Genomic DNA, 55,886 nt, shown 5'->3' on the forward strand with positions numbered 1-55,886 from the left:
TACGCTCGAGGGGGCCTGGTATAACCGCAACGAAGAGTCCTTCGGGCACCCTCCTCTTTGCCTCCATCATGCAGTGCCTGTGTCCGATGTGGAAGGGGGAGTACTCGGTGAAGTCTGCAATGATTTCAGGTTCATCAGCATGGTCACCATACTCAGGCCCCATATCCGCATCATTCTCCATTATCTGAAGGTCCCTTCCCATGATCTTCTTCAGAAAGGATTCCGATGGCATAATATTAATCTGTCCCGCGAGATAAATAAGGATAGTTCTGGATGGAGTGGACGGTGTCAGAATGCTTGAGCCTTCAAAGGATAGTTCTGGATGGAGTGGACGGTGTCAGAATGCTTGAGCCTTCAAAGGATAGTTCTGGATGGAGTGGACGGTGTCAGAATGTTTGATCTTTCACTTGAAAACTGCAGGGTTGACAGGGACCTCACCGTGAATATAGGTGTGGATGATGGGAAGATAGTGCAGATATCCCGTGGAAGGATTGATGCTTCAGAGAAGATTGACCTGAAGGGCTATTTCGTGCTGCCAGGACTGATCGACGCCCACGTGCATTTCAGGGACCCCGGGCTGGAGTACAAGGAGGACTTCAGGACAGGCTCAATGGCAGCTGCCCATGGGGGTTTTTCCACAGTCCTTGACATGCCAAACACGGTCCCCCCAGCAGATAACGCAGCGGAATTTGAAAGGAAGATCAGGATAGGTGAAAGAAAGAGTGTTGTTGATTTTGGGCTCCACGCTGGTTTCAGAAGTGTTTCAGACGTTAAAGGTATTCTCAGGTTCATGCCAGCCTCCTTCAAGGTATTCATGGATCTCACGGGGATCAGTACAGTTGATGGGCTATTCAGAGAGCTTAAGGATCTATCAGCGCCGGTGCCGGTCACCGTGCACTGCGAGAACAGGGATGTGGTCATGAAATCCATGAAGGAATTAAAGGATAGAAGTGATCCCTCAGCCTATGCCCTTGCAAGACCTCCCCTCGCAGAGGAGGTCTCTGTGGCCGAGGTCCTGGCACTATCCATTCACCATGAACACCCCGTGCACATCTGTCATCTGAGCACAGTGAAGGCCCTTCAGCTTGTTGAACCCTTCAGGGAGTACGTGACATGTGAGGTCACACCACACCACCTTCTGCTTGATTCAGGGGCCTTTAGAAGATTCGGGACAATGGTGAAAACAAATCCTCCTCTGAGGCCCCCTGAGAGCCGGATTTATCCAGAGTTTCTTGATAGGATCAATATCATTGGAACCGATCATGCACCCCACGGTATCGAGGAAAAGAGGAAGGGTATCTGGGACGCGCCACCAGGGATCCCCAACCTTGAGGTTGTACTTAAACTGTTACTTACACTGGTCTCAAAGGGGAGGATGTCCCTTTCCACCATACGGAGGATGCTTGCAGAGGAGCCGGCAAGGATATTTGGTCTGAGGTCCAAGGGACGTATAGCTGAGGGCATGGACGCTGATTTTACCGTCATCGATCTTAAAGAGACTGGCAGGATCAGGTCAGATGAATTCTACAGTAAGGCCCACTACACCCCCTTTGAGGGTTTCAGTTACACCGGAGGTCCCGTCATGACCATTGTCAGGGGCAGGGCTGTCATGAGAGATGGGGAGGTGCTTGAGGGTAATGGCAGGTACATCCCTGCAGAGCATGATGGTAAACATGGGAGTGCATGAAGTGACTTTGACCTATCTTGATTAGAGAAACACGACTTTATTCAACTTTCTTTCGTCTCCTGCTTCCTCTTAACCATGTGTTCGAATGGACTTCCTGCCTCTTCTATGATTAGCCTTTAACTCTGTGTTCGAAGCACCTGCTGTGCTGAATACCATCTATCAGGAGAGACGATGATGGATTCTAACCGCAAAAAGAACATGATTAATAATGAAAAAATTTATATTGAATAAGAACATATTCTTGAACTCAATGTAATGCGTGGTGAAACATATGTGTGAATCAAACCTCTACTCAGAAGGTGGAGACCTCCTCATGGAGGACGTTATATTCATTGAGGTCCTTGAAGATGGGATCAGGGCAACAGACATACTTGACTCCCAGAAGGAATTCCCTGGAAAACTAACAAGAATAGACCTTGATAAACACAGGATCTACATTGAAACAGAAGACTGAATGAATGATAAACTGACTCTAAAATTCTTTTTTTGAATTGAAACCTGAAAATGAGAAACTGGCTCTATCAGCCTTTTGAAGTCATAAAAAAGAAAATATTTGCTGGAATTATTTTCCAGCTGGTATGATGAGGTCCCTTTCTCCCTCTGGCATGAACTCCCTGAGTGCACCTGCTGCAATTGACTTCCTTGGTGATGTGAAGTCAAAGGAGAGGTCCTTATCTGCAAATGCAACCTTTATGAGTGGGTTTGTACAGAAGGCATCGCCCCTTGCAGCGTGTGGTGCCTGAGCTATACCTGCGTACTCTGGCTGGTGACCCACGTTCATGGCGTAGTTTGGATAGTTAGGTCCACGGAGTTCGTGTATGAGACCCTCGTCGCTCCTGATTGAGAGGGAGTTGGATGCACCGCACTGGTCCTGCAGGTCGTATCCGTAGAATCCGAGCCTGCTGTGGGCCTCCTTGTGGAGTATCTGGCTGAGGTACCATCCGTTGATACCTGCATTTGAGTTTCCTGTTGCGAAGGCTGTGGAACATCCTGCTGCTGCAGCTGCAACAGCTGCCCTCTGTGATCCTCCGAAGTGGTCCTCCAGGAGGGTGGGGTATTCCTCATACTGTTCAAGTGAGTACAGTGTGACCTCTGTGGATATGTCGCGCACAACATCCATTGTAGGTTTTGTTCCGCAGATTCCGTACTTGTCATCAACGTACTCCATACCGTAGTATACGAAGTCGTCGAGGATGTCGTCGGTGTAGGCTGCTGTTGCGTACTGGGTGAAACCCACACCACCTGACATGTATGAGCCGAGCCAGACCTGGTCGTAGAGTGCTGCTGCACCTGCGATGACCTCAAGTGATATCTTCGCAGGGTCATCTGAAACCCTTGAAGCCTGTACTATGTCTGCGAATGTTCCGAAGGCAACTCCACCGGGCTCGTTTGGTCCCCTTGCCCTCCTTGCAGGCATTATTGTACCCATCTCTATAACGTCGGCGTGTTTTGCAGCGTATGAGAAGTCAGCGATTGCTGCTTCACCTGCACAGAGTTTGTATGCTGATATGAAGCTCATACCGATCTGCATTGCAGACCATCTTGAGACTGTACCACCGTCACAGGTCCTCACGACTATTGTCGGGACCCTGTTGACCTGGTAGGTCCTGTTACCGATGTAGCTCTTGAGCTGTTCAGCCTGTTCCTCAGGGAACTCCTTGTTTATGTCTATGAGTATCCTCTTGTCCAGTTCATCTGCCAGGTTGTCGTCACCTGTGAAGATCTTGGCGTAACAGTCCTCAACCAGTCCAGGGTGTACCTCGACCATGTGCTCCTGGACAACGGCACCACCAGGGAGGGCGTGGTTGATTGCCTCCATGTACTCGTTTATTGTCTCAGGGGTCACCTCCACACCGAGCCTCTTCTCAAGGACGGCGTGTGCTGTGTCCATACCCACGATGACTGTCCTCTTTATGTCGTCCACCATCTGCTGGATGGCTGCGTTGTTGACGAAGTGGAGGTCGTCACCCTCAACGTAGGCGTCTGTGCCTGATACACGGTAGGCCATGAGTTTCCTCTGACCCAGCGGCACACCGATGTCAGGGTTGTAGAAGGGTATTCCTCCCCTCTTCTCTGCTGCCTTCTTGGCGTACTCTGTGAATTCCTTTTTACGTGCGGACTGTTCCCATCCGCCGAAGCAGTAGAAGTTTGTGTATTTCTCGTCGGGGTCTTCCACCTCAAACTTCTTCTTTAAAGCTGTAAGGAATAGTTTCTTTTCATCCATTAATCATCACCTAGCCTTTTTCTTAGGTCATCCTTGAATACGTCCATACCAAAACCGCCCATGGTACGGCCGGTGTGTATGTTCTCAACAACTTCAATTGCCTCTTTATCATCCCTCATGGCGATATTGTCCTTCCTGTAGATTGTGGTGATCTTTTTTAGTTCATCTTCGCCGAGGGGCTGACCCATGTCCACAGGTTCATCGAGGGGCCTTCCGACCTGGTCCTTAACGTATACCACGTGCCCCTTCTCTTCATCGAAGACATACCTCTGGAGGGCGTCGAACATGAGACCGTTTTCATCGAGCCTCAGGGAGTGTCCGTGGACTGTTGCACCCCTTATACCTGTTGTTGCAGGATCGAAGAGTTCGGTTTCCACGAGTTCCTTGGATACGCCCTCGAGGTCCAGTTCCCTCATCTCGATGACCTGTCTTCCTGAGAGTGTACCTGTGTCGACACCGCGGTACCTCCACATGTAGGTCCTTGCCCTGTCGTAGGGCTGGGCCGGGGCGTTGTACATGGAGTCTGCGAACTGGATGTACCTTACCCTGACACCTTCCTTTGCACCCTGGATGGGTTCAACCATGTCCCTCACTATGTCCTCCTCGAAGTCCATCTCATCGAGTGGTGGGTGCACGGATTTGTAGCTCTCACCGGGGTTCCTGTGCCCCAGGACCTTGACAAGGTCCTCATCTGATACTTCCCTTAATTTACGGAATTCGTAATCAGGGTCCATGTGTTTTCTTCTGTTTTCAGCTATCTGGGTTTCTCCAGGAGTGTACTGGGCTTTGTAAGACATTTCATAACCTCACAATTATTTTATGTTAACAACGGTGTCCTTCATCCTTGAACTGGGATCAACCATGCCGATTACCCTTGGATCAATCTTTTCCTCAAATTTAAGTCCGTATTTAAGGTAATCTGATATGGTGATGTCCTTCTTTGTGAAGGCACCTATGAATACCTTATAGGAGCAGGGGAGCACTTCATCCAGGATTTCCTCGATTGTTTCCATCTTCTCCTCCAGGGTCTCAGGGAGCATCCCCACAATGATCTCTCCGACCTTCACCCGGAGTTCAAACTCCTCTCCGCGGACTGTTATCTTCCGCCGATCGCTGTGGTTAACCTCTGTCCCCCTTGCAGGGCCGTAGTAAACCCTGTCGGGTATTGATGGTCCATGGACCAGTACCCTGACTATCCCCTCAAGTTCATATATCCTGTTAAGAAGCTTCTCAGCGGTCTCTGGTTTCAGCAGCCGCTGGGGGAAGATCTTAACATCGATGAATCCTGTTTCTGACATCATGACTCCCCATTTTAACCTATAACTGGTCCTTTATCTCTGCAGCACCTTTTGCAACGTTAACTATTGGTTCTCTGAAGTAGTCTATTTCGCTGTAAACAGATCCTATGAGTCCTGATGTCTTCTCCACTGAGAACATCTGTGTCCCTGCGTCAAGGCACATTGCTGCGGCCACACATGGTAGAGCAAATCCTTTACTGTGCCTTGTAACGACGTGGTTTCCATGGAATATACCTGGTCCACCTCCACCGTAGATGGAGTGGCTGAAGAATGAGAATCCTACTGCGGTACCCATTGCCCTTCCGAAGTCCACACCTGGCAGACCTGTCTCGTATTCGAGTATGTCGTTGTAGTAGAGCACTGTTGATGCCACACCCTGGGCTGCCCTTGCTGCTCCCACGTTGACTATTGTTGCTGCAAGGAGACCTGTTGCTGCGTATGCGTTCCATAGAGCCCAGTCGGCTGGTTCGTACATCTTGTAGCCTGATTTCATTTCACTGGCCACTTTGATGACCCTGTCCTCTATTGCCCTTTCAACGAGGGATGCTATGACTGTACCCACTGTTCCCTTGCTGTTCTCCTTAACAAGGTCAAAGAGGAGGTTGTTGGCGTTGAGTCCCTGGTAGGCGAGTCCAAGCAGGTGCATCCTTTCGAATGCTCCGACTGCGTCACCTGTTTCGAACATTGCTGTCTGTTCGAGTATGGATGATAGTGCGGATGCGTTGAGTGTGTTCTTCCTTGTGATGGCCACGACGTGGTTTGCCATTATGTTCCTGAGACCGTATCCAAGACCTTCGAGGAGTACTGGTGGTCCGAGGAGTGTTGAGAGGTTGGCTCCTGTGAAGTCAACTGTCTGTGGGTATCTTCCCATGACAGCGGTTTTGACTGCGTTTGCATCGAACATGTCCACGTCGAATTCGTCGATTATTGCCTGTACAACTGCAGCTCCTGTGACCAGGGCTGAGACTGTGTAGTCTGCAGCCACGCCCATCCTTGTTGTTGGGACCTGTACGAGGATCTGCTGGCCGTTGTTTATGAGGCGGATGTTTGTGTCGTCGTCTTCAGATGTCTGAACAAGTCTTTTGACCTTTTCAGCTATTGCCTCTGCGTTTTCAACTATTGGCAGTTCAACTTCCCTTCCCGGGATGAAGTTGGACTTTCCACCCAGGGCTGCCTTCTTGAGGCTTCCCTCTATCCCGGCCAGGTTCACTGCAACTGACCTTTTCACGTCGCTTACCAGGTTTGCTATTGTCGGGTTTTTAAGGGGGCTTACGGCTTCAAGAGGAACATCTTCCTCGAGGAGCTTACCATCTGCCCCGTAGAGATCTATTCTGTCTTCATACATTGGCATGGTATTCACACCTCTTGTTTTATTTATTTATTAATAAAATTTACTATTTTATTAATAAAACTGATGGGGTTATGGGATTGCCAGCGATAATCCATGGAAATGGTCACCTCATGAAGGAGCTATCCATCACCAATGTCTCGAAATGGACCTTCAGGTTATACCGAAGTTCATCCTCCAACCTCCAGAGCACAGCTCATTATAGAACAAGCCATACTGTACATCTCGTTATTATCCAGTATTAATCTGAATATAACCGCTTATGCTTCAGTTTTTTGACATCTATGACTCTATTGAATAAGAAAAAAGGATAATATAAATGTTTTCAAAAGGAAAAAAAGAAAAATTTTAAATATGAAAAATCATTTTTCATAAAAATATTAACAGTGATAATAACATGGTCTGTGATAACTGGAATCCTGCATCTGAAAACAAAAAAGGAGGGGGGTTATTTGAGTGACAGTGCACCCTTAGGACAGGCAGGTATGCACTGGTCACAGAGTATGCAGAACCCTTTAAGTGGAACCTTCTCGTCGGTGAGTTTCAGCATGTCGTATGGGCATGCCTCAATACAGTCACCGCACTGGTCACAGAGGGCAGGGTTGTACTGTACCCTCTTCCTCTTGACAACCTCACCATCAACGACCTTGTCCATATCAACAAGGCTCAGTGCGCCCTTAGGACAGGCCACCGTACATGCACCGCAGCGGGTACACATGGCAAAGGATGGTTCCTCATCAACCTTCTCATTGTCCGGGACCTTCATGCCCTCCTTAGTGACCACCCTTATGGCGTCGTTGGGGCAGATGTTGGCGCATGCGCCTATGAAGTCACATTTCTCCTCATCCCAGACAAGGCCCTCTTCACTTGCAGGTTTCGCAGGACCCAGCTCCACCTCAAGGTCTATGGCGTCAACAGGACAGAGCTGTTCACAGAGTCCACATGCCGTACAGATGGCTGGCAGTTCAACTGTGAGGTTGGATGTCCTTGGAACTATGAAGTCACCGGGACATGCCTCGACACATGTGTTACAGCCGATACAGGCATCCTCATCCAGCTCGAATTTCTTGATCTCCTTGGCCCTCTTTTCTGGCTTCCTGCCTGATATGTAGACGGCGTTCCATGGACAGGTCTGGGCGCAGACACCACATTTTATACAGGTGTCCTCATCGATCTCTATGACGCCACCGACCTTATCAAGGGTTATGGCGTCCACAGGACATTCAGGGACACACATTCCACAGCCCACACAGTCGGCTATGAATATTGGCCCCTCGATTTCCAGTTCAACCTTTGCAGGTTCCTTGATGCCCTCAACACCTATAACCCCTACCGGGCATATGTCAACGCACTTCTGGCACATGACACAGAATCCCTGAAGCGGGACCTTCTTGACCTTTCCCTCGTCGAGTTTGAGGATCTGTGGAGGGCAGACCTCCACACAGTCCCCGCACTCGTTACACTTGTCAGGGTTGAAGACTATCCTGCCCTGTGTGTTGCCTGCCTCGTCAACCACAAGGTCCTCGAGTTTGAGGGCGCCTGTGGGGCATATGTCAACACACTTTGGTTCCCCGCCACAGATGTCACAGTAGATGACATCCTCAGGTGTTACCTCAATGGCTGCGGTTGGGCAGGTCCCCTGGCAGGCACCACACCTTATGCAGTCCTCTTTATTGACGATTATCATTTTACCACCTTTCTGGTGAAATTAGATCCTTTTTACAAGGTCGCCTTCACTGTCGTATACTTCCAAGGTGGCAAGTCTCATCTGACTGTCAATGGTGTGTGTTGCGCAGGAGAGACATGGGTCGTATGCCCTTATGACCATCTCCATGAGGTTGAATATCTTATCATCCACTTCAACGCCAGGTTTGATGTAGTCCTGGGCAACCTTCTGGATACCCATCTCCATGGCCGGGTTGTTCTGGATTGTTGCAACCACGATGTTTGCCTTGGTGATGAGGCCGTTTTCATCGCAGGTGTAGTGGTGTGTGAGTGTTCCCCTTGGCGCCTCAACTATACCCACACCGTCTCCAGCCTGTCTTTCAAGTGAATCCGGGAACTTCTCTCCTGATAGGTCTCCTTCAAGTGCGTCGGCTGCACATTCAGCACATGCGAGGAGTTCTATGAGCCTTGCCCAGTGGTACAGGAGGGTCTGCTGTGCGTATCCAAAGTTTTCCCTGAACTCCTTGAAGTGCTCCTGTGCCTTTGGAGCTGCATCAGGCATCTTGTCTGCAACGTTGAGCCTTGAGAGGGGTGAGACACGGTAAACACCGTCCGGGTATCCCAGGTCCTTTATGTATGGAAACTTGAGCCAGGAGTAGGGCTTGACATGTTCGGCGATTGTGTCTGCGTAGTCTGCAGGCTTGAACTCCCTGAACATGTTTCCTTCCTTGTCCTTTATCCTCACTATACCATCGTAGACGTCCCATACACCGTCCTTCACAAGACCTGTGTGGTAGGTTTCGATGTTACCAAGTGAGTTCACGAGGTCAATGTTCTCCTCGAAGATGGGGACTGCCAGTTCAAGGGTGGCCTCTGCCAGTTCAACGTTTCTCTGGGCCTTCTTGAGGAGGTCCTTCTGGGTTTCATCGTCGAGTTCTGTTGAGATACCACCTGGTGTTGATGATGTTGGGTGGATTGGCCTTCCACCGGTGGCCCTCACAAGTTCAAGGGCGTTTTTACGTAGTTCTATGGCCTGAAGAGCAATATCAGGGGCATCCTTTATAATCTGGAAGACGTTCCTTGTCTTTCTGTCCTTACCTGCTATGAAGTCAGGGGCTGCAAGGAAGTAGAAGTGCAGACCGTGGGAGTGCATGTATGAACCCCAGTTCATGATCTCCCTCATCTTGTAGGCTGCAGGAAGGACATCCTCTGGTTCAAAACCGAAACATGCGTCAACAGCCTTGGCTGCTGCCAGGTGGTGCTGCACGTCACAGATACCGCAGATCCTTGGAACTATCCTTGGTGCTTCCTCGATGGGTCTTCCCTGGAGGAACTTTTCAAACCCACGGAACTCCATGACATGGAGCCTTGTGTCTTCAACATTACCTGCATCATCAAGGTGTACGGTAATCTTGGCGTGACCTTCTATACGGGTCACAGGTTCCATTGTGAGTTTAACCATCTATTTACCCTCCTTCTGTATTTTCATTGGTATGAGTGCTGCTGGAAGTGTGAAGGTGTAGAATGTTCCAACAATATCGTCCAGCTGTTCAGCCACTTCCTCAGGGTCGACGGTTTTGTCCTCCTCGACCTTGTAGTCAGAGGCTATAGCACTTATCATCTTGGCGCCCTGGTCCTCAACACGTGCTGTTGGGCCGTAGCATCCACGGCAGGGTATGGCTATGCTCGGGCATTCGGCGCCACAGATGGATACTGTTGCAGGGCCCATGCATATGAGTCCCTGTGGTATGAGACAGAGGTCGTCTTCTGGTTTACCAACCTCAAACTGCCTCTTTATGAAGTCCATTGCAAGGCCTTCTGGTGGTTTCTCCCTTGGACAGACTTCGCAGAGGTTTGTTTCAGGGAGTTCTATTTCCTCACCTGTTAGAAGTGCCATAACTGCTTCTGCAGCCACATCTGAGCGTGGTGGGCAGCCAGGGACCTCAAAGTCAACGTCTATGACTTCACCGAGTGGTTTGACCCTTCCCTCAAGGTGGGGCACGTCTTCAGATGGGATAACACCTTCCTCGTTGGGTGTTGTGATGGAGTTTATGTAGGCCTCCTCGATAACTTCATCCTTGTCCCAGAGGTTCCTGAGACCTGGTATACCTCCGTAAACTGCGCAGGTACCGTAGCTTATGACAAACTTGGCCTTTTCCCTGAGCTCCTCGGCAAATTCCCTGTTCTCATCGTTGACGATTCCGCCCTCGATGATGACGACATCGAGTTCAGGAATTTCATCGTACTTTGTGTCCATTAACACGGGGCTGAATTCAAAGTCCGCATGTTCCATAACGTCTATGATCTTTTCATGGAAGTCTGCAATGGACAGGTGGCATCCGGAGCATCCTCCAAGCCACATTGTTCCTATTTTTATCTTTTCAGCCATTTGAAATCCTCCTTATGCTTCAGCTAGCTGTTTTTTGATTGGTGATGGGCCAAGGTCCTTTATCCTGTTAACCATCATCTTAACTGTTTCAGCGAATTTTTCACCCTCTGATGCTGATATCCAGTCGTGGTGGATCCTTTCCCTGCCGATTCCAAGCTCATCTGCCAGTTTGTAGATCAGCCTCATTCTCCTGTCAAGCTTGTAGTTTCCTGCGTCGTAGTGGCAGTCACCATGGTGGCATCCTGTTACAAGGACACCGTCAGCGCCTTCCCTGAATGCCTTGAGAACGAACTGTGGTTCTATCCTTCCGGAGCACATCACACGGATAACCCTAATGTTTGTAGGGTACTGCATCCTTGCTGTTCCCGCAGTGTCGGCTCCACCGTAGGAACACCAGTTACAACAGAACATCACAATTTTTATGTCATCTTCAGCCATAGAGTTTCCTCCTTGCTTTTGGATCGTACTATAATTGTACTTGGTATATGGTTTAGGAGTGGTAAGTATAAAGGTTACTTATGAAACAATTTCCGAAAATTTTATATGTGTGGTTAAAATTTTTATTATTTTTAATACCACTCCCCTTCCACCAGAAGGCTCCTATGAAACCTACACAAGCGTCACCGTGTCCCTGAATTTTCCGGAAATTTTTGCAGATATCTGGGGGATGGTGGTGGACACTATCGATGAATCAGCCGAACTGTAGGCGCCCTCATCATCAGAATTTCCCGGGTGAACATCTGTCCTTAGCTCTGATCTCAGATTATCAACCGTCACCTGCTCAACCCATGGGTCCCTGTCCACAATGACGAATTCATCCACAAGGCCATCCAGTTTATCTGCAATAACCCATGAGACGAACCTTGCACCGAATATGGCCACCCTTCCATGGATATCACCATCCTCAGCCATTTTCACAAGTGCATTCACATCCCTCTTCACCTCCACCCTCTCATAGAGAGGTGTTGATGGAAGGCATGCCCAGTGGGCGTCGCCAACGTAGGTGTAACCCAGGGTCCGTGGATAAACGTTTTCTGTTCCTGAAACCTTCACAGCCGCTGCCAGAGCCTCCAGCTGGGCCTTCTGTATGGGTACCGGTGTGAGGCCGGATTCAACCTCCTCCCTCATTATTTTCATGACCCTTGGAAGCCCGAATTTACCTCTCCTGGCTGTGCCTGGAGTGTATCCGCACATGTAACCATGATGGTTCTTCGGGAATCCTGTTATGATTGCATTGAGGCCCGCCCTGAGGCCTATACGGCACTCATCCTCGTATGCACCGTTTGTTGCAACTATCTTTCCGGGGGTGAGTATCCTTGCCGCTGCAACTGCCCCTGCAAAGGCATCCAGACGGTCCCCTGCAAGGTTAAAGGGGCCCCCCTCAAGGACGAATACATCGACACCCATCTCAAGTCCTGCCTCGAAGCCTGATATGAGGTCATCGTATCCATCCCCAACGAACATTATGGCCTCAACGCCCTTCCCGTGTTTTCTGGCAAGTTCCAGAACTTCCTCAGCCTCCTCGAGGGGTGCTGCGTGGGTTTCAGCCCCCTGTACGGGTGTCAGGTTAACTGCAACAGAGGATGACAGTTCAACCCATTCTTCCCTGTCAGATAGCCCCTCCTTTTCCCTGTCAAGGAGCCTTGCATGTATTCTCTCCCTTGGACAGCCCTCGAAGGGTGGGCCTTCAAGGTAGCACTGGCCGCCGCACCCGGTTATGGATCTGGGGAACCTCATTGGCCCGTATCTTCCGAAGTGGTCAAGATCCAGGGGCACCTCCGTTGTTTCCCTCACCTCCCTCATGAGTTCCACAGGTCTCATGCCATAGCTCTCGGCTATATCTGCAAATGCATAGGCGCATACATGTATGGTTGCACCTATGGTGTCAGAGAGCATACAGTTTCCCATGAGGTCAATCTTTTCAAGGTCAGAGGCACAGGTACCCACAATGAGCTCTGTGAGATCACAGCCCAGGGGAAACCTCTTGAAGGTTGCTCCAAGTTTAATCTTATCCTCCCTGGATAGGTCAGAAACAGCATCCACGACCTCTGTAACATCCCTGTCCATTTTAATGATTTCCCAGGCTGTACCTGGGTTATCCACAGCTTCCCTGATTAGTTCATGCATATTGTTTCACCTTCAAAGTCACTGTAACTCAGTATGGAAGGGATGCTAATTTAAGCTTTGATAAAAGTGGTGGGTTAATAAAAATGCAGGGAATGGGTTCAGATTTTAATACCCCTTTACTTCCCTGCCCTCCTGAGGGGTCCCAGTGACTTCACCGTTTCATAGAATTCCTTCATCGTCTTCTGGAACTTCTCGCCCTCTGATGCTGATATCCACTCCCACCGGAATCTCTCCTTCTCAATGCCAAACTCTGGCAGTATATCCTCAATGAACTGGGCCCTCCTCTTCCACTTGTAATTTCCAGAATCATAGTGACAGTCCCCTATGTGACATCCACCAACAAAGACTCCGTCTGCACCGTCACGGAAGGCCTTCAGAATCATGGAGGCATTGACACGACCGGAGCACATCACCCTTATTATTCTGACGTTTGGAGGGTACTGCATCCTCGCTGTTCCCGCAGTGTCGGCTCCACCATAGGAGCACCAGTTACAACAGAATCCCACTATCTTTGGTTCGAAACTCATACCATCACCTTAGAATTCCACTATCTTTGGCTCGAAAATCACCATCAAACTCTAATCCTTCTCTCCACTGTACATTGGCGGTAGCTCTTCACTCACACCTGCTGTGAAACCTGTTCTGTCACGGTATTTCCTCTGTATTCTGTGGTAGATCCTTGCTAGGGGGATGTCCATGGGGCATACATCTTCGCACTGTCCGCAGTTGATGCAGCTGAAGCCCATATGGGACAGTCTCACACCCTGGAATGTCAGGGGGTCGGGGGCTTTTTCATCTGACTCCAGGAGGTAATCCTTCTCAAGTTCGCATTCCCTGCAGAAACATATTGGGCACAGATCCCTGCATGCGAAGCAGTTGATGCAGCGTTTCCAGTATTCATCCCAATCATCCAGGGAAGGGTACTCATCCTCCAGATACTTGTCCTGGAACTTCCTGGCCATCTTAATCATGGCATTTTCAATTTTCTCCCTGATCTCTATCATCTTCATTGGTGGCTCTTTGACCTCGAGGTAGCCCTCCCTGCGGGCTCCCTCGATGATTTCCTCGCCCCGATCTGTGTTGACCTCGATGAAGGTCCATCCCTCCTCTGCACCCCAGTTTCCGCAGGCAATGTCTGCATTCCTGGGCACCATCAGCTCGCATCTCTGGCAGTTTTCCCTTCTTCCGAAGCCCTCCTCCTCAAGGTAATCGATTGATATTTCCTTATGACTGCCATCCTTTAGCTCGACTATGAATTTGCCCTTATCTATCTCCTCCCTGACAACGTCATCAGGGTCTATTTCATAGAAGGTCTCTATCATTTCCCTTGCAGATACCGGGCTGAGGGTGCCTCCACAGTTCAATCCTATCATGTACACCCTCTGGGGATCAATCTGGTGTCTCTTTTCAAGTTCCTTTATTGCCATTGCATCGCAGGGTTTCACAGCCACTGCCAGGCGCATATCATTCAGGTACCTTGATATGAGATCTCCGAACATGGTAGGTGCACAGTGAAGTGAGCCGCAGGTTGATACGATCTCATCTGAGTCTTCCAGGAGGACCGGGATTCCATCGTAGATATCATCTCCCCTTTCAAGTGTCAGGACTCCGTCCACGATCTCCCTATCAAGCATGTATTTGAATATGGCGGTTACTGCTCCGCCACACTCTCCCCTTTTCTGAATTTCCTCGTCGGTGGCCCTTGCAAGAATGTATTTCATTTCAATCACCCAGCCTCTCGAGTATCCTCTCAAATATTTCACCATCTGTGAGAACCCCCTCAGGTTCCGGTAGTGCAGGTTCCAGTTTTACAGTATGTCCTGTTGCACCTGTGTATGAGCCCTCCTTTTCACACCAGCCAGCGGTTGCAAGGAAGATGTCAGGAACTGCACCTGAAGTTTTTATTGACTGGAGGACGAATGATCCCTTAACATCCAGGGGTTCTGCAACTGCACCCGGGTCAATGAGCCACAGGGATTCAATCTCTTCATGGTCACGGATGGGTGGTATGTGCTGCATCACACCCCGGGTGTTGAAGTCCTCAAATACTGGCAGAACCTCAGCCCCTGTTTCAGCTGAGGCCTCCAGGACATCTTCTATCACATCCGGGATTTCAGCTGTAATCATTATGAGGTCTGCTGGAAACTCCCTGAGTTTATCTAGAAGATCTAAATTATCTGAAAAGGTCAGGTGGGAGCTGGAGTTCATGGCCGTCCTTGTTATCTCCCTCCTATCGTACGATCGGACCTCTGCACCACCATCCATGGCCTGGAATATCCTCCTTGCGAGGAGGGGTGCGCAGTTCATTACGTCACCAATGACTGCAATATTATCATAGTTCCTTATTTTCCTCACATCTATTTCTGGATAATCGAATTCTGGAAATACGGTTATAAGACCGTATTTTTTTACATCAACTCTTTCTATGATCCTTTTGAGTTTAGCTGCCTCCTCATCTGTCAGGGTGCCTGTTGTGAGTATGGCTGTCTCCGGTGAGGAGATCATCTCTGTGAGTCCATCAAGGGCCTCATCCCAGTCTGCACCCTTAAGGTTTCCTGATTTTTTAACTGCAGGGGATGTTATTCTATCCTTTACTGGAATCTCATAGCATTCCCTTCCCCTTCTGCATGTCTTTCCCTCGTTTATGATGTGTCTCTTGTAGGGGTAGGTCCCTGCCGGGGATCCATCCACTTCTATAATGTTCACCCCACATCCTGCGCTGCAGGAGGGGCATATGGTGTGTTTCACCATCATTTTCTACACCTCCAGATTCTTTACTTTTCTCTGAAACTCATCGATGCTGACAAGTTCATTCTGGACGCTGATCGTCCTGTCACGTGTTATGTTGAAGAGTTCAACCATGATATTCAGTCCAGAGTCCAGGAGAACCTCTGAAAGGTTTTCCGGGAGTTTCTCGGAGTTCTCAAGGACAACCTTTCCTTCTATTTTAAAATTTAAGGGTATTCCATTGAGAGATTCCACATAGAATGTGTATCCGACCGAATCCTTCTCGAAATTTGTGTAGTCAATTTTCCAGTCCATGTCAAGACTCAGGGTACACGATTTTGGATTTTTTCCAGGCCGAAAAAGTCCAATTTTCTGAATCTGAATGTCCATGCTTTCACCACAACCTCCAGTTTTATCGTGTTTGTCATAATTATCTGCTAACAAGTATTACATATATAAATGTTCCTAAAATTTAAAAGGCATGTGAACCATTGTAATTACATGAAAATCACAATAAAATCCAATTTTAATCATTTAACCGTTTTAAATCCACAATAATCTAAAATTATGGCCATGCGGCCCTAATAGATCCAGAGTTAATATTCTGGCAGGAAATTATAATTCATAATAGATGATTATTTTTTAATATTTAACGTGGTTTGTACTCTGATCTCTAAGAACAACCCGCAACACGCCATTACAGAGTTAAGGGCAGCCTTCCAGTTAGGATCACTGGATTGAAGCAGCTCAGCCACAGATCCGTGATATTAATATCTTAATAATTATGATTATTTTCATATAATATTATATGGATAATGGATGGTAAAGGCTTCCCAAAGGAGGATAAAATGAAAACATTGCTTAAATTGACTTACCCTGAAATTGCCACAGGTGAATAAATTCTCCTTATAAGTTTTTTGATTTGAAAATTATCAAAAAATATATTTATATTGGAAACCGATTAATCTGTACTACTAATAATATAAGTAGTATTACAGAAATGGAGTGATAGATATGAAACTTGCAATACTAGGTGCAGGATGTTACAGGACCCATGCGGCCAGTGGAATAACAAACTTTTCCAGGGCCTGCGAGGTCGCTGAAATGGTTGGAAAACCAGAGATAGCCATGACCCATTCCACAATAACAATGGGTGCAGAGCTAAAAGAACTTGCAGGTGTGGACGAAGTCGTTGTTGCAGACCCTGTATTCGACAACCAGTTCACAGTTATAGACGACTTCGCCTACGAGGACGTCATAGAAGCCCACAAGGAGGACCCTGAAAAGATAATGCCACAGATCAGGGAAAAGGTCAACGAAGTCGCAAAGGAACTTCCAAAACCACCAGAAGGTGCAATACACTTTACACACCCTGAAGACCTTGGATTTGAGATAACAACCGATGACAGGGAAGCTGTTGCAGACGCCGACTTCATAATGACCTGGTTCCCAAAGGGAGACATGCAGCCAGGCATAATAGACAAGTTCATAGATGACATAAAACCAGGCGCCATCGTCACCCACGCCTGCACAATTCCAACCACCAAGTTCTACAAGATATTCGAAGAAAAACACGGCGACCTTGTAACAAAACCTGAAACACTCAACGTAACATCCTACCACCCAGGTGCCGTACCCGAAATGAAGGGCCAGGTCTACATTGCAGAGGGTTACGCCTCAGAGGAAGCAATAAACACCCTCTTCGAACTCGGACAGAAAGCAAGAGGTAACGCATACAGGTTACCAGCCGAACTCCTCGGACCAGTATGTGACATGTGCTCAGCCCTCACAGCAATAACCTACGCAGGTATACTATCCTACAGGGACTCAGTCACACAGGTACTCGGCGCGCCCGCAGGTTTCGCACAGATGATGGCCAAGGAGTCACTTGAACAGATAACAGCCCTTATGGAAAAGGTTGGAATAGACAAGATGGAAGAGCACCTCGACCCCGGTGCACTTCTGGGTACAGCTGACTCCATGAACTTCGGAGCATCAGCAGACATACTCCCAACCGTATTTGAAATCCTCGAGAAGAGGAAAAAATAAACCTAGGAAAATCCCAGAAAAATTTATTTATTTTTTTATCCAAGTAATTTTTACACTTCAATTTACTGACTTTTCAATCCCAAGCAGCTGAAACTGGTGTTAAATTGATAGATAAAATACTGAAAAAGGCGGCAGAAGGGTACCAGCTCCAGGATGGAGAGGTTATCCAGTTATTCAGAATAAGAGAATCCGGGGATCTTGCCAGTCTCATGAAAACAGCCTTCAATATAATGCGTGAAAACCGCGGCTCTGTGAAGCTGACATCCACAGTGCACATAACAAACATGTGCCAGGTCAGGCCACGGTGCGGTTACTGTGGATTTGCTGCAGGCACATCAAAAAATGGTTACTATAACTCATTCTTCAAAACTGATGATGAGATCCTTGAAGCCGCCCTCATAATAGAGGAATCAGGAATACCCAGGGTCAGCTGCTCAGGTGCCCATGGATTCAATGGTGAGCATGCCGTGAAGGCTGCCAGGATAGTTAAGGAGAACACATCACTTGAACTCCTCATAAACGTTGGATCTGACCTCAACAGGAGTGCCACAGAGAAACTTGCAGACTACGGGACAGACACTGTATGCTGCAACCTTGAAACCACCAACAGGGAACTTTTCAGCAGTGTTAAACCCGGTGAGAGAATCGAGGACAGGATCAGGGTCTGTGAAATGGTTTGTGCGGCAGGTATTGAGCTCTCAAGTGGCCTGCTCATAGGTCTTGGTGAAAGCTACGCTGATCGCCTGGAGCACCTTAAGTTTCTATCTAAATTTGAAACCCTTGGTGAGATACCCATAATGGGATTCAACCCCTACCCTGGCACTCCAATGGAGGAACATCCGCCCTGCCCCCTGAGTGAGCAGATGAAGACCATAGCCATTACAAGGATCCTCTACCCTGACATAAGGATAACAGTTCCAACACCCACAATAGGGCCCGAGAATGTCAGGTTTTCCCTGATGGCCGGGGCCGATAACCTTGCAACTGTTATACCGGACGGCTACCCCCATGACGTTAAGGGTGTGGGGTCCCCCCGCTACGGGAACCTCAGGGACGTCCTGAAGGTTGTGAAGGAAATGGGACTGAGGGCCCAGTTAAAACCTGCCCCCTCAGCCGAGGGAGTGGCTCTGCTCTGATTGGGGGTGTTGAAATGCTTGAGGACCTCATAGGTAAAGCCTACCTTGAATCTGCAGAGGACAGACGCCGCGGGGACAGATCTGAAGAGGTTGAGGCCATAAGGAAGTACATAAGGAGTGCCCGCAGGACCGTGGTCCCCAACTGGAATGCTGAGAAGGTTGATGCGATAAACGATGTCCTCAGAAGTTTCAATCTGCGGGAAGCCGAACACCTTCAGTTCAACACCAACTGGGCAGACCTCACCAGGATGCCAGCAGTCACAAAGGCCCTCATGGCGCTGGACATCTCAGGTGCGGACCTTGTAATTGCCAGGGGGAGGCTCGGCGTCCCTGGTTCAGGGTCCCTCCTCGTTATAATGGACTCCAGGGGACGCCTGCTATCTGCAGCCATGTCCCCCCCACATGTAATACACAGCATGGAAGTGAGAGAGGCTGTGAGGTCAGAGATGACCCATGCACTTGAGAGGATAGGGTTTAAAAGATAAAGGCCCCATCAAAGAACAGCAGAGAAAAACAGGTCCATAAACAGTATGAACCATATAACAGGAAACAGCTGATCAAAAATGAAACCCCCTGAAACAGGCATAACAGAAACCGTGAAGACCTTCTTCTCATCCCTCACAGTTGGTGACATAGTAAGACGGATATCCCATCTCAAATCCTCTGCAGTCACTGGGTGGCTCGATGATGCCAGATTTGAACCTGAAAATGCCCTGATTATAGGCTCATACTTCACAGGCGCCGCGATCTCAGGTGCCCTTGACTGCAGGGTTACAGTTGCAGATATAAACCCCCAGACACGTTTCCTCCTTAGGGGAGATGTGGACTTCCGGGAGGGTATTCATGGACTGAATGGTGACTGGGACCTCATAGTTGATACAACCGGCATTGGTGGTGTAACCCCTGAGGAGCTCTCAGGTTTCACTGCAGGGGCCTTCATCGTTGAGGACCCGACCTCTGATGGCAGTGATGAAACAATAATGGGCTACAACAGTACCGCTGAACGGCTTGAGGCGGTTGAAGCAGATCTGAAGGCGTCCCTCCGCACCCTTGGACTCGGTGCCAAGACCTCGGGCACAATGACCCTCACAGTCGAGGTTCTTCGAAGGTCAATGGCCGATGCCCTTGAATGTAGAGGAGTACTGTATGCAACCGCAACCCTTAGGTTCTTTGAGAGGATCCTCTTCAGAGAGAGGGACCCTCAGGGCTTCCTCAGGGCCCTTGAATCACCTGCCCTTACTGTATCGTCCCTGGGGGATATCAGCTGCGATGAGATACTTGAGGGGAACCTAGGAATGATAAGGTCGGAGGTTACAGAAGAGGACGGTGATAACAATTAGAATAGACTCCCTTATCGAATTGATGGATAGGGTTGCCCCCCCTGAACTTGCCCTCCCGGGTGACCGGATAGGATACCATGGCCCTGAAATCGAGGTTGAAGCTGTCCTCGTCCTCATGGATTACCTTGAGGATGTCGCTGTGGATGGCTACGACCTCCTGGTCCTCCACCACCCCCCTGAGGTTGAACCCCCCATCCCCTACCTCACAGTCCACTCCAACTGGGACGTTGCCGATGGAGGTGCCTGTGACGCCCTGGCAGATGCCCTGGGACTGGATGTTGAATCATTCCTTGACCCTGATACAGGTGTCGACCGCATATGTAGGGCTGATCTATCCCTTGAAGAGCTCCTCGAAAGAACAGGGGTTCTTAATCCTGAGACCCTGCGGGTTGTTAATCCCCGTGAATACGTGGACAGGGTCGCTGTGGTTTCTGGCTTTGGACTCTCAGATAAATCACTCATAATGAGGGCCTGGAGTGAGGGTGTATCGGCGTACCTTTCAGGTGACCTCACCCATGGACCCGCCATCCTCGGGAGGAACATGGACCTGACACTCATAGATGCAGGTCACCATGCGACCGAGATGCCCGGTCTCCACAGACTCCGTGAGGTCATTGAGGATTTCGGGGTCATGGCGGAACTCCTGGATACTGGCACCCCCTGGAGTGAGTACAGGGCCGCCTACATTTAGGTACATGGAACGCATGAACTTAAGGGAAAGAGCAGAAAATGGCGGTGATATTATTGGAGATCTCTGAACTTGAAGGGAAAAAGGCCCCCCGTGGTGAGGTAACCCTCGTTGGTGCCGGCAGGCTGGGGCTTCGAACAGCCCTCAACCTCATGCAGATACACAGGGGAGGCCCCGAGAGGATAAATGTGATTGATGGTCAGCGTGTATCTGCCGATGACCTCATATTCCGCCTCATGGGTGCCACGCCCGGGGAGTACAAGGTGAAGTTCATTGAATCACTTGCAACCCCTGGCTTCTCAAGGACGGTGAGGGGCATCCCCGAGTACATAGACCGGGACAACCTCCACCTCCTCAGGGGAGATGTTGTCTGTGTTGAGATTGCAGGTGGTGATACCCTGCCTGTGACTGCAGAGATAATAAAGTACGCCCAGAAAAGGGGTTCCGCCACCATCAGCACCATGGGAGTTTTCGGGATAGGTGAGGAGGAGGTGAATGCCATCAGTATAGAGGAGGCTGATCCCGGGAACCCCATAGTGGAGTACCTCCTTGATGAGGGCGTCACTGACCACCTGCTTGTAGGGACCGGGAAACTGATAAGGGACTGGGAGCCAGTAACCCCGTACGTCCTTGACCGTGTATCGGAGGTTATGACTGCAGAGATACTCAAACTCCTCAGGAGGAAACTCGGATGATAAGGGTTGCGACTGCTGAGTGCTTCACCCATGGATTCGTTGCAAGGGAGATACACGCCTACTCCATGGGCTACCCTGGAGGCTACAGCTGGAGTGTGGACTCAGATGTGGTGCTGGTGGCAGGTCTCTTCATACCAACCCTCTCAGGTATAAGGAGCATCCTCAAATTTGAACCCCCTGAACCCTCAGCCACCCTGAATGACATCAAGGTCTACACTGAAGAGGAGGATGAGAGGGTGGCCCTCATGATGGCAAGATCCGTGAGGGAGCTCACCTCAGCAGATCTGGGTATAGGTACGACCGCAGGTATCGGAAGGGGCGGCATTGCAGTTGTCTCAGAAAACAGGGAGGAGGTCATAAACTCCGATGTTGAAGCGGACCTCAGGTTCTCAGGGGCTGAAGAGATCCTCATGAGACAGAGATCCGGTATACGGTGCGCACTTGAACTCCTTGAATCCTTCCTAGAATAGGATTGGCATAGGAATCTATTTATTGTATCCTACGAATAATTTATTAAAAGGAAGAAATAGGTGGTGGTTTAACTGCTTCTTGAAATAACCGACCTTGCGGTTGAGGTTAGCGGAAAACAGGTCCTCAAGGACATAGACCTCTACATCGATAGGGGAGAGACACATGTCCTTCTCGGACCCAACGGTTCAGGTAAGAGCACCCTCTTCATGACGATTCTGGGTTTTCCAAAGTACAGGGTTACAAATGGTCAGATAATCTTCAAGGGTGAGGATATAACCGATCTGAGCACAACAGAGCGTGTGAGGATGGGTATAGGTGTCAGCTTCCAGAACCCCCCAGCAATAAGGGGTGTGAAGCTCATGGACCTCCTCAAGGTTGAATCTGGTCTGGAAACAGAGGACGAACTGACACCCGAGCTGCGGGGACTTGCAGCCAAGATGAAGTTCGATGAGAGCTTCCTTGAGAGGGATGTGAACCTTGGATTCTCAGGTGGTGAGGTTAAGAGATCCGAGATCCTCCAGTTACTGGCCCAGAAACCTGACTTCATAATGTTCGATGAACCGGATTCCGGTGTTGACATTGAGAATGTGGAGCTCCTGGCGGAGGAGATCAACGTGCTCCTTGACAAGGACAAGAAACCTGGTCTGAGGAAGAAGGCAGGGCTCCTAATAACCCACCTGGGATACATACTGAACTTTGTAAGCGCCGATACCGCCCATGTGCTCATGGATGGCAGGATAGCATGTTCAGGGAATCCACAGGAGATAATTGAGGATATAAGGAAGGATGGATTCAAGGGGTGTGTTGAATGCTGCGGGATACACTGAAGAAGGCTGAGAAGGCCAGGGAAAAGAAGGCCCTCTACGGTGAGGACATCGACCTTGAAAAATTCATAAAGGAGGAAGCCGGTGAACACGAGGAGGTGACGAGGGCCAAGGAGGTCCCCAAGGAGGTCCAGGAGACACTCCTGAGGGTCGGTGTTGACCCTGAGGAGAGGGAAAGGGCAGGTACCTTCATACAGGTTGATCAGTCAGGCATCTGCACAACCTGCGCCTCCGAGTCAATAGAAATCATGGGAATGAATGTCGCCCTCGATAAGTACAGCTGGCTGAAGGATTACATGTGGAAGGCAGTTGCCGTTGACACCGACAAGTACACCGCCACCACAGCCCTCAGGGAGGCTGAGGGTGAAATGGGTGGTTACTTCATAAGGTCAAAGCCGGGTGCACGTGAGGTGTTCCCCCTACAGGCCTGTATGTTCATAGGTGATGAGAGGGTTATGCAGACAGCCCATAACATCGTAATAGCTGAGGAGAACTCTGAACTTCACATAATCACAGGCTGTGCAACAGGAGAGGATGTGAGCTCAGCCCTCCATGTGGGTGTATCCGAGTTCTACCTCAAGAAGGGTGCCAGGATAACCTTCACCATGGTCCACAACTGGGCAGAGCAGGTTGAGGTGCGCCCCAGGACCGGTATAATGGTTGGTGATGACGCCACCTACATAAACAACTACATACTGACAAGCCCCGTGAAGAGCATCCAGTCCTATCCAACAGCCTACTGTACCGGTGAGAACTCAAGGGTCGTCTTCCAGTCCATCCTTGGTGGTCAGAAGGACTCTGTGCTTGACATGGGCTCAAGGGTCATACTTGAGGGCAGGGGATCCAGTGCCGAGATGGTCTCACGTGCTGTCTCCAAGGACTCATCACAGATATATTCAAGGGGTCACCTTGCGGGGCGGGTCCCTGAGGTTAAGGGTCACCTTGAATGCCACGGTCTTGTGCTCTCAGATGACTCAATGATATACGCTGTCCCTGAACTTGAGGGTAGCGCCACTGAACTCGAGATGTCCCATGAGGCCGCTGTCGGTAAGATAGCCGAGGAGGAGGTCATGTACCTCACCTCAAGGGGTCTTACCGAGGAGGAGGCAGCATCCATGATTGTGAGGGGCTTCCTGAGTATGGATATAACCGGCCTTCCACCCGAACTTGCGGCTGAAACCAAGAGAATGCTGGATATGAGCCTCAAGGGCATGTAAATCCAGCGAATTTTTTTATTTTTGGGTAATCCTGGAACTTCTTTAACTGAAAGAAAGTACAAGCCTCTACTCTGAGGATATAACCCGGAAAGGATAATTAGAGGAAAAAATAGTTATTCTGCGATTATTATGAATTCACCGACCTTTTCAACCTTCCCGAATGGTACCAGGAGGTAGTCGCCCTTCTTCTTGGCCCCCTTGACTGTCACGTTTCTACCGCTGTCCACCTTGATAACCACGTCGGTTATCTTACCTGTTTTATCGTTGATTATGAGTTCTTCAAGCTCCCCCAGGATGCGTGCATTGTTGGTGGCGACCTGGTATCCCTTTATCTCACTCCAGTACTTCTCTTCCCCTTTTATGAGCTTCTTCTCTTCCATCAATCTCACCTAAAATCTTCTCCAGAACCTTCAAATCCCTGCAGCTATTTATGTTAACCGCGAGCTCCAGCATGGAAGCCTCAAGGATCCTCTGTTCTTGTACTCTGTTTTTACTCATTAATATATTTACCCCGCAGGGTACTAATCCATCCAGGGACCCTGAAAAATCAAGTCCATGCCTTCTGCACAGGTCATCTGGTACTGCGACACACATGGCAGGTTCCGGGCATGAATGGTAGCTGGATATTATCCAGTCAATGGTTGATGGCCTCACAAGTGGGAGGTCAGAGTTGATGACAAGGAGGGGCTCATGGTATGATTCCTCAAGGTGTGAGAGAACCTCCCTGAGATCCTCCACATAACCTCCGCCCGATGCTCTGAATATGGGGTGTCTTCCCCTAACATGATCCTCTGTCATGGGGGTGTGTGGGCTTGTTACCACGATTATCCCATCAACACCGGTGGCAGACTCCAGGGCCTCGAGGACATGGTCTATCATGGGTCGTCCTGCTACCTCAAGGAGGGGCTTTTCACAGTCGATAGCTAGCCTTGTGCCCCTTCCACCGGCCATTACAAGTGCCATCATCCTATTCAATCCATTTATCTTCCTTTCTTGACTGCAACTTTCTCCTCATTCCGAGGATGCACGGGCCGTTCTGCCTTCCTCCCAGGGGCTTGTGGGGTGTCCCCATGGAGTTCATGCACCTTGCCATGACCGCTGCACCCATGGCCAGGGCATCTGAGACAAATATACAGTCCCTGAAGCGGTCCTTCACATATTCAAGTATTAGACTGGGCTTTGTGCCTGTGATTCCGGCCCTGCCTGTGACACCGAGGACCGAACCCTCCTCAATGACACCCTCCTCGAAGGCCTCATCTATGAGCCTCTTTGCTATGAGTGCGCTGACATGGTCCAGTGTTGCAAAGAGGGTGTGTATACCATCCTCCTGGTATATGCTGTGGCCGATTTCTGTTAGTTCAGGGAGCTTATCACCATTTTTACCTGCGTCACATCCTATGAGTGTGGTGCCTGCGCTGTAGGCGGCCTCTGTATCCACGGGGACCGTTCCGAATCTTTTTCTGTTTGCAGGGACCTTCCGGATGTCGATTATTTCATCATGTATCCTCTCGGCATGCCTCCTGGCCTTCTTCCAGTTGGCCCCCTTGAGGATGGATTTCTTGTAGAGGTCAAGTGCTGCTCCGCCCCTGCAGTCCACCATCTCGGTACCCCTGATTATGGCGTCCGGTATTGCGCCTGCAAGTCCGCAGAAGTTCCCGACGGTCCTTGCGTAGGGTTCATCCGCATTGACTATTCGGCCTGCCAGGGTTGTTCCAAAGTCCAGGGAGACGCAGGGGTTCCTGTAGTCCACATTTGTCCACTTTGAACCGACCTTGATGCCTGCTGTTACAAGTTCTCCCTCCATCTCGTTTGCAACAACCTCCCTGCCCGTCGGAGGTATAACGCTTGCCACTGCACCGTCGAATATTACACGGTCGAGGTAGCAGAATTCTCTGAGGCGTTCGGGGATGTTTTCCTTTGAGAGGGCGGGCGCCATCTTCCTGGGGGGTATACCTGCTGCAAGGCAGCCGTCTGCCAGGGCTATTATGAGTTTACCCACCTCCTCGGGTGACCCGAAACCTGCTGTTACACCGGTGGATCTTACAACAAAGTCGAGGTCCCTTTCAATGTCAACCTTCGCCCTTCTGAGGGATTCAAGTATCGTGTCTCTTACGAGTTCAGAGACAGCCTCCTTTGTGAGCTCAACACCCCAGACTGTCTTGCCAAAGACCTCCTCTCTCTCCCGTGGGGGTCTTATGTCACGGGTCATCTTGACGGTCTTGTCAAGGAGGTAGGTCCTGCTGGTGTTGAGGTTGGTGGCTGTGAGAATGCACTTTGTTGTTGTGTTGCCGAGCTCCACTGAGGCAACAATGTAGTATACATCCGGGCGCATTGAGTAACCTGACCCCACCGTCTTCTTGGTAAAGGGTGCTGTTTTAGTATCCTCTATTGTTATGAATCTGCTTTTTGCTATAATGGGCTTGGGACCGAATAATCTGCTCAAAAATGACAAATGATTACCCCCTGATTTAATGTAATATTGTATCTGGGGAGTTAATATAAATCTTATGAATAGGGTCAGATGAAAAAGAATAAAAGGTTTAAAGGGGATCTTCACCCGAGAAAGTCTGGTGGGTGAGGGTTTGTTGTTAGACTGTCCTCACCAGGTGAATTGTGCAGGGTGCGTAGTGTACCACCTTCTCTGATACACTTCCAAGGAGGTGTTTGTCAACCAGGCTCTTACCTGTACCCATCACTATGACGTCGACATCCTCCTCCTCTGCAACTTTAACTATCTCATCTGCAGGGTCACCCTCACGCATAACGGCCCTGAAACTGACATTGGGGTTTTCTGGGCCTGTTAGTCCCTTTTCCATGTCCCTCAGTATCTCATTACCCCTCTGGGTCAGCTCCTTAACCATCATCTCCTTGACTTTCTTGGGTGTGAGGAATGGTACCGCCGTGTCAACCACGTATAGACATATGACCTCTGCTTCCCTCCCATGGAGGAGGTCGAGGGTGTGCTCTATGAGTTCATCCATGTATTCTCCCATTGTTGGAACCAGAATTTTCCTGTACATTTCAATCACGCCAGTACAAAAAGTCTCATAATAACATATGATATGTACACTGCAAGTAAAACTATGCCGCCAGTCCTCTTAAGTTTCATGTCCCCTTGCCTTATAAGGAGGACAAGGAGCACAGTGACAAGTATCATCACCGGTGCATCAAAGGTGAGGGACAGTCTCTCGACGGGTACAGGTGCTATGAGGGCCGGTACACCTATGCCCACAAGTATGTTGAAGGTGTTGCTTCCAAGGACTGTGCCTATTGAGAGTTCATGGAGTCCCTTCACCGCAGATGACAGTGTGACCACGAGTTCCGGTATACTGGTGCCTATGGCCAGTGTGAAGAGTCCCATTATCATGGCAGGTATTCCTGCGATGTCTGCCAGTTCAACTCCGGTGTACACAAGTATCCGGCAGCCTATAACAAGACCTGCAAATCCCACGACTGTGAGGGCAAGCTTTTTTAGGTCAAGGGGTTCTCTTTCATTTTTACCTGAATTTTCATCTGAATAGGTCTTCTGGGCCTTTATGAGGCGCCAGAGATAAACAGCATAGGTTAGGACCATTACAAGTGCTGCAATTTTACCTATATTTCCGAAGAACATGAAAAATAGAAGAATCAGACCCGTTACAAGGGTTGCGCTGAAATCCCTCTTAAGACCGTCGGCGTTGGTCTCTATGATCCCAGCCACCACAGAGGATATCCCCAGGATCCCTGCAATGTTCCATATGTTTGAGCCTATAACACATCCCACCCCTATATCTGTACTCCCGGACAGGGATGCTATGAGGGCTGAACCGAATTCAGGGAGGGATGTCCCGATGGCAGATGCAGTAACACCGAGTATGACCTCAGATATCCCCAGGGAGGATCCAAGGTCAACCAGGTTATCAACGAATAGATCCGCAGATTTTATAACCAGTATCAAGGAGGCCACAAGGCCCACTATGAGAATCAATACCCTTTCAAGCAAGTTATCACCACTGAAGAATTTCTTCAATACCCTCAAGACCAGTATAATAATTGAATACTGGCACTTAAAAGTTTGTGTCGGAAATATGTTGCCGTTTTCTTGTATTTAAAGATTGTTATAATAAAAATGAACATTTTAGTATTAAAGATGTTGAAAAAAAATTAAATGGTTTAACTGCTCCTAGAGCAGTTTGAAGAATGGGTGATCTTCCACTGGCTCTGTGCCTATGTCCTTGGCTGCTTCACTTATGAATATGTCAGCCATTGCACAGGCAGGGAAGGCCATTTTGGCGTTTTCTATTGGACCGTAGAGGACGAAGTCACCACCGGCCATCTGCTGGATCAGGTTGGATCCAACGTCACAGACAGGCCAGGCCTCCTTGTGGTCCTTCTTGTATTCACGTAGCCAGTCCCAGGCTGATGGCACGTTGTGTATACCACTACCAACAGGGTAACCCCATTTGCTCTTGACTGCAAAGGATGTCCTCACAGCCACACCGGCACCCTGACCGAGTGGTGTTACAGCCACGTCCATGAGGTACTTGTCGATACCACACTCAGCAGCCATTTCAAGAAGACCCTTGTCTATTGTGCCTGCACCGTCTTCCCAGATTCCAATCTTACCATCAACTGTGGGGTCCATTGGGTTGAATCCGAGGACAATTGAAGCTGAGAGTTTTGTTTCCTTGAGAGCCTCAAGTTCTGCCTCATCAGCGGCCATGTTGACTGAGTTGTAGATTGCCCTGTCCTCAAGTCCAACTTCACTGGCGTAGTTGGCACCTGCAATCCTTGCCTCACCGGATGTTGAGTCTATGAAGAATGGTGCGTCTGTCACATCACCCACAAATTCAAGATACTTGACAATTGCTTCTGGTGTCTGACCGAAGGTCTGGACGATGTGCGGGTTACCTGTGACATCAGACATCTCTTCCTGGGTCTTTATGAGGGCTTCTGCCTTGTCCTTGTCAAAGACACCTGCCTTCTCATCCTCGATGATGCTGTGTCCACCATAGAATATTGTTCCTGCTAAAACAGTTGGGTACTCTCCTGGCTGACCACCAATTTTGGTTCCAGCTATATCCAGTACGATCTGTTCCTTATCAAACCTAAACATATGTAAACCTCCAAGTTATAGTCCGAATAGGGATTTTAAAAGTCCTTTTAACAGTCCTGCAAACAGTATGTTTGTTACTGCAAGGATAATCAGACCTATCACAATACCATATAAAATACCTATATCTCTACCGATCTGCTGTCCTATTCTCTGTGAATATTCACCTACGGTGAATTCCACCTTTTCCTCGATATCATCGAGCCTCTCATTTGCCTTGTTGAATTCATCAGCAGAGACAAGTACGCGGGGTATTGTGGTTTTATCTTCCTCTGACATCAGATCACCCCTAATATGCTCATCATTGCAGGTACACCGACAAGGAGGACAGCCAGGAGGAATCCGATGGCTATACCTGAAATCCTTGTGGCTATCAGACCTGCGAATAACCTGCCATCTCTACCGATGAGCTGGTTCCGGTATTTTATGTCCTCTACAACACGCTTAATGCCACGTATATTCGGTTTGTTGGATAGTATAATCATCTGGAAGCCTCCCTAGACCAGTAGCAGTATGCCCAGTGTCAGGGTGAATGCAAGGCCTATCATTATACCCTGAACCTTACCTGAGTACATACCTGCGAACATTCTGTTGGTGGAACCTATCATTTTAACCTGTGTCTGGATGTTCCTCATCCTGGCCTCGATGAGTGCTGTTTCTGGTGCCACAGGCTTGACTTCTTCGCCTTCCTCTTCTTCTCCGCCTTCTTCAACCTTTATGACCATTGCCTCTTCTTCAAATGCGCCTGGGTCCTTTTCAATGCACTCCTTGACCTTGGCTTTGATGGCGTCGGCGTCCTCAACGTCTATGAGGTTGACGATTTCCAGCTGTTTCTGGAACCTCTCAATACCCTCATCTGGTATGTTCTCTATGTAGGGAATGGCACCTGTTGCACCGATGATGTTCCTCTTATCAGGGTCCACACCGTTCTGGTGGAGGGCCTCAATACTCTGTCCTGTGATGTGTCCCTGGACCTCTGAACCGCAGAGTATAAGGAACCTGATGTTGGGGTTTGATATGAGGTTGGCGATCATCTTTTCGATACCGAGGTTCTCTGTCTTGCATGGCCCTGCGATGGCAGCGCCGGCCTCCACTGGTACGTCTTCTATGTGTGAGGCAAGGGTGGTGGCAGCCACAGGACTTTCGGGGTCACCCACGATGTAGTCCCCGTTGACCACAGGCCATCCTTCAGCAGGTGATTTCTTTTCAACCACTCATAACACCTCCTATAAGAGCAGGGCAAACAGGATGATCAGACCAAGAATGAACCCGTAAACCATGTTGGTGAGTTTACCTGCTGTGAGGTACACTCCCTCCCTTCCAGGATAGGAATCCAGTGGGGTGGTTGTTGGGTCCAGTGAGTTAATCAGATCATCTGCTGTAGCCTCTAATTCTGCTATCTGTTCGTTTATCTCATCCATGGATAATATTATAACTTCCCTTCCGAGAGCAGCCCCTATCATACCGGTGGAAGGATCAAGGGTCAGGTTGTATTCCGGAGCGATCTTAACAAGTGGTAACATTTCCATTTTTAAAGCCTCCTACTGCTCTTCCTCCTTAGGCCAGAGACCTGACCATTTCACGGATGCGGCTTCCTCGAAGGATGCGCTCACGAATGACTTGAAGGCCACGACCCAGCAGAGTGCACCCACCAGTGAAACCAGCCACCAGCCAGGGTTCAGTCCTATTCCAAGGAGGCCAGCAATGGCCATTGATATGAATCCTGTTGATGCTGCCAGCTTGAGTGTCCTTGTCTGGTTCTCGTTTGGTCCCAGACAGGCGTTGAATGGGTGCTGGATTGCCATTGTGTTGAGTATGAAGAGCAGACCTATGAATCCTGTTGCTATGACTGATGTTAGAACCGCCTGCATGGTGTAGCTGCCTGCAATGGCCGCTGAAAATCCAAGCACTGAGAGAGCTGCTGCCCCTGAAATCTCAGCTGTGCATTTCTCAAGGATCGGGATTTTCATCTTAACTATCTTCTTACCGAGTACGGCCACGACGACACCCAGTATCATGGCGAGTATGAGTCCGACGACTGGTGCTGCCAGTGCAGGTAGCGTGAACACTGATGCGAGTCCGGCGACAACACCGACTATACCTATTGAAACTGACATGTAACCTATTGATGGGACACCGGTACCCAGACCGTAACTTGCAACCCTTCTTATGGCGTCTGCACCCCATATGATTGCGCAGACAGCTCCCAGGGATGCGAAAACGGGGCCTATGACCGGGTTAACCGTTGATGCGTATATGCCTCCCAGTCCACCGATTATTCCGAGTGCCATGAGCCTGCTTTCAGGTATGGCTGCACCGGCCGGTCCTCCTGCTGCTACTGACATTAGAAGACACCTCCATATACGAGTAATGTTGAAAGGGCGCCTGCAACAATGGAGGCTATGAGACATGCCACTATTCCCCTTCCGATCCTCTTGAATTTAGGATCGTGGAAACCTTCTATGGTACCTCCAATGTTATATGATGCAATAACCGCGTTTATGAAGAATATACCGACGGCGAAGATTGCTGCAACACCTGCAGCGCCAATTGCACCATATGAAAGGGTCTTAAGGGCTTCGTTGAGTGCCCAGTATATGAGCCCACCACCTATTCCACCGAGGGCTCCCCCGATTATACCGCTGACAAAACAGACGGTTGGTAGACCATGACCCTCGGTACCTGGTGTGACGTATTTTTCCTGTTCCATGCCTGTTAGGGGGTCCACAGCCACCTTTGCAGATACAGGAACTGTACCCACACCATATACATAGATGAGGTTACCCACAAGCATGGTGATACCTATCATGAGCATTGAACCAACGGCTCCAGCAGCCATTATCATGAGTGGGGACTGTCCGGTCATGGCTGCAGCTGTTATGAGTCCTGTTAAACCTGCACCTGCAGCAAGCATTGCTGTACCGGTACCCACTCCTGTGGCTGTTGCCATAGCTGCTGGCGCACCACCCACAGGTACGAAGTGAACACCTCCACCTATGAGTACTCCTCCAGCGGTTATAGCTCCTATCAGTAGTAATGGATCCATCTATTCATCCTCCTTGTATGGTCCATATCTGTTTCTTGCAAAGACTTCAAGTCTGTTGTTGAGGATTATCAGTAACAAGACTATTATGAGGCCGGATATTATTCCGCCGGTTATACCGAAGACTATTGTGTTCCAGAAGCTGAGGAATACGATTGCACCGAATGCGAATCCTGTTAAGGGTCCGCCGTACTTTGCACAGAAGTGAACAACGTCCATTGAGTTCCTTGCACCCAGCTCTGCCTTTGTTGTTATGTCACCGTGAATCGCAACCGGGATACCTCCACCGAAGGGGTACTGCTGGTACTCCCTTTCAGCACCGTAGTGGACGTCCCCTGTTGATGAACCGATTGCACCTATTGTTATACCCCAGAGCACTGCCAGAAGTGGCAGCGGGAATGGGTGTGCAAAGCCAGGGATTGGTAGTGTCATGAGGTATGATAATCCTACAATACAGAATGTCACAATAAATCCATGCCCTGCAATTGGGCCTAAGTGCTGAACCAGCATGTCCATGAAGAGTGGCTGGTTGAACTGGGACTGGCTAACAATTCGTCCCATGTGGGATGTTACAGCGTAGGTTGTGTGTACCATTGCGGCGATTACAGCGCCAACTGCAATTGCCATTATCACAGGCAGCTGCATTGACTGCATCAGCACATATGCAACTGAACCAGCAATTCCGCACCAGGTCCCGTAGGCAACGGGTTCCCCTGAAACGGCCTTGTTGATTATACGGTGCAGGTGTCCCATCTGTGGTGCCAGCTGAACCTGTGAGTTGGGGTTACTCTGGGATCCTACGTCAGACTCTAAGTCCTCTGCGGCTCCTGCTATGGTTGCAGCTGCACCCATGAGAGCTACAACACCTAAACCTGTTATCATAGGGTCCATATTTCTTCCTCCTTTTATTTTTTTGAATAAAAAAAATTAGGTGCATTACACTTAAAAAGTTTGTGCAATGCACCTTCGTTAATCTATTTTGCAGGTGTTATGAGTGCTCTTTCACCGGCTGGTTCGAACTCTCGCAGAGCACCTTTGGCGAACTCGCCACGTACGTTGGTGAAGTCGAAGACGAGGTTGTCGTCTGCAAATGCTATTTTCACCAGTGGGTTGAACACGAAGGCGTCTCCACGGGCAGCGTGTGGTGCCTGTGATATACCGGCGTATTCACCCTGGTGACCCACGTTCATGGCGTAGTTTGGATAGTTAGGTCCACGAAGCTCCAGTGGCAGTCCCTCGTCGCCCCTTATTGAGAAGACGTTGGATGCACCACACTGGTCCTGGAGGTCGTAACCGTAGAATCCGAGCCTGGAGTGCTGCTCCTTGTGCAGGTACATTGAGAGGTACCATCCGCTGAGACCTGTCTGGGCATTTGCTGTTGCGAAGGCTGTGGAACATCCAGCTGCAGCTGCAACGACTGCGGCCCTCTGGGATCCACCAAACTGGTCTTCGAGGAGTGCAGGGTATTCCTCGTACTGTTCAAGTCCGTAGAATGTGACCTCACTCGCAACGTCCAGGACTGTGTCCATGGTGTTTGGTGCCTCACAGAGTCCATATTTGTCCTCCACGTACTCCTTACCGAAGTAGGTGAAGTCGTCGAGGATGTTGTCTGTGTAGGCTGCTGTTGCGTACTGGGTGAATCCTACACCACCTGACATGTATGAGCCAAGCCAGATCTGGTCGTAGAGCATTGCACCGGTTGCCACAACGTCAAGTGACACCCTGACAGGGTCCTCGTAGTTGACCCTTGAGCTCTGACAGATGTCAGCAAGGTAACCGAATGGCACACCACCAGGTTCGTTTTCACCCCTTGCACGTCTCACAGGCAGGTATGTACCCATGTGTATAACTTCAGCGTGTTTTGCAGCGTATGCGAAGTCCCCTGTTGCGGCTTCACCTGCTGCCTGTTTGTAGGCTGAGATCATGGACATACCTATCTGCATGGCGGACCATCGTGAGGTTGTTGCACCGTCACAGGTCCTTGAGACTATGGTTGGGATCCTGACGACCTGCCAGATTCCGTCTCCAACCTCTGCCTTGAGGGTTTCTGCCTGGTCCTCTGGGAACTGTTTGTTGATGTCTATGACGAATGCAGGGTCAATTTCATCTGCGATTTCATCGTTACCTGTGAAGACCTTGACGTAGCTGTCTGCCACCAGTGCTGGGTGGGTTTCCACCATGTGTTCCTGGACGACAGCTGCACCGGGCATTGCGTGGTTCACTGTTTCCAGGTAGTGGGTTATGGTCTCTGGTGTGACCTCCTTACCCAGCCTCTTTTCTATAACGGCGTGGGCATGGTTTAAACCAACTATAACGGTTCTTCTTATGTCGTCCCACATCTGCTGCATGGCAGCGTTGTTTACGAAGTGGAGGTCGTCACCTTCAACGAAGGTGTCTGTTGTTGAGACCTGGTAGGGCATGAGTACCCTCTGACCCAGCGGAGTACCTATGTCAGGGTTGTACTGGGGTATGCCCCTCTTTGCTGCCACTTCTTTACCAGCGTTCACAAACTCGGTTTTTCGCTCGGACTGTTTCCAGCCACCAAGTGTGTAAAATGTGGTTTTCTTCTCTTCAGGGGATTCTTCAAATTTTTTCTTTAAAGCATTTATGAACAATTTGTCAGCCATAATCTACACCTCCCCCGGATTATTCTGGGTTGTACCCTCCCTGTGATCTTAAAACGTGGATCCTCTGCATGATCTCCACGGCGTCTGTATCATCACGGTAGGCTTCACCATCCACACGGTAGATGGTTGTTTTGTTCATGAGGGTTTCCTCATCCAGTGGTTCACCAAGGTCCACGGGTTCGTCGAGTTCGTCACCGATCTGGTTCTTGACCATTTCGACTCTGCCGGTGTCCTTGTTGTAGATCTGCCTTCTCAGCATGTCGAACATCATACCGTCTTCGTCGAGACGGAGTGAGTGTCCGTGGACAGATTTACCTCTGACACCTGATCTTGCAGGGTCAAAGAATTCTGTTTCAAGGAGTTCCTTGGATATCTTTTCAAGGTCCCTCTCCCTGGTCTCGATGATCTGACGTCCTGAGAGTGTACCTGCGTCTGCACCCCTGTACCTGCAGAGGTATGCCCTTGATCGTACGTATGGCTGTGCTGGAGCAAAGTACATTGAGTCTGTGAACTGTATGTATCGGACCCTGTCACCGGCCTTTGCACCGTCTATTGGTTCAACCATTTCTCTTATTGCGTCCTCTGGTTCATCCATCTCTTCCAGTGGTGGGTGAACACTTGGATATTCTTCCCCTGGGGCCCTGTGACCCAGAATCTTTACTACATCTTCATCTGAGATTTCTCTCAGCTTTTCGAGTTCGTATTCAGGGTTACAGAAATTCCTTCTGTTCTGAGCAACCTTACTTGTTCCGGGATAGTATTGTGCCATATCATGCACCTCCTAATGCTAACTTAACCTTTCTTATAATCTCATCAAGTTTTTCCTGGGGACAGGTTTCTCCTCTTATGACTCCACTCACAATGTCAACGATGGTGCCCTTTGTTTTTGGTTCATCTGGCATGACAGCCCTTGTCCTTACACCTATCTTTGCAAAGTCCTCGAAGTCCACGGGGTATTCGCAGATGATTATGCATGGTCTGTCGACGTTCCTGAGTATGAGGCGCGCCTTGTAGGTAATGTGATTTTTGACTCCTCCAAGGTGTACGACCAGGAGTTTGTGCCTCTTCATCTGCTCGACTTCAGCCGGTGTCAGACCGAAGAGACTTCCTGCTCCAGCGCTTGGAGCGTCCTGCGGTACTCCTGCACCTGCATTCAGGACTATGGTGCTGGTCATTATGTTGGCTTCCCTGAGGGCGAATGTTATCTCGCAGACAGGCTTTGTGATGTGGCGTCTGCCAGGTGACATTGCCACTGCAAGGACTTCACTTCCACACTGGGCGAAGGTGCCCCTCTGGGCTATTCCTCCCCCTTCACCCATTCCCATTGTTTCTCTGCAGTCAACAACGTGAGTGCACTTTCCGATCATCTAATGCTCCTTTTTCCTTTTTATTATGGTGGCCCTTTCACTGAGCCGGGCGTTCTGGTCTGTGAGACCTATTAGTTCCTCCGGCACCTTATCAAGGTCCTCACCATACTTTATCTCATCCGTCACTGTCTTCTGCGTCCTTATATATTTTCCAGGAGTAACATCGTATCCAAAGGGCAGGAGATCCTCACAGACCCTTTTGATGTCAGCTATTGTGTCCTCGTCCTCTATCTCAAGGAGTACTCGGCCTGTTTTCACCTGAAGCTCGAATTCATGACCTTTAACGCTGATTATGCGTCTGTCAGGGTGGTCCTCTGGTGGCAGGCGCTGTCCATGTATCACCATTCTCTTAACGCCGCTGATGTCCTCAAGGCGGTTAAGGAGTTTCTCGGTGGTGTCAGCCCCTAGTAGCCGGTGTGGAAATATCTGAACGTCCATTGGTTTTTTGCCCCCAGTTCTGAGAGATTATTTAAATTTCGTTTTTAATCTCAGCTGCTGCCTCCACAACATATTTGAGTGGTTCTCGGAACTCGTCAACCTGGCTGAATACTTCTTTTATGAGTCCAGAGGTTGCTTCTGGGGAGAACATCTGGGTTCCTGCGTCAAGTGCCATTGCAGCTGCCACACATGGTATGGCGAATCCCTTACTGTGCCTTGTAACGATGTGGTTTCCGTTGAAGATACCTGGTCCACCTCCACCGTAGATGGAGTGGCTGAAGAATGAAAATCCTACAGCGGTACCTTCCACTTTACCGAAGTCAACACCTGGTAGTCCTGTTTCGAATTCTATGAGGTCGTTGTAGTAGAGCAGGGTTGATGATACACCCTGTGCTGCCCTTGCTGCACCCTGGTTAACCATTGTGGCTGCCATGAGCCCGGCTGCTGCATAGGCGTTCCACATTGCAAGGTCGTCTGTGCCGTAGACCTTGTAGTCTGTGAGTTCCTTCTCAACCTTTATGACACCATCTTCCAGGGCCCTTTCAACCAGGTCTGCTATGACTGAACCCACGGTACCTTCCTTACCGTTGGCCTTAACAAGGTCAAAGACCAGGTTGTCTGCGTTCATTCCCTGGTATGCAAGTCCAAGGAGGTGCATCCTCTCAAATGCTCCTACAGCGTCACCCATCTCAAACATTGCTGTCTGTTCGAGTATGGTTGATAGTGCTGCTGCCTGGAGTGTGTTTTTGAGTGTGGCTGCAACAACATGGTTCACCATGATGTTCCTCAGTGCGTATCCTGGGCCTTCCAGTTTCTGTGGAATGTCCAGCATTGTTGCTATGTTTGCCCCCATGTACTCCACAGACTGTGGGTATCTTCCCAGAACGGCTGCTTTAACCATGTTAGCATCGTACATGCTAACATCAAATTCGTTGATTATGGCCTGGACAAATGCTGTGGCGGTTACGAGTGGTGCTGCAGAGTATTCTGCTGCAACATCGAACCTTGCACTTGGGACCTGTACGAGTGCCCTTTTACCTCCGCCAAGGAGCTCGACCTTTGTGTCGTCGTCCTCGGTCACCTGTATCATTTCCTTTGCAGCGGCTGCTATTGACTCGGCGTTCCCGACTATGTCGAGGTCGAGTTCACGGCCCATTATCTTACAGGCAGGTCCGCCGACCTTAGCTGTCTTCAGGGCGTTTTCTATACCTTCAAGGTTCACAGCCACTGTCCTCTTAATCCCCTGCACAATGCTTTTAATGGCGGGGTTTCTAAGTGGGCTCAGAGCTTCTAATGGCACCTGTTCTTCGACGAGGTTGCCTCTGTCGTCGTACAAGTCGACCTTATCCTCAAACTTCGCCATTTTTTCCCTCCTAACAATCATTTCCGTATACTAAACATCCAGGACCCCCCTTTTTGGAAAAGGCAATAAGGCCCTTGGAGGGTGTTAAAACACCCGTCTTAGTATACGATGCATATTTAACTTGATTATAATTAATTAAGATTTCTTTCTGAATCAAGTCGAAAGCTTTATATGTAAAAACACCTTTTTTTGGGTTTTCTGGATTTTTTATATGGTGGCGTTGATTTTTGTGATCATCCCAAAGCAGAGTATCATCAGCAGGGAGTAATAATAATCATCCTCTGGTCATTCACAGTCACTGCCCCATGGGTCCAGAGCCGGTAATAAATTATATTTAGAGCTCTCCACAGAGAGAGTGACATGCAGATAATAGCTGATTTAGGTGGTATACCTGGAAAGGACTGCAGGGGATTCTGCAGGTACTGCTACTTCCGTAAAGTTGGTGAATTTGAAGCATTTGGGTGTAAAAACTGTTCACCAGGTAGGGTTGGATGTGAAACTTGTGGAAAGGGTGTTGCAGAGATTGGTAATGAATTCCTGCCCCCCTTTCTTGTCATGGGCAACGTGCAGACAACTCTCATGATGGGGAATTTTCAGGATAGGGACGTGAAGATAAACATCAGCGGCGGAGGGGATGTGAGCTGCTACCCCCACCTTGAGGAACTCACAGCAGGTCTTGGTGAATTCGGAATCCCCATACATCTTGGTTACACAAGCGGGAAGGGGATAGATGACCCAGGAATCGCCTCGAGGCTCATTGAAAATGGTGTTGATGAGGTCACCTTCACCGTGTTCTCAGCAAACCCTGATCTGAGGCGTGAGTGGATGCGGGATGAAAATGCCTTCCAGGGGCCCCTTGAGGCCCTCAGGATATTCTGTGAGTCCTGTGAGGTCCATGCAGCATCTGTGATAATACCCGGGGTAAACGATGGCGATGACCTCCTTGAAACATGCGCGAGACTCGAGGAGTGGGGTGCCACCGGTTTCATCATGATGAGATTCGCCAACTATGAACACCAGGGCCTCATACTTGGAAATGAGCCCATCATTGAGGGCGTGGAGCCCCACACCGTCTCTGAATTTGAAGAACTTGTGAGGGCAATTGACCGGGAATTCAATCTCCGTGTGACCGGAACCCCGGTCTGTGACCCCCAGAACGGCACGCCCTTTGTCCTTGCAGCTGATTCAAGCAGGGAATACCTTGAAATCCTCCCTGAGATTCAGGGCGAGGCCACCATAATCACCGGATCCATTGCAGCACCCTACATAAGGAGGATAATACACAACCTTGGGGCTGATGACCTGGTGAACGTTGTTGGTGTCAATAAGGACATAGCCTGCCTCATAACCCTCAGGGACCTTGAGGAGGTGGATCCCGGCGATCTGAGGGAAACAGTCATAATCCCTGGAAGGGCCTTTGTGCATGACATGCAGGCCAGGGAGGTTCTCAGCCGTGACGGTGTCGACCGGATCGTTGTGAGGGGCCCTGACAGGTTGACGGTTGATGGGGAGATGAGTGGCACCCTCTCAGAGTATGACGTGATCGAGAGGGAGATGGAAGCCTTCTATGAACTCATACAGGCAATAAATTTCTTTGGTGCTTCTGAATGAGTCGTGTAACTGTTGTAACACCTGAACACTACAATTACGGTTCAATGCTCATTGCAGGAGCCCTTAGGGACCTTGGACACAGGGTTGAAATCAGAAAGGGATTTGATGGTGTTAAATCAGAGATCGTATTCATAAGCCTTCAGTCCACCATCCACCTCCTGAGATACAGGGATATTATTAATAAAATGGGCGGCTTCAGGGTGGTGGGGGGTCCGGTCAGCATAGACCCTGAGATGGTATTCAGGTACCTCGATGTGGACCTCGTGGTGATGGGTGAGGGTGAGGACAAGGTCGGTCCTGTGATGGAGCTTGCAGCTGGAAATTGTAAACCAGAGGATGTCCCCGGTGCAGCCTTCAGATCACCGGAGGGAATTGTGGTCAGTGAATCATCACCCTGCCCCATGGAGAGGCCCCTACCCCTTGTTCCAGGTGATATCTCCAGGGAGGATATACGGGGTGCCAGTGTCTACATTGAAACCCACAGGGGATGTCCCGGTAACTGCACCTTCTGTCAGGTCCCTGAATTCTTTGGCAGAAATGTGAGGAGCAGGCCCCTAAAGGACATAATCATGGAGGTCCGGGAACTGAAGTCATCGGGTGCCAGGAGGTTCGCCATAAGTGGAGGTACAGGCACCCTCTATGGCAGCAGCAAATTCAGGGGTATTGATGAGGAAGCCTTCAGGGATCTTCTGAGGTGCATAAGTGAGGTCACCGGCAGTAGAAACCTCACCGTGCCGGATATAAGGGTCGATATGGTCAGCCCAGAGATTCTTGATGCCATATCAGAGTACACGAATGGATGGGTCTTCTATGGTATAGAATCCGGGAGCAGGAGAATGCTCAGGAAGATGAAGAAGGGCATAACCCCTGATCAGGTTGTTGAGGCCGTTGAACTTGCAAGGGAGTACAACTTAAAAGTTGCAGGCTCCTTCATCGTCGGTTACCCTGGTGAGGACGATGATGACTACCAGGAGACCCTTGAACTTGCAGATGAACTCATGCTGGATGACTACTTCGTGAGCATAGCCGAGCCACTGCCCGGTACTGAACTCGGTGAGGAGGTCATGGAACTCCCTGAGGATGAAAACCCGGTATTCATGAAGTCCAGTAACAGGCGATTTGATAGTCTGGCAGAGGAGAGGGCCTTCAATTTACTCCTGGAATCCTATGTATTCCGAAGTGTGCCGGTCCCCATGACGTCCAGGCTTTTAAAGTCAATAACTGAGGAGGTTCGTCAGCAGCAGGAGCATATAAGAACCGTTACCGGATGCTCAAGGGAAAGCTGTGATGGATTCGGAGGTTTATCACTCTGAAAATTTCATGGATGCATTTTTAATGACCTCCTCAAGGGATGATCCCTCTGGAGGTACTTTTCCAAGAAGATAATCCGAAAAAAGAAGTTCTGGACCCTCTGATAATTTTTCGATCACCAGAACGTCAATATTCTCATCTTTCAGGAGCTCAGCAGCTCGAATCCCCCTCTTTGTTCTAAGTGATTTCCCGGAATTTTCAATTATCCTGTAATCGAGTATCTCACCCCTCCTGGTTCTTGCAATAAGGAAGGAGTCTGCCCTTCCAAAGTGGGTGCTGATTCTGGATTCCATTCCATGGTTATCTGCAAGCGGCACCGCAACCACAACCTCCTCCCTTTTAACTGTCTCCGGCTGTACCGTGAGGTGGTCAATGGATGGGAGAACCTCCTTAACCCGGGAGTTTATCTGAGAAATGATCCCCTCTATCTTATCCACAGGCAGGCCCCTTTCAAGTTCAATATGCAGCTCGCCAAAGAGGTAGGGTCCAGATCTTCTTATTCTGATATCATGAACCCCCTCAACACCTGGGACCGATAAGACCGTCTTCTTTATGACTTCAATGGAATCACGGTCAATACATGCATCAAGGAGGGTCAGAACATCATATTTTGCAAGCCTGATCCCAATATAAATTATCACCACAGATATTATCACTCCTGCGATTCCCTGAAAGCCATGAAGCCCCATGTACTCCCCGAGGATCCCTAGGAAGACAAGAATGGAGGATATGACATCCACGTAGCTGTGCTTTCCATCGTTAAGGAGGGCTGTTGAACCGATTCTCCTCCCAACCCTAACCTTATAAAATGCAATGGCATAGGAGACTCCAATCGATATCAAACTCACTGCAAGGCTTGCAGTGGCCATGGAAACCTCTGAAGCTGGATTTAAAATGTAAATAATGGAGTCCCATGTTATCTCCAGACCGGTTATTATGATCAGCACTGAAACGAGGAGGGAAACAAGGGTTTCAATTCTATGGTATCCATAGGGAAATAGTTCATCAGGTTTTCTCTGTGAGAGCTTAAGACCAATGAATACGGCGGCTGATGAGAATACATCCGCAAAGGAATGTATAGCATCTGCTATCAGGGCTATATTTCCAGAGAGATAACCGGTAAACCCCTTTATCACCACTAAAATCATGTTGATGATTACCGAATACTTGGAAGCGGTTTCTCCCTCCTTCAGTGGTGCTCCATCATTCTCTTTCATGTCAATTCAGCCCCATTTAGCATTAGCTCATCAACCATTAACTTGATCTGGGAGGTTGAGTTTAGTCAGCCAGCCCCATATTTAGCATTAGCTCATCAACCATCCCCCTAAATAGCTTTTTAAGGTGGGGATTGAAGATCACTGCGGGTAATCCGTTGACCAGAGCATCTGTAAATGCCAAATCATAGGGTATTATTCCCATGATGGGTATCTCATTTCTATCTGCAAGATCTTCTATCTCAGCTGCGATCTCATGATTTAAATCATATTTATTGATTATTATGGAGTGTGGGATCCCAAAATGACTTACAAGTTCTATTGCACGTTTAGAGTCATTTATAGCTGCCTTTGTAGGTTCCGTTACTATAATGGCCCGGTCACATCCCTTAACTGATGATACCACAGGGCAGCCAATACCGGCTGCTGAATCCAGGAGAGCCAGATCCATGCCCTCCGCTCTTCCAATTTCAGAGACCTTTCTCCTCAGAGAATCCACAATCTTTCCTGAGCCTCTCTCACCAATTTTAAGATGGCCGGATACCACAGGGAAACCGTAATCAGACTTAAAATAGCAAATCTTTCCTGTATCCACTTCTTTGATGTCTATCGCTCTATCAGGGCATATATATGCACATGCTCCGCATCCTTCACAGAGAAATTCATTTATTTCAGGTTTTGAGTTCTTTGCACTCCATTTTATTGCATTGAATCTGCATACCCTCACACATTTCTTTCTTGATTTGCATTTTTCAGCCATTAAGAATGCCTTTTCAGAGGCCCTTATGGTTTCGCACTCCACATCCCCTGAAGATCCCATGATGAGTGCCAGATTGGGTGTGTCCACATCGCAGTCTCCAAGGATTATTTCTGCTCTATCAGCAAGTAGAACAGCCATTGAAGCCACTATGCTGCTCTTTCCAGCCCCACCCTTTCCTGAGAGGATGCATACCTCCTTCACATTAACACCTCTGCATCTCAAGTAACCCTGCGACAGTATCTATTCCTGGAACATTAAGGGGTTCACCCCCTGAATAGGCCTCCATTAAATCCTTAGAATATTCTATTTCAGCCACAATGGGCCTCCCTGTTTCTCTGGAAACCTCGAGTACCGGGTCTGCGTTACCGATTCCTGCACGGTTGAGGATAATACTTGAAGTTACATCCAGCCTCTCAAGTAGCTCAAGTATCAGCTTCAGGTCATGACTCCCAAAGGGTGTTGGCTCTGTAACAGCAAAGGCAAGGTTAGCATCCATGATGGCATGTATAACATTACAGTGGACTCCTGCTGCTGTGTCAATGATTATGAAGTCCATATCATGGTTCTCTCTCGCATTTTTCATGAGTGAGTCCACCAATCGTGCGCTTGATTCTATATTCACAGTTGTTTCCCCGGAAAGTAACCTGAAATTTCTTCTAATTTTCTCATCATAATTTTCAGGGAGTTTGCCATCATAAAGGAATCCTGCGACCATATCCTCATCCTTTATTGCATTATTTCTGCATGAAAGACTGCATGTCCCACAGCCACTGCATCTATCCCTGACAAGAATTGGGTGCCTGCCCTCCACAAATACGATTGCATTTTTCCTGCACACCTCTGAACATTTACCACACATGGAGCAAGCTGAAAAATCAAAGGAGGGTATCTGAAGAGTTACTTCATCTGTTTTTCTTCTCTGCACGGACAGGATTATGTGGTCATCTGGACACTCAACATCTGTGTCCACCAGGAGCACCCTGAATTTATCGGCGAGGGCTATGGCGAGAGAACATGCTATGGTTGATTTTCCTGTTCCTCCCTTTCCCCCGGTTATTGCTACCATTAAGGGCTTCATCGAAACACCGGCTCATCATGGATTTAGTGTCTATCTTCTTCTCCTGCCACGGCCACTGCCTGGTGATCGTATCTCCTCAAGATTTCCCTCTGTGAAGAGCTTGAGATTCTCCTCAACTGATGTGCCGGTTGCCCGGTAAATTTTTATGCCCAGTTCATTCAGAACCTCAAATGCGTTTGGACCTGGTGAAGAAGCTATAACTGCCTTCACGCCATTATTTGCAATTATCTGGGCTGTCCTTATACCTGCTCCTCCTGAAGCTGATGCTGAAGGGTTCTCGATGACTTCGGAGGATTCTATATTACCCTTCTTCATTTCAACAATCATGAAATAGGGAGCTCTGCCAAAAAATCTACTGACCTCTGATCCCAGATCGGTTCCAGAGGACGCTATTGCTATCTTCATTAATTAGCACCACCATCTTTAAGGTATTTCGCCAGTTTATTGAAGATCTTCACCATCTCATTGTTGATGTATGAACTGGCTGATGATTCATTATCCCCGGATATCCCTGTTTCAAAGGGGATTTCACCCAGAAACTGGAGATCAAATTTGTCTGCAAGATATTTTCCACCATCTTTACCGAATAGAAATACCTTTTTGCCGCATTCTGGACACTGGAGATATGACATGTTCTCTATGATTCCCAGGACTGGAATCTTCAGGTGATTAACCATGTTGATACATTTTTCAACATCATGGATTGAAACTTCCTGAGGGGTTGTGACTATGACCACACCGTCAATGCCAGGAATGGACTGGAGAACCGTCAGTGGCTCATCCCCTGTTCCCGGAGGGTTATCCACAATTAAAACGTCGATTCCTTCCCAGTTAACATCTGCAAGTAGCTGTCTGATGGCTCCTGTCTTTTTTGGTCCCCTCCATATGACCGGTGTGTCCTCTGATGGTAAGAAAAACTCTATGGACATTACAGTTGCACCCACTGGTGTGGGTATGGGGTTTATAAGATTTCCTGTCAGGGTGATCTCCGGTTCCCTGACACGCATCATCTTCGGGATATCAGGGCCGTGGACATCTGCATCAAGTACACATACACTGTAACCATTCCTGCTAAACTCTTCAGCAAGTTTTACTGTTACTGTGGACTTCCCAACACCTCCCTTTCCGCTCATAACAACGATTTTATGTTTTATTTTGGACAGGGCCCTCACGATTTTCACGTCCTGTTCCATTATGGCCAGTTTTTGAGCATCTTCAGTCATGATGCACCTCAATGACGTCCGTTGCAGGGATCTGCATCTTCTCTGAGCTCACCCTTCTTGAGGAGGTTGAGTGTCTCAGCCACTGTTCCCCTGGCACCCATCAGAACATCAACTCCATGGGTTCTGAGAAGGTTAATGGCCTTTGAACCCATATTTGTGCATATGAGGAGATCTGCATCGGAATTTACCACAATCTCTGCGGGTGTTAGTCTTCCTCCGGTGTGTCTTCCCTCTATTTTTATTATTTCCAGTTCATTTACTTCGTCATCATAAAAAGCGAATAGGGGCGTTTTTCCAAAGTGTTCTGAAACCTTTGAATCCATGCCCCTTTCTTCCATGACGGGAATACATATTTTCATTTTATGGTCCTCCTGTTCAGTCGGCGCCGCACATTGGTGCTCCGCACTTAGGACACTTCTCTGTTCTGCAGGGTACGCCTGGTGTTTTAGGTGCCTCGTATCCACATTCAATGCATTTGCAGACACGTGGAGCTCCTCGTCCAGCACCAAAGCCCCTTCCGTATCCGCCTCTGCCAAACCTTGGTATTGTTTCGGCTGATACGACGTTTATGTTCTCTGAACCGCAGTCCGGACATTTTTTGTATTCCTTTTCAGGTGAGATCCATTCGAACTGGCAGTCCATGCATTTGTATCTTCTTCTGTCTGTGATGTAATCACCTCCCTTCAGTATTATTGGTCTGCCCTCGACCAGAGCCGCTGCTATTTTACCCCGTGCTGATGTCAGGGTTCTGTGGAATGTTGGCTGTGATATTCCCATTATCTCAGCGGCCTTTTTCTGTTTGATGTCATGGTAGTCCCTCAGCCTTATTGCCTCAAATTCATCGAGGGTTATCTCAACCCCTGTCTCCTCGTCACTGGCTTCCGGAGAAAATGTGACCACACGGGGTTCTCCAAGAATTCTTCTGAATCTTCTCGGTCTAGGCATGTTTTGAATATATATTCAAAACTTGTATATATAGTTTTTGCACCAGCACCATGCAATCAGCTGAAAAGCCAGACCCCTCCCTAAATGGCTGTCCCACAAGCCCCTCATCATATCTCCTTAAAAGGGACCAGGTCAATAACCGTTATCTCACAGGATGATCCGAGACGTACAGGTGGACCCCATGTACCTGTGCCCTCCGAAACATAGAGGAACCCCCCTGAATCAGAATAAAGTCCCCTCAGAAATGGGAACATCAGTCCCACGATGATGTTGAAGGGGTAGAACTGTCCGCCGTGGGTGTGACCAGAAAGCTGAAGGTCAACACCACGCTCCCTGGCATCCTCCCAGTCCACCGGCAGATGATGGAGGAGCAACACTGGCCTATCCTCATCAAATTCAAGTAAGTCGAGTATGGCCGGGAGCGAATGCCTCTCCATAGAATAACCAACACCTATTATCTGTATACCCTCAAATTCGATGACAGACTGATCAATACACATTATGCCTGCATCAGAAACAGTTGATCTGAAGTCACCCGAATAGGTATCATGATTACCCGAAACAAAAAATATCGGTGCTCCTGTTTCAAGGGATGATATAATGCTGGAATCCACAGGCCTTGAACCATCCAGAAGGTCCCCTGTTATTAAAACCGCTGCCGCTTCAACCCTCCTGACAGCCTCGGATACCTCTTTAAGGAAACCAGCAGATCGTACCGTTCCCAGGTGAATGTCTGATAGCTGGACGAACCTCAAGCTCTCCTCAACAGGAAAGGGAATCTCAACACGCTTAACCTCAATTTTTCTGGCCCTGAATACACCATATGAGACACTGAGTGCAGCCAATGATACAGCCAGGATCTTCAAGCATGGAAGATCCAGGAAGAACCATATAAACTGAACTAGGGCCCAGCCCGTGAGGAGATAGATCAGAAAGACCAGCCACAGCATTGAAAAAATGTAGGTGACCCTGGAAATGGGGTTCGGTCTCTCCCTCTCAAAAAGGATTGATGCCGGGAGAAGGATGGTCAGGGGGATGCTGATAAACCCCAACCCAAGAAATTCCAGAGCAAGGCTGTTTAGAAGGTAATAGGCAAGTGTGATGAAGGTGAGGAAAACAGAGACCTGGATCTCCCTCTTCATGGAATCACTGAACCATTGAAACCATGGCTGAATCGCCCGGTATTCATTGAATCACTGAATCACTGAATCACTGAATCACTGAACTCTCAGGGAGGAGCTTCACCAGGATGTAGTCATACATCATGGACTTCCTGATCTCGGAGATATCCCCCAGCCGGTAATCAGATACCCTCACGTCGGCTATCTCCTCATGGTAGCGGTCATAGTTGAGTTTGACACGGACACCATCAAGCTGACTGGTGACAGGTGTCGGTGAGTACACCTCCTTTATGGCAGGTACCTGGTTCTCTATCTCGCTCTTCACAAGTATGGATGGGACCAGAGGTGGATCAGCAGCCATATCGCGACTTCTCTTATCAAGGAGTCCCTCAACAACCTCCACAAGCTTCCTTAACGCTCGTATATCCTCTCCCCTCTTCAGCCTCCTGGGTATTCTTCCAAGTCCTCCAACGTAGGCGTCTGCACCTGGAAGATCCCTGAGGTCAATCTCGTCGGGGGAGCCGGTGACAACCACCGGGATCTTTATGTCACTGAAGAGGTGGACCTTATCCTTTATGCACTGCTCAAAACTCCCCAGGGCGAACACTGCGAGGTCATGCTCCTCTATGAGCCTCTTCTCATCCTCAGATATTCTTGAAATGCCCTTACCCGCGCCACGGGCGAGTCCTATCATGTTATCCTTGGCACCGTACCTCCTGAGGTACTCTGATATGTCACATGCAGAGTGGGGAAGGTGGTGCCTTGCCAGGGTCGGGGAGACAATGGCTATCTCGGTACCTGCCATGGGGGCCACCTTGATCTTCCCCAGGAGCTCCCTGGCCTTCTCCCTGACCTTATCCACATCATCTATTGGTACCGCCAGGGTGAGTATCAGGTCCATCTGAAGCATGTTCTCCTGGAGCACAAAGCCCCCCAGGTCCTCAATAAGTTCCTTCATCTCCTCATGGCGATGCACACCGCCCTGATACGTTAAGGTTTCATACATAGTTTCCTCTCCAGATACCTGTACCTGAATAGAGCCCTCTTAACAGGGTCCAGGGGGAGGTTCCTGTGTGAGGGCACCCTTATATAGTCAAGTTCCATGTAGTCAGGACATACAGTGAAGTCAGCATCCCCATCAACCACGCTGAAGCCCATGTCCTCCACGATCTCCCTTAAGAAATTTGAATAAACCCTTACTTTTATTTTGCTGTTCCTCTCCCTGAGCCGTGAGGGGTCATGCCACCATGGAGAGCAGACCTCAAAGTCAATCTCACTGGTTGATGAATACTTGAGACTCTCAGGGTCCCTTTCATGGATTGTCTTAAAGACAGTGCCCACCGCCTCCCTTATCTGGGGGAATGTGTTGAGTTTAAGTTTAATGGCCCCCTCCAGGGGTGTCTCAGAGAGTACGAAGGCAACATCTGCATCCTCGTCCTCAGGGTTCCTGCTAACCCGGTATCCCCTGACACCTGCAATCCTCAGTATCCCCTCACACATGGGTGTTGTGACGATCCTCATGAATTCACCCACAAGCCTATATATCTCATCAATAAATTTCTCTATAATTATTATTTATAAGGTGTGCTGATGAACTGAAGGTGTGGCAATGAGAATAAGGCTAAGCTTTGAAAGACCGGAAGGCAGTGGACTGTGCATAATGGTGGATCTCCTCAGGGCAAGTGCAACCATCACAGCAGCCCTTGACCGGTTCAGGGAGGTGATCCCTGTCGCTGACATTGAAGAGGCCATGGAGTACTCAAGGAAGGGCTACCTCGTTGCCGGTGAACGTGGAGGTGAGACGCTCCCAGGATTCATAGCAAATTCCCCCCTTGAAGTTAAGAATTACAGGGGAGATGTGCTGGTGCTAACCACCAGTAACGGCACAAGGATCCTTGAATCCGTTAAGTCAGATGCCCTTGTGGGGTGCCTCAACAACCTCGATGCGGTAGCTGAGGCTGCAAGGGAACTTTCAGATGAAGTAGAGGTGGTTATGGCCGGTGTTAATGGGAGATTTGCCATAGAGGATTTCCTCTGCGCCGGTGAAATAATAGCAGCCATCGATGGTGAAATGGACGAGTATGCAGAGGCCTCGGTGCTTGCAGTTCAGGACAGATCACTGGTTGATGATGCCATCCGCAGATCCAGATCGGCTGAAAGGCTGGGAGGCCTTGGATTCATGGATGACGTTGAGTACTGCATCAAGAGGAACATAACAGGGAACGTTCCAGTCTACCGTGATGGGAGAATAGAACTCATGGAGGAAATCCGGAGGCTGCATTGAAGATGAAGGAACTCAGGATCATAGGAACCGCGCATGTATCAAGTGAAAGTATAGATGAGGTCAGAAGGACCATCCTTGAGATGGAACCAGACGTCGTTGCAGTTGAACTGGACCCTGAGAGATACCGCAGACTCATGGATGAAAAACTCGGGGTTCAGAGGGATGAACCATCCCTTCGGGAAGCTCTGCGCCATGGTAACATTGGAGTGATCCTTGCGGGCTGGTTTTTAACCTACTTCCAGCGGAAGGTTGGTGAGGACCTGGGCGTACAACCAGGCTCAGAGATGCTGGCAGCCATAGAGGCCGCCCATGAGGTGGGGGCGGGCCTTGCACTCATCGACCGTGACATCGGACTGACCATGCAGAGGTCCATTAAATCCATGGGGAGGATGGAAAAACTCAGGTTCTTCGCAGGGATAATAAGATCATTCCTCTGGAAGGATGACCCGAAGGACATCGAGGACCTCAAAAGTGATGACACCCTCCTTGAGGTTATGGAGGAGTTCAGGAAGATCTCCCCGGCAGCCTACCGCGTCCTCGTTGAGGAGAGGGATGCCTTCATGGCCCACAGACTGCTCTCAATCGAGGAGGACAGGGTGGTGGCTGTTGTGGGCGCGGGTCACCGCAGGGGTATAGAGGAGTACCTCCAGAACCCCCAGGAACTACCACCCCTCGATGAACTCATGAAGATACCCCGCTGACATATACTCAAATGCACAGTAGAGGATCATGGCTGAAGGAAAAAATCATTAATTAATGATCCCCCATAAATGTAAACAAGAAGCTGCAGTGTGATAGGATGTACATAATATTCAGATGCGACTGTGGAAGGGCCCTCTACTCAAGGGAGGGTGCGAAGACCCGGAAATGCGTCTGTGGGAGAACCGTGAATGTCAAAGATAGGCGCATATTTGGAAGGGCCGATGACTTCGAGGAAGCATCAGAACTGGTAAGAAAACTGCAGGAAGAGAAATATGGCTCCTGCCATTTCACAAATCCATCAAAAAGGGAATAGATTCAGAGATATGATAGAAGACCTCAGATCATTCACATCCCCTGGCGAGAGAAGGAACATAGAATTCAAGAAGGCCCTCTCAGCCAGGTATCACCTGAAGATGGACCGTAAGAAGGGCCTCATATCCCAGATGAAGTACCGTATGGAACGGGGTGACGGTAGGGCAGTGTACCTGCTGGGTGTGGAGGACAGCGGTGAACCGGTTGGCCTCCCTGCTGATAAACTGGATGAGTCAGTTGAGGTCCTCAGAACCCTCAGCAGTGAGATAGGTGCTGTTGTGGAGGAGGTTAACCTCCATGAGGGTACAGAGGGTATGGTGGCGGAGGTCATAATCTCAAGGAAGACGAAGACAGCGAGGGAGCACCTCCTCGTGGGGGTCGCCGGCCACGTGGACCACGGTAAGAGCACACTCCTCGGGACCCTCACAACAGGCACCCCTGATGATGGGAGCGGTAAGACGAGGATATTCCTTGATGTCCAGAAGCATGAAATAGAGAGGGGTCTATCGGCTGATCTGTCCTTTGCAATCTACGGCTTCAGGGACGGCAGGCCTATGAGGCTCAAAAACCCCCTTGACAGGAAGGAGAAATCACGTCTCATGGACGAGGCTGACAGGGTCATATCCTTCGTTGACACCGTCGGCCATGAACCCTGGCTTCGAACAACCATAAGGGGGATTGTGGGTCAGAAACTCGACTACGGACTCCTCACAGTGGCAGCCGATGAGGGGCCTACACACATAACAAGGGAGCACCTCGGTATAATGATCGCAATGGAGCTCCCGGTGATCGTGGTCCTCACAAAGTGTGATATGGCAGCCGATGAGAACAGGAGGGGTGTGAGGGAGAAGATATCCGAACTGCTTAAACTGGTTGGCAGGATCCCCTTCCATGTTAAGAGCCTGGACGCTGCAGCCGGGATAGCAGGTAAGATGAACCAGCACATAGTCCCCATAATCGAGACCTCCTCGGTTACAGGGGAGGGCCTTGAAATCCTCGATGAGCTCTTCCTCAACCTCAGGGTCCGGCGCGATGTTAACGGGGATGAAGAACCATTCCTCATGTACATAGACAAGATATATTCCATCAGGGGTGTTGGTACCGTTGTCAGCGGGACAATTCAGCAGGGACTTGTCAGGAAGGGTGACACCCTCCTCCTGGGGCCCCTCAAGACCGGTAAATTCAGGGAGGTCACCGTCAAATCAATAGAGATGCACCACTACAGGATAGGCTGTGCAGAACCAGGCCACATCGTCGGCATATCCATATCCGGGGCCTCGCCGGATGAGATAGAGAGGGGTATGATACTGGCACACCCTGACTATGATCCCGAAGCTGTGAGGGAATTCGAGGCAGAGGTTGCCATACTGGTGCATCCAACAACCATAAAGGCGGGCTATGAGAGTGTGACCCACATTGAAACCATAGCCGAGACAACCGTTCTTGAACCCCTTGACTCTGATTTCATGTCTGCAGGTGACAGGGGCAGGGTGAGGATGAGGTTCAAGTACAGGCCCCACCATGTGAGGGAGGGTCAGAAGATAATCTTCCGTGAGGGAAGGAGCAAGGGCATAGGTTCGGTGACAAGGATCCTGGGATAACCCCCACGCGACACAGCAGAGTACCACACTGATAGAATAAATCAGAAAACACGCGGCACAATAACATGCGCTTTAATCAGCTTTTTATGAGTTCCAGGAACTCGCAGGCCTTACACTTATCCCCTGATGAAGGTTCCCCGCACCTCAGGCACTCCCTGAGGCCCTCGGTTTCACTGAGGGGCAGGAAGGTCCTGCTGAGTGATTCCATCACCCTTAACTTTACACCCTGTTTTTCTGATTCAAGATGGTTGAGGAAGTCCCTTATCCTTGACCTCATGGAGAGGTCAGAGTAGGGACAGGAGTCAAGGTGGACCTTCACATCATTGAGAACAGCCCACAGCCTCACCTCACTCTCAGGCGTGCTCCAGAGGGGTTTTATGCGCGGCACCATTGCCGGGTGTATCCTCTGAAGTTCTGGACCGAATTTTGAGAATTTCCGCACATCACCCCTTGCGAGGCTCATGATGAAGGACTGGATCTCATCATCCATGTTGTGGCCCGTTGCAATCTTTGAGGCACCTATCTCACGTGCCGTCCTGTTGAGTATCCATCGCCTGAAGACACCGCAGGGTATGCAGGGGCTGCTGAATCTATCAGTGACACTGTCCAGTTCAAAATTGAATTCGTCCCTGAATGACCTCTCTATGAGTTCAACTCCAAGGAGTTCTGCGTTCTCCCTTGCCACCATAACACCCTCACTTCGGTAGCCCCCTATCCCCTCGTCGACGGTTATGGCTGTGAGCTCAAAATCAAGGTCACTCCTGAGATCTGAGAGGGCGTGCAGTGTCAGTACACTGTCCTTTCCGCCTGAGAGTGCTACTGCAATATGTTCACCGGGTTTTATGAGTTCATGACCCTCTATAAGTCCCCTGATCCTTCCCATGATTCTGTGATTGAATTCCTGAACATCCATGAAACCCTATATATAAATGGGGGGACATATAATTAATCATGATTACCGCAGAACTCACCGTGATACCCCTGGGTACATGCAGCACCTCCCTCAGCAGCTATGTGGCAGCTGCCGTCGAAGCCCTCAAGAAGCTGAATGTGAGGTATGAGATCTCAGGAATGGGGACACTGCTTGAGGCTGAAGACCTTGATGAACTCATGGAGGCTGTCAAGGCCGCACATGAGGCAGTCCTCCAGGCGGGTTCAGATAGGGTCTACACAACCCTCAAGATCGATGATAGAAGGGATGCCGACAGGGGTTTAAGGGATAAGGTTGAATCTGTGAAGGAAAAGATTTAGGGCCCCGGACATATCACAGGTTTTTTATATAAGGCCCATAAGATTGTGCCAGCATTGCTCCATCAACATGATGCCCTTTCAGAGGTATCCAGCGCCCTAATCTGAGAACGGGAATTTCCTGGAAGCAAATCTTACCCATTCCAGGAGCTGATACTGACCTTGAATAAAAAATTTTTGTGTTTTACTCAATCCAGCCCACAGCGGCATGAAGGAATTAAAGTAACTCAGGGCCACGGTTTACTCAAAAAATTCCCTGACCGTGCCTGCGACCCTCTCAAGCTCCTCACCGGTTAGGGCAGGGTGTACCGGTATTGAGAGGACCTCCGCTGCAGCCGCCTCACTCACCGGGCATCTGGCATCAAAGCCCAGTCTCTGGTACAGTTCCTGCCTGTAGATTGGTCTGGGATAGTGGATGCCTGTACCCACACCCCTCTCATTGAGGAAGCCCATGAGTTCATCCCTTGAGCCTGGAACCCGCAGGGTGTACTGGTGAAAGACGTGCCTGACCCCAGCTGCAATGTGGGGTGTTGATACTCCCTCAAGGTCCCCCAGCTGGGATGTGAGGTAAGCTGCATTTTCAATTCGCCTGCTGTTGAACTCCTCGAGTTTTCCGAGCTGGGCTATCCCGATGGCGGCTGAGATGTCAGTCATGCGGAAGTTGTATCCCAGGTATGTGTGCCTGTAGCGTTCTGTCTCCCCATGGGCCCTGAGTATACGTGCCATCTCAGCTATCTCATCGTCATCAGTTGTTATGATTCCGCCCTCACCTGTTGTGATGTTCTTTGTGGGGTAGAAGCTGAAACAGGCGGCATCGCCCATGGAACCGACTTTCCTTCCATGATACTCTGCTCCGTGGGCCTGTGCAGCATCCTCAATGACCAGGATGTCATGGTCAGCTGCAAGGTCCATTATGGGGTCCATGTCTGCGGGCTGGCCATAGAGGTGGACCGGTATTATCGCCCTTGTGCTGGGTGTTATGAGTTCCTCTATCCTCTCAGGATCTATATTATATGTCAGGGGGTCTATATCTGCGAATACTGGTGTGGCTCCGACGTAGAGGGCTGCGTTTGCTGTTGCAGCGAAACTGAAGGGGGTTGTTATTACCTCATCCCCCTTTCCAACTCCAGCGGCGAGGAGGGCCAGATGAAGGGCTGTTGTCCCTGAACTCGTTGCAACTGCATGCTCTGTTCCCACATAGGCCGCAAATTTCTCCTCGAATTCAGCCACCCTGGGTCCCTGCGCGATAAAACCCGATTTAAGTACCTTTATGACTTCCTGAATTTCCTCTTCATCGATTATTGGAGTAGCAACCGGTATCATTTGAACACCCGAATGAAAGTTAACTGGTTTAACTATATCGTGCTGGCACTTAAAAATTGATGCCCGTCCCCCCGTGCAGAAAAATCAATAAACTTGAGGTGGGAGAGATGCCGGCCTTTAATGTTCCATGAAGGGATGTTGCCGGCTTTAACAGTGAATCACCGGAATATCCTGCCTAAATCCTGGTATCGGCCCCTGAAGAGTATTAGGACAAGGATTGCTGAAGCCAGGAGGAGGGTCAGGGGAGCTGTGTAGGGATCTGATGGGCTCACCATGAGGGATGGGAGGTTCCCCAGACCGGCGTCAGGGGAGCTGTGTATGACGCTCACATAGAGATTGTTTGCAATGTGGACACCCATGGCCATCTCCACACCATCATCTGCCAGCGTCACCAGTGCAAGCACAAGTCCTATGATGAAGGTGCTGACAGTTATTGAAAGGCTCATGCTAAGTGTCGCGCCGTTCCACCAGTGAAGGACCGAGAATATCGCTGAATTGATGATTATGAGCGGCACCGGCCTCTTTATGACAGACCAGATACCCTGCATCAGGTAGCCCCTGAAGAATATCTCCTCAAAGGATGCCTGGACCGGGAAGGCCAGTATGGAGAGGATTAGCAGCCACCAGAACCCTGAACCAAAATTGAATCTGACCCCTGATGGGTCAGCAAGGACCGATACCAGATCAAGCACACCAACTATGAGGAACCATGTGCCCGCGCCCCTCAGGATCCTCCGCCAGTCAAGGTATCCCCTCGAATTAACTGCAGATATGAAATCCCTCTGGTGAATGAACTTCAGTCCAACATAGAGGAAGAACATTGAAGCTGAAAACCCTATGGCCACCATTATGAGGAGGGTGGGGCCGCTGAAGGATGACAGGTCCCCCAGCGCCCCCACACCACCCTTAAGTAGCAGGACGGCTGCGATGATGACACCCAGTATGAGGCCGGCTCCAACATTGGATGCCACGAAGCTCATAAATACTGTCATCACATATCTCCATGCATCATTCCTTCCCAGGTATACGTTGTTCAGAAAATCCTCCATCCATCACCAGCTCCGATACTTACCTGATGACCATGAGTTTTTTTTAATAAATTACCGGTCATGTATCACACTAATCATCCGGCATTAATAAATATTTTGAAGTGGGAGTGTTGAATTATGATAACGGTAAATGAGGGTTCAGTCACCATAAGGGTCCCTGATTTCAGTAAGGTCTCGGCCAGGGCACCTGTATTCTACAACCCTGCCATGGAGTTCAACAGGGATGTGTCAGTGGTCGCGCTCCAGGTTTTCCAGAGACTCCTCGGTGGGGAGATTAGCGTTGCAGACA

The 55,886-nt window shown here is 49.4% G+C and carries 64 protein-coding genes (2 of these 64 cut by a window edge); 19 read left to right on the forward strand and 45 right to left on the reverse strand.

What is annotated here, in order from left to right; genetic code table 11:
* A protein-coding gene (locus tag MTH_RS05345) for a nucleotidyltransferase family protein (protein WP_010876750.1) crosses the window boundary here: on the reverse strand, positions 1-232 show its start. It extends 866 nt beyond the left edge of the window; 232 of the gene's 1,098 nt are visible here — the first part of the coding sequence; the start codon lies at positions 230-232; its stop codon lies off the left edge, out of view.
* Positions 233-391: 159 nt separating this feature from the next.
* Here MTH_RS05345 and pyrC point away from each other — a divergent pair, with 159 nt between their 5' ends.
* The gene (gene pyrC / locus MTH_RS05350) at positions 392-1,687 is read left to right on the forward strand and encodes a dihydroorotase (RefSeq protein WP_048060972.1); all 1,296 of its coding nucleotides are present in this window, start codon (positions 392-394) and stop codon (positions 1,685-1,687) included.
* Positions 1,688-1,958: 271 nt separating this feature from the next.
* Positions 1,959-2,141 (forward strand): CooT family nickel-binding protein, encoded by a 183-nt coding sequence (locus MTH_RS05355; protein WP_048060973.1) that lies wholly within the window; start codon positions 1,959-1,961, stop codon positions 2,139-2,141.
* Positions 2,142-2,249: 108 nt separating this feature from the next.
* Here MTH_RS05355 and mcrA (MTH_RS05360) read toward each other — a convergent pair whose 3' ends face one another.
* The 13 genes from mcrA (MTH_RS05360) to MTH_RS05420 all read right to left on the reverse strand — a co-directional run bounded on the left by mcrA (MTH_RS05360) (position 2,250) and on the right by MTH_RS05420 (position 15,780).
* Entirely contained in the window at positions 2,250-3,911 is a 1,662-nt protein-coding gene (mcrA, locus tag MTH_RS05360) for a coenzyme-B sulfoethylthiotransferase subunit alpha (protein ID WP_010876753.1), read from the reverse strand.
* Positions 3,911-4,708 (reverse strand): coenzyme-B sulfoethylthiotransferase subunit gamma, encoded by a 798-nt coding sequence (mcrG, locus tag MTH_RS05365; RefSeq protein ID WP_010876754.1) that lies wholly within the window; start codon positions 4,706-4,708, stop codon positions 3,911-3,913. Before mcrG (MTH_RS05365) ends, mcrA (MTH_RS05360) begins: the two co-directional genes overlap by 1 nt.
* A gap of 15 nt (positions 4,709-4,723) precedes the next feature.
* On the reverse strand, positions 4,724-5,209 hold the full coding sequence (gene mcrD, locus MTH_RS05370; RefSeq protein WP_269899189.1) for a methyl-coenzyme M reductase operon protein D: 486 nt from the start codon (positions 5,207-5,209) through the stop codon (positions 4,724-4,726).
* 19 nt (positions 5,210-5,228) lie between these two features.
* Positions 5,229-6,560: a coenzyme-B sulfoethylthiotransferase subunit beta gene (gene mcrB, locus MTH_RS05375; RefSeq protein WP_048060974.1), complete on the reverse strand. Its 1,332-nt coding sequence runs from the start codon at positions 6,558-6,560 to the stop codon at positions 5,229-5,231.
* 445 nt (positions 6,561-7,005) lie between these two features.
* Entirely contained in the window at positions 7,006-8,244 is a 1,239-nt protein-coding gene (mvhB, locus tag MTH_RS05380; RefSeq protein ID WP_010876757.1) for a polyferredoxin protein MvhB, read from the reverse strand.
* A 21-nt stretch (positions 8,245-8,265) separates the two neighbouring features.
* Positions 8,266-9,684 (reverse strand): F420-non-reducing hydrogenase subunit MvhA, encoded by a 1,419-nt coding sequence (gene mvhA / locus MTH_RS05385; protein ID WP_010876758.1) that lies wholly within the window; start codon positions 9,682-9,684, stop codon positions 8,266-8,268.
* Positions 9,685-10,611: a F420-non-reducing hydrogenase subunit MvhG gene (mvhG, locus tag MTH_RS05390; protein ID WP_010876759.1), complete on the reverse strand. Its 927-nt coding sequence runs from the start codon at positions 10,609-10,611 to the stop codon at positions 9,685-9,687.
* Positions 10,612-10,623: 12 nt separating this feature from the next.
* On the reverse strand, positions 10,624-11,049 hold the full coding sequence (locus tag MTH_RS05395) for a hydrogenase iron-sulfur subunit (protein ID WP_010876760.1): 426 nt from the start codon (positions 11,047-11,049) through the stop codon (positions 10,624-10,626).
* A gap of 171 nt (positions 11,050-11,220) precedes the next feature.
* Positions 11,221-12,738: a 5,10-methenyltetrahydromethanopterin hydrogenase cofactor biosynthesis protein HmdC gene (hmdC, locus tag MTH_RS05400; protein WP_010876761.1), complete on the reverse strand. Its 1,518-nt coding sequence runs from the start codon at positions 12,736-12,738 to the stop codon at positions 11,221-11,223.
* A gap of 116 nt (positions 12,739-12,854) precedes the next feature.
* Entirely contained in the window at positions 12,855-13,265 is a 411-nt protein-coding gene (locus tag MTH_RS05405; RefSeq protein ID WP_010876762.1) for a hydrogenase iron-sulfur subunit, read from the reverse strand.
* 51 nt (positions 13,266-13,316) lie between these two features.
* Positions 13,317-14,465: a Coenzyme F420 hydrogenase/dehydrogenase, beta subunit C-terminal domain gene (locus MTH_RS05410; RefSeq protein ID WP_202943325.1), complete on the reverse strand. Its 1,149-nt coding sequence runs from the start codon at positions 14,463-14,465 to the stop codon at positions 13,317-13,319.
* The gene (locus MTH_RS05415; RefSeq protein WP_010876764.1) at positions 14,461-15,492 is read right to left on the reverse strand and encodes a formate dehydrogenase subunit alpha; all 1,032 of its coding nucleotides are present in this window, start codon (positions 15,490-15,492) and stop codon (positions 14,461-14,463) included. Before MTH_RS05415 ends, MTH_RS05410 begins: the two co-directional genes overlap by 5 nt.
* Positions 15,493-15,495: 3 nt before the next feature.
* Positions 15,496-15,780, reverse strand: a complete 285-nt coding sequence (locus MTH_RS05420) for a hypothetical protein (protein ID WP_238374179.1) — start codon at positions 15,778-15,780, stop codon at positions 15,496-15,498.
* Between the two features lie 699 nt (positions 15,781-16,479).
* Here MTH_RS05420 and hmd point away from each other — a divergent pair.
* The 9 genes from hmd to MTH_RS05465 all read left to right on the forward strand — a co-directional run bounded on the left by hmd (position 16,480) and on the right by MTH_RS05465 (position 23,885).
* Positions 16,480-17,514 (forward strand): 5,10-methenyltetrahydromethanopterin hydrogenase, encoded by a 1,035-nt coding sequence (gene hmd, locus MTH_RS05425; RefSeq protein ID WP_048060977.1) that lies wholly within the window; start codon positions 16,480-16,482, stop codon positions 17,512-17,514.
* 104 nt (positions 17,515-17,618) lie between these two features.
* Positions 17,619-18,650 carry a 5,10-methenyltetrahydromethanopterin hydrogenase cofactor biosynthesis protein HmdB gene (gene hmdB / locus MTH_RS05430; protein WP_010876767.1) on the forward strand — a complete coding sequence of 344 codons (1,032 nt, stop codon included), beginning with the start codon at positions 17,619-17,621 and terminating at the stop codon, positions 18,648-18,650.
* A gap of 14 nt (positions 18,651-18,664) precedes the next feature.
* On the forward strand, positions 18,665-19,135 hold the full coding sequence (locus MTH_RS05435) for a DUF3236 domain-containing protein (protein ID WP_010876768.1): 471 nt from the start codon (positions 18,665-18,667) through the stop codon (positions 19,133-19,135).
* 78 nt (positions 19,136-19,213) lie between these two features.
* The gene (locus MTH_RS05440) at positions 19,214-19,990 is read left to right on the forward strand and encodes an SAM-dependent methyltransferase HcgC family protein (RefSeq protein WP_010876769.1); all 777 of its coding nucleotides are present in this window, start codon (positions 19,214-19,216) and stop codon (positions 19,988-19,990) included.
* The gene (locus MTH_RS05445) at positions 19,977-20,681 is read left to right on the forward strand and encodes a Nif3-like dinuclear metal center hexameric protein (protein WP_010876770.1); all 705 of its coding nucleotides are present in this window, start codon (positions 19,977-19,979) and stop codon (positions 20,679-20,681) included. Before MTH_RS05440 ends, MTH_RS05445 begins: the two co-directional genes overlap by 14 nt.
* A gap of 38 nt (positions 20,682-20,719) precedes the next feature.
* Positions 20,720-21,373 (forward strand): hypothetical protein, encoded by a 654-nt coding sequence (locus tag MTH_RS05450; RefSeq protein ID WP_010876771.1) that lies wholly within the window; start codon positions 20,720-20,722, stop codon positions 21,371-21,373.
* Positions 21,370-21,843 (forward strand): FeGP cofactor biosynthesis protein HcgF family protein, encoded by a 474-nt coding sequence (locus MTH_RS05455; RefSeq protein WP_010876772.1) that lies wholly within the window; start codon positions 21,370-21,372, stop codon positions 21,841-21,843. The genes MTH_RS05450 and MTH_RS05455 overlap by 4 nt, the downstream gene beginning before the upstream one ends.
* 72 nt (positions 21,844-21,915) lie before the next feature.
* A complete protein-coding gene (gene sufC, locus MTH_RS05460; protein WP_010876773.1) occupies positions 21,916-22,671 on the forward strand; it encodes a Fe-S cluster assembly ATPase SufC in 756 nt (251 codons plus the stop codon).
* Positions 22,653-23,885 carry a SufB/SufD family protein gene (locus tag MTH_RS05465; RefSeq protein WP_010876774.1) on the forward strand — a complete coding sequence of 411 codons (1,233 nt, stop codon included), beginning with the start codon at positions 22,653-22,655 and terminating at the stop codon, positions 23,883-23,885. The genes sufC and MTH_RS05465 overlap by 19 nt, the downstream gene beginning before the upstream one ends.
* A gap of 113 nt (positions 23,886-23,998) precedes the next feature.
* Here MTH_RS05465 and MTH_RS05470 read toward each other — a convergent pair whose 3' ends face one another.
* From MTH_RS05470 to mcrB (MTH_RS05555), 18 genes are all read right to left on the reverse strand, one after another.
* Complete coding sequence (locus tag MTH_RS05470) at positions 23,999-24,265, reverse strand: PRC-barrel domain-containing protein (RefSeq protein WP_010876775.1); 267 nt, start codon at positions 24,263-24,265, stop codon at positions 23,999-24,001.
* Positions 24,219-24,851: a TIGR00454 family protein gene (locus MTH_RS05475; protein WP_048060978.1), complete on the reverse strand. Its 633-nt coding sequence runs from the start codon at positions 24,849-24,851 to the stop codon at positions 24,219-24,221. The genes MTH_RS05470 and MTH_RS05475 overlap by 47 nt, the downstream gene beginning before the upstream one ends.
* A gap of 1 nt (position 24,852) precedes the next feature.
* Entirely contained in the window at positions 24,853-26,337 is a 1,485-nt protein-coding gene (locus MTH_RS05480; RefSeq protein WP_048060979.1) for a methanogenesis marker 14 protein, read from the reverse strand.
* 136 nt (positions 26,338-26,473) lie between these two features.
* Positions 26,474-26,905: a universal stress protein gene (locus MTH_RS05485; RefSeq protein WP_048060980.1), complete on the reverse strand. Its 432-nt coding sequence runs from the start codon at positions 26,903-26,905 to the stop codon at positions 26,474-26,476.
* A 5-nt stretch (positions 26,906-26,910) separates the two neighbouring features.
* Positions 26,911-27,867, reverse strand: coding sequence for a calcium/sodium antiporter (locus MTH_RS05490; RefSeq protein ID WP_048060981.1), 957 nt, complete (start codon positions 27,865-27,867; stop codon positions 26,911-26,913).
* A 180-nt stretch (positions 27,868-28,047) separates the two neighbouring features.
* Complete coding sequence (gene mtrH, locus MTH_RS05495; protein WP_010876780.1) at positions 28,048-28,980, reverse strand: tetrahydromethanopterin S-methyltransferase subunit H; 933 nt, start codon at positions 28,978-28,980, stop codon at positions 28,048-28,050.
* A gap of 15 nt (positions 28,981-28,995) precedes the next feature.
* Positions 28,996-29,256 (reverse strand): tetrahydromethanopterin S-methyltransferase subunit MtrG, encoded by a 261-nt coding sequence (gene mtrG, locus MTH_RS05500; protein ID WP_010876781.1) that lies wholly within the window; start codon positions 29,254-29,256, stop codon positions 28,996-28,998.
* Entirely contained in the window at positions 29,256-29,462 is a 207-nt protein-coding gene (gene mtrF / locus MTH_RS05505; RefSeq protein WP_010876782.1) for a tetrahydromethanopterin S-methyltransferase subunit F, read from the reverse strand. Before mtrF ends, mtrG begins: the two co-directional genes overlap by 1 nt.
* A gap of 12 nt (positions 29,463-29,474) precedes the next feature.
* Positions 29,475-30,191, reverse strand: a complete 717-nt coding sequence (mtrA, locus tag MTH_RS05510; protein WP_010876783.1) for a tetrahydromethanopterin S-methyltransferase subunit A — start codon at positions 30,189-30,191, stop codon at positions 29,475-29,477.
* Between the two features lie 12 nt (positions 30,192-30,203).
* Complete coding sequence (locus MTH_RS05515; protein ID WP_010876784.1) at positions 30,204-30,506, reverse strand: tetrahydromethanopterin S-methyltransferase subunit B; 303 nt, start codon at positions 30,504-30,506, stop codon at positions 30,204-30,206.
* Positions 30,507-30,518: 12 nt separating this feature from the next.
* A complete protein-coding gene (gene mtrC, locus MTH_RS05520) occupies positions 30,519-31,322 on the reverse strand; it encodes a tetrahydromethanopterin S-methyltransferase subunit MtrC (RefSeq protein ID WP_010876785.1) in 804 nt (267 codons plus the stop codon).
* Positions 31,322-32,023, reverse strand: coding sequence for a tetrahydromethanopterin S-methyltransferase subunit D (gene mtrD, locus MTH_RS09675; RefSeq protein WP_010876786.1), 702 nt, complete (start codon positions 32,021-32,023; stop codon positions 31,322-31,324). The genes mtrC and mtrD overlap by 1 nt, the downstream gene beginning before the upstream one ends.
* Positions 32,024-32,911, reverse strand: a complete 888-nt coding sequence (gene mtrE / locus MTH_RS09680; protein ID WP_010876787.1) for a tetrahydromethanopterin S-methyltransferase subunit E — start codon at positions 32,909-32,911, stop codon at positions 32,024-32,026. It abuts the gene before it with no gap.
* Positions 32,912-32,994: 83 nt separating this feature from the next.
* Positions 32,995-34,647: a coenzyme-B sulfoethylthiotransferase subunit alpha gene (gene mcrA, locus MTH_RS05535; RefSeq protein ID WP_010876788.1), complete on the reverse strand. Its 1,653-nt coding sequence runs from the start codon at positions 34,645-34,647 to the stop codon at positions 32,995-32,997.
* A gap of 19 nt (positions 34,648-34,666) precedes the next feature.
* A complete protein-coding gene (gene mcrG / locus MTH_RS05540; protein WP_048060982.1) occupies positions 34,667-35,416 on the reverse strand; it encodes a coenzyme-B sulfoethylthiotransferase subunit gamma in 750 nt (249 codons plus the stop codon).
* Between the two features lies 1 nt (position 35,417).
* Positions 35,418-36,014, reverse strand: coding sequence for a methyl-coenzyme M reductase I operon protein C (gene mcrC, locus MTH_RS05545; protein WP_010876790.1), 597 nt, complete (start codon positions 36,012-36,014; stop codon positions 35,418-35,420).
* Positions 36,015-36,452, reverse strand: a complete 438-nt coding sequence (gene mcrD / locus MTH_RS05550) for a methyl-coenzyme M reductase operon protein D (protein WP_010876791.1) — start codon at positions 36,450-36,452, stop codon at positions 36,015-36,017. It abuts the gene before it with no gap.
* Between the two features lie 31 nt (positions 36,453-36,483).
* Positions 36,484-37,815 (reverse strand): coenzyme-B sulfoethylthiotransferase subunit beta, encoded by a 1,332-nt coding sequence (gene mcrB / locus MTH_RS05555; protein WP_048061283.1) that lies wholly within the window; start codon positions 37,813-37,815, stop codon positions 36,484-36,486.
* A 360-nt stretch (positions 37,816-38,175) separates the two neighbouring features.
* On the opposite strand from mcrB (MTH_RS05555), the gene mmp10 reads away from it, so the two are divergent.
* Both mmp10 and MTH_RS05565 read left to right on the forward strand, forming a co-directional pair.
* Positions 38,176-39,426 (forward strand): methyl coenzyme M reductase-arginine methyltransferase Mmp10, encoded by a 1,251-nt coding sequence (gene mmp10, locus MTH_RS05560; RefSeq protein WP_010876794.1) that lies wholly within the window; start codon positions 38,176-38,178, stop codon positions 39,424-39,426.
* Positions 39,423-40,739, forward strand: a complete 1,317-nt coding sequence (locus MTH_RS05565) for a methyl-coenzyme M reductase glutamine C-methyltransferase (RefSeq protein WP_010876795.1) — start codon at positions 39,423-39,425, stop codon at positions 40,737-40,739. Before mmp10 ends, MTH_RS05565 begins: the two co-directional genes overlap by 4 nt.
* On the opposite strand, the gene MTH_RS05570 is transcribed toward MTH_RS05565, so the two are convergent.
* From MTH_RS05570 to MTH_RS05615, 10 genes are all read right to left on the reverse strand, one after another.
* Positions 40,731-41,954 (reverse strand): cation diffusion facilitator family transporter, encoded by a 1,224-nt coding sequence (locus MTH_RS05570; protein ID WP_010876796.1) that lies wholly within the window; start codon positions 41,952-41,954, stop codon positions 40,731-40,733. The genes MTH_RS05565 and MTH_RS05570 overlap by 9 nt on opposite strands.
* 61 nt (positions 41,955-42,015) lie before the next feature.
* Positions 42,016-42,912: an ATP-binding protein gene (locus MTH_RS05575; protein ID WP_010876797.1), complete on the reverse strand. Its 897-nt coding sequence runs from the start codon at positions 42,910-42,912 to the stop codon at positions 42,016-42,018.
* A gap of 1 nt (position 42,913) precedes the next feature.
* Positions 42,914-43,789, reverse strand: a complete 876-nt coding sequence (locus tag MTH_RS05580; RefSeq protein WP_010876798.1) for a 4Fe-4S binding protein — start codon at positions 43,787-43,789, stop codon at positions 42,914-42,916.
* A 30-nt stretch (positions 43,790-43,819) separates the two neighbouring features.
* Entirely contained in the window at positions 43,820-44,194 is a 375-nt protein-coding gene (locus tag MTH_RS05585; RefSeq protein ID WP_010876799.1) for a NifB/NifX family molybdenum-iron cluster-binding protein, read from the reverse strand.
* Positions 44,194-45,012 (reverse strand): Mrp/NBP35 family ATP-binding protein, encoded by an 819-nt coding sequence (locus tag MTH_RS05590; RefSeq protein WP_048060983.1) that lies wholly within the window; start codon positions 45,010-45,012, stop codon positions 44,194-44,196. The genes MTH_RS05585 and MTH_RS05590 overlap by 1 nt, the downstream gene beginning before the upstream one ends.
* 8 nt (positions 45,013-45,020) lie before the next feature.
* Complete coding sequence (locus tag MTH_RS05595) at positions 45,021-45,371, reverse strand: NifB/NifX family molybdenum-iron cluster-binding protein (protein ID WP_010876801.1); 351 nt, start codon at positions 45,369-45,371, stop codon at positions 45,021-45,023.
* A 16-nt stretch (positions 45,372-45,387) separates the two neighbouring features.
* Positions 45,388-45,957, reverse strand: coding sequence for a DUF134 domain-containing protein (locus tag MTH_RS05600; RefSeq protein ID WP_010876802.1), 570 nt, complete (start codon positions 45,955-45,957; stop codon positions 45,388-45,390).
* Positions 45,958-46,064: 107 nt separating this feature from the next.
* On the reverse strand, positions 46,065-47,099 hold the full coding sequence (locus MTH_RS05605; protein ID WP_010876803.1) for a metallophosphoesterase: 1,035 nt from the start codon (positions 47,097-47,099) through the stop codon (positions 46,065-46,067).
* Positions 47,100-47,166: 67 nt separating this feature from the next.
* Positions 47,167-48,084 (reverse strand): methanogenesis marker 7 protein, encoded by a 918-nt coding sequence (locus MTH_RS05610; protein ID WP_010876804.1) that lies wholly within the window; start codon positions 48,082-48,084, stop codon positions 47,167-47,169.
* Entirely contained in the window at positions 48,069-48,599 is a 531-nt protein-coding gene (locus MTH_RS05615; RefSeq protein WP_048060984.1) for a hypothetical protein, read from the reverse strand. Before MTH_RS05615 ends, MTH_RS05610 begins: the two co-directional genes overlap by 16 nt.
* An 88-nt stretch (positions 48,600-48,687) precedes the next feature.
* Between MTH_RS05615 and comB the strand changes: the two genes are divergently transcribed.
* From comB to MTH_RS05635, 4 genes are all read left to right on the forward strand, one after another.
* Positions 48,688-49,362, forward strand: coding sequence for a 2-phosphosulfolactate phosphatase (gene comB, locus MTH_RS05620; RefSeq protein WP_048060985.1), 675 nt, complete (start codon positions 48,688-48,690; stop codon positions 49,360-49,362).
* A 2-nt stretch (positions 49,363-49,364) separates the two neighbouring features.
* Positions 49,365-50,063: a TraB/GumN family protein gene (locus tag MTH_RS05625; protein ID WP_238374258.1), complete on the forward strand. Its 699-nt coding sequence runs from the start codon at positions 49,365-49,367 to the stop codon at positions 50,061-50,063.
* Between the two features lie 98 nt (positions 50,064-50,161).
* Positions 50,162-50,377 (forward strand): DUF1922 domain-containing protein, encoded by a 216-nt coding sequence (locus MTH_RS05630; RefSeq protein ID WP_010876808.1) that lies wholly within the window; start codon positions 50,162-50,164, stop codon positions 50,375-50,377.
* Positions 50,378-50,387: 10 nt separating this feature from the next.
* The gene (locus tag MTH_RS05635; protein ID WP_010876809.1) at positions 50,388-51,977 is read left to right on the forward strand and encodes a GTPBP1 family GTP-binding protein; all 1,590 of its coding nucleotides are present in this window, start codon (positions 50,388-50,390) and stop codon (positions 51,975-51,977) included.
* A gap of 76 nt (positions 51,978-52,053) precedes the next feature.
* Here MTH_RS05635 and MTH_RS05640 read toward each other — a convergent pair whose 3' ends face one another.
* On the reverse strand, positions 52,054-52,890 hold the full coding sequence (locus tag MTH_RS05640; RefSeq protein ID WP_010876810.1) for a TIGR00269 family protein: 837 nt from the start codon (positions 52,888-52,890) through the stop codon (positions 52,054-52,056).
* A 38-nt stretch (positions 52,891-52,928) separates the two neighbouring features.
* Here MTH_RS05640 and MTH_RS05645 point away from each other — a divergent pair, with 38 nt between their 5' ends.
* Positions 52,929-53,228: an MTH1187 family thiamine-binding protein gene (locus MTH_RS05645; RefSeq protein ID WP_010876811.1), complete on the forward strand. Its 300-nt coding sequence runs from the start codon at positions 52,929-52,931 to the stop codon at positions 53,226-53,228.
* Between the two features lie 237 nt (positions 53,229-53,465).
* On the opposite strand, the gene MTH_RS05650 is transcribed toward MTH_RS05645, so the two are convergent.
* Positions 53,466-54,548, reverse strand: coding sequence for a DegT/DnrJ/EryC1/StrS family aminotransferase (locus MTH_RS05650; protein ID WP_010876812.1), 1,083 nt, complete (start codon positions 54,546-54,548; stop codon positions 53,466-53,468).
* A 158-nt stretch (positions 54,549-54,706) separates the two neighbouring features.
* Positions 54,707-55,597, reverse strand: coding sequence for a CPBP family intramembrane glutamic endopeptidase (locus tag MTH_RS05655; protein ID WP_010876813.1), 891 nt, complete (start codon positions 55,595-55,597; stop codon positions 54,707-54,709).
* A 117-nt stretch (positions 55,598-55,714) separates the two neighbouring features.
* Between MTH_RS05655 and MTH_RS05660 the strand changes: the two genes are divergently transcribed.
* Positions 55,715-55,886, forward strand: the 5' end (the start) of a protein-coding gene (locus MTH_RS05660; protein WP_010876814.1) for a tRNA (guanine(10)-N(2))-dimethyltransferase. Its footprint extends 971 nt past the window's final position; 172 of the gene's 1,143 nt are visible here — the first part of the coding sequence; it begins with the start codon at positions 55,715-55,717; its stop codon lies off the right edge, out of view.

The sequence above is a fragment of the Methanothermobacter thermautotrophicus str. Delta H genome, from assembly GCF_000008645.1.
GTDB classification, from domain to species: Archaea; Methanobacteriota; Methanobacteria; order Methanobacteriales; family Methanothermobacteraceae; genus Methanothermobacter; species Methanothermobacter thermautotrophicus.

What these genes read in the sequence shown, in the direction of transcription:
- MTH_RS05450 (WP_010876771.1), top strand. Translation starts at nt 20,720, where the DNA reads ATGGCGGTGATATTATTGGAGATCTCTGAACTTGAAGGGAAAAAGGCC.
- MTH_RS05640 (WP_010876810.1), bottom strand. Translation starts at nt 52,890, where the DNA reads ATGGATGTTCAGGAATTCAATCACAGAATCATGGGAAGGATCAGGGGA.
- hmdC (WP_010876761.1), bottom strand. Translation starts at nt 12,738, where the DNA reads ATGCATGAACTAATCAGGGAAGCTGTGGATAACCCAGGTACAGCCTGG.
- MTH_RS05435 (WP_010876768.1), top strand. Translation starts at nt 18,665, where the DNA reads ATGCTTGAGGACCTCATAGGTAAAGCCTACCTTGAATCTGCAGAGGAC.
- MTH_RS05655 (WP_010876813.1), bottom strand. Translation starts at nt 55,597, where the DNA reads ATGGAGGATTTTCTGAACAACGTATACCTGGGAAGGAATGATGCATGG.
- MTH_RS05635 (WP_010876809.1), top strand. Translation starts at nt 50,388, where the DNA reads ATGATAGAAGACCTCAGATCATTCACATCCCCTGGCGAGAGAAGGAAC.
- mmp10 (WP_010876794.1), top strand. Translation starts at nt 38,176, where the DNA reads ATGCAGATAATAGCTGATTTAGGTGGTATACCTGGAAAGGACTGCAGG.
- MTH_RS05565 (WP_010876795.1), top strand. Translation starts at nt 39,423, where the DNA reads ATGAGTCGTGTAACTGTTGTAACACCTGAACACTACAATTACGGTTCA.
- MTH_RS05605 (WP_010876803.1), bottom strand. Translation starts at nt 47,099, where the DNA reads ATGAAGAGGGAGATCCAGGTCTCTGTTTTCCTCACCTTCATCACACTT.
- MTH_RS05625 (WP_238374258.1), top strand. Translation starts at nt 49,365, where the DNA reads ATGAAGGAACTCAGGATCATAGGAACCGCGCATGTATCAAGTGAAAGT.
- MTH_RS05355 (WP_048060973.1), top strand. Translation starts at nt 1,959, where the DNA reads ATGTGTGAATCAAACCTCTACTCAGAAGGTGGAGACCTCCTCATGGAG.
- pyrC (WP_048060972.1), top strand. Translation starts at nt 392, where the DNA reads ATGTTTGATCTTTCACTTGAAAACTGCAGGGTTGACAGGGACCTCACC.
- mtrG (WP_010876781.1), bottom strand. Translation starts at nt 29,256, where the DNA reads ATGTCAGAGGAAGATAAAACCACAATACCCCGCGTACTTGTCTCTGCT.
- MTH_RS05415 (WP_010876764.1), bottom strand. Translation starts at nt 15,492, where the DNA reads ATGATGGTGAAACACACCATATGCCCCTCCTGCAGCGCAGGATGTGGG.
- mcrA (WP_010876753.1), bottom strand. Translation starts at nt 3,911, where the DNA reads ATGGATGAAAAGAAACTATTCCTTACAGCTTTAAAGAAGAAGTTTGAG.
- MTH_RS05515 (WP_010876784.1), bottom strand. Translation starts at nt 30,506, where the DNA reads ATGGAAATGTTACCACTTGTTAAGATCGCTCCGGAATACAACCTGACC.
- mtrH (WP_010876780.1), bottom strand. Translation starts at nt 28,980, where the DNA reads ATGTTTAGGTTTGATAAGGAACAGATCGTACTGGATATAGCTGGAACC.
- mtrE (WP_010876787.1), bottom strand. Translation starts at nt 32,911, where the DNA reads ATGGACCCTATGATAACAGGTTTAGGTGTTGTAGCTCTCATGGGTGCA.
- mtrF (WP_010876782.1), bottom strand. Translation starts at nt 29,462, where the DNA reads ATGATTATACTATCCAACAAACCGAATATACGTGGCATTAAGCGTGTT.
- MTH_RS05615 (WP_048060984.1), bottom strand. Translation starts at nt 48,599, where the DNA reads ATGAGGATCGTCACAACACCCATGTGTGAGGGGATACTGAGGATTGCA.
- MTH_RS05645 (WP_010876811.1), top strand. Translation starts at nt 52,929, where the DNA reads ATGATTACCGCAGAACTCACCGTGATACCCCTGGGTACATGCAGCACC.
- mcrB (WP_048060974.1), bottom strand. Translation starts at nt 6,560, where the DNA reads ATGCCAATGTATGAAGACAGAATAGATCTCTACGGGGCAGATGGTAAG.
- MTH_RS05455 (WP_010876772.1), top strand. Translation starts at nt 21,370, where the DNA reads ATGATAAGGGTTGCGACTGCTGAGTGCTTCACCCATGGATTCGTTGCA.
- mtrD (WP_010876786.1), bottom strand. Translation starts at nt 32,023, where the DNA reads ATGGATCCATTACTACTGATAGGAGCTATAACCGCTGGAGGAGTACTC.
- mcrD (WP_010876791.1), bottom strand. Translation starts at nt 36,452, where the DNA reads ATGGACGTTCAGATATTTCCACACCGGCTACTAGGGGCTGACACCACC.
- MTH_RS05650 (WP_010876812.1), bottom strand. Translation starts at nt 54,548, where the DNA reads ATGATACCGGTTGCTACTCCAATAATCGATGAAGAGGAAATTCAGGAA.
- comB (WP_048060985.1), top strand. Translation starts at nt 48,688, where the DNA reads ATGAGAATAAGGCTAAGCTTTGAAAGACCGGAAGGCAGTGGACTGTGC.
- MTH_RS05590 (WP_048060983.1), bottom strand. Translation starts at nt 45,012, where the DNA reads ATGACTGAAGATGCTCAAAAACTGGCCATAATGGAACAGGACGTGAAA.
- mtrC (WP_010876785.1), bottom strand. Translation starts at nt 31,322, where the DNA reads ATGTCAGTAGCAGCAGGAGGACCGGCCGGTGCAGCCATACCTGAAAGC.
- mvhG (WP_010876759.1), bottom strand. Translation starts at nt 10,611, where the DNA reads ATGGCTGAAAAGATAAAAATAGGAACAATGTGGCTTGGAGGATGCTCC.
- MTH_RS05405 (WP_010876762.1), bottom strand. Translation starts at nt 13,265, where the DNA reads ATGAGTTTCGAACCAAAGATAGTGGGATTCTGTTGTAACTGGTGCTCC.
- hmd (WP_048060977.1), top strand. Translation starts at nt 16,480, where the DNA reads ATGAAACTTGCAATACTAGGTGCAGGATGTTACAGGACCCATGCGGCC.
- mcrC (WP_010876790.1), bottom strand. Translation starts at nt 36,014, where the DNA reads ATGATCGGAAAGTGCACTCACGTTGTTGACTGCAGAGAAACAATGGGA.
- MTH_RS05440 (WP_010876769.1), top strand. Translation starts at nt 19,214, where the DNA reads ATGAAACCCCCTGAAACAGGCATAACAGAAACCGTGAAGACCTTCTTC.
- MTH_RS05470 (WP_010876775.1), bottom strand. Translation starts at nt 24,265, where the DNA reads ATGGAAGAGAAGAAGCTCATAAAAGGGGAAGAGAAGTACTGGAGTGAG.
- mcrA (WP_010876788.1), bottom strand. Translation starts at nt 34,647, where the DNA reads ATGGCTGACAAATTGTTCATAAATGCTTTAAAGAAAAAATTTGAAGAA.
- mcrB (WP_048061283.1), bottom strand. Translation starts at nt 37,815, where the DNA reads ATGGCGAAGTTTGAGGATAAGGTCGACTTGTACGACGACAGAGGCAAC.
- MTH_RS05600 (WP_010876802.1), bottom strand. Translation starts at nt 45,957, where the DNA reads ATGCCTAGACCGAGAAGATTCAGAAGAATTCTTGGAGAACCCCGTGTG.
- mvhB (WP_010876757.1), bottom strand. Translation starts at nt 8,244, where the DNA reads ATGATAATCGTCAATAAAGAGGACTGCATAAGGTGTGGTGCCTGCCAG.
- mvhA (WP_010876758.1), bottom strand. Translation starts at nt 9,684, where the DNA reads ATGGTTAAACTCACAATGGAACCTGTGACCCGTATAGAAGGTCACGCC.
- MTH_RS05465 (WP_010876774.1), top strand. Translation starts at nt 22,653, where the DNA reads ATGCTGCGGGATACACTGAAGAAGGCTGAGAAGGCCAGGGAAAAGAAG.
- MTH_RS05395 (WP_010876760.1), bottom strand. Translation starts at nt 11,049, where the DNA reads ATGGCTGAAGATGACATAAAAATTGTGATGTTCTGTTGTAACTGGTGT.
- MTH_RS05610 (WP_010876804.1), bottom strand. Translation starts at nt 48,084, where the DNA reads ATGTATGAAACCTTAACGTATCAGGGCGGTGTGCATCGCCATGAGGAG.
- mcrG (WP_048060982.1), bottom strand. Translation starts at nt 35,416, where the DNA reads ATGGCACAATACTATCCCGGAACAAGTAAGGTTGCTCAGAACAGAAGG.
- MTH_RS05485 (WP_048060980.1), bottom strand. Translation starts at nt 26,905, where the DNA reads ATGTACAGGAAAATTCTGGTTCCAACAATGGGAGAATACATGGATGAA.
- MTH_RS05585 (WP_010876799.1), bottom strand. Translation starts at nt 44,194, where the DNA reads ATGAAGATAGCAATAGCGTCCTCTGGAACCGATCTGGGATCAGAGGTC.
- MTH_RS05595 (WP_010876801.1), bottom strand. Translation starts at nt 45,371, where the DNA reads ATGAAAATATGTATTCCCGTCATGGAAGAAAGGGGCATGGATTCAAAG.
- mcrD (WP_269899189.1), bottom strand. Translation starts at nt 5,209, where the DNA reads ATGTCAGAAACAGGATTCATCGATGTTAAGATCTTCCCCCAGCGGCTG.
- MTH_RS05420 (WP_238374179.1), bottom strand. Translation starts at nt 15,780, where the DNA reads ATGGACTGGAAAATTGACTACACAAATTTCGAGAAGGATTCGGTCGGA.
- MTH_RS05630 (WP_010876808.1), top strand. Translation starts at nt 50,162, where the DNA reads ATGTACATAATATTCAGATGCGACTGTGGAAGGGCCCTCTACTCAAGG.
- MTH_RS05580 (WP_010876798.1), bottom strand. Translation starts at nt 43,789, where the DNA reads ATGAAGCCCTTAATGGTAGCAATAACCGGGGGAAAGGGAGGAACAGGA.
- MTH_RS05475 (WP_048060978.1), bottom strand. Translation starts at nt 24,851, where the DNA reads ATGATGGCACTTGTAATGGCCGGTGGAAGGGGCACAAGGCTAGCTATC.
- mcrG (WP_010876754.1), bottom strand. Translation starts at nt 4,708, where the DNA reads ATGTCTTACAAAGCCCAGTACACTCCTGGAGAAACCCAGATAGCTGAA.
- MTH_RS05570 (WP_010876796.1), bottom strand. Translation starts at nt 41,954, where the DNA reads ATGAAAGAGAATGATGGAGCACCACTGAAGGAGGGAGAAACCGCTTCC.